Origin of the sequence: Thioalkalivibrio denitrificans (assembly GCF_002000365.1) — a bacterium.
Taxonomy (GTDB): domain Bacteria; phylum Pseudomonadota; class Gammaproteobacteria; order Ectothiorhodospirales; family Ectothiorhodospiraceae; genus Thioalkalivibrio_A; species Thioalkalivibrio_A denitrificans.
The window spans coordinates 79119-134291 of record NZ_MVBK01000001.1; the positions used below are offsets into that span (position 1 = coordinate 79119).

The 55173-nt window shown below is 64.7% G+C and carries 62 protein-coding genes, 2 pseudogenes and 1 riboswitch (1 of these 65 cut by a window edge); of the genes and pseudogenes, 7 read left to right on the plus strand and 57 right to left on the minus strand.

Annotated features, from left to right (window positions below; translation table 11 throughout):
* The 14 genes from B1C78_RS00330 to pilL2 form a co-directional block, all read right to left on the minus strand.
* Positions 1-94, minus strand: partial view of a TIGR03749 family integrating conjugative element protein gene (locus tag B1C78_RS00330; RefSeq protein WP_077277157.1) — the 5' end (the start) only. It extends 695 nt beyond the left edge of the window; only the first 94 of its 789 coding nucleotides appear in the window; the start codon lies at positions 92-94; the stop codon falls past the left edge of the window.
* Positions 91-723: a PFL_4703 family integrating conjugative element protein gene (locus B1C78_RS00335; protein WP_077277158.1), complete on the minus strand. Its 633-nt coding sequence runs from the start codon at positions 721-723 to the stop codon at positions 91-93. Before B1C78_RS00335 ends, B1C78_RS00330 begins: the two co-directional genes overlap by 4 nt.
* Complete coding sequence (locus tag B1C78_RS00340; protein ID WP_245795246.1) at positions 723-1073, minus strand: TIGR03750 family conjugal transfer protein; 351 nt, start codon at positions 1071-1073, stop codon at positions 723-725. Before B1C78_RS00340 ends, B1C78_RS00335 begins: the two co-directional genes overlap by 1 nt.
* A gap of 11 nt (positions 1074-1084) precedes the next feature.
* The gene (locus B1C78_RS00345) at positions 1085-1480 is read right to left on the minus strand and encodes a TIGR03745 family integrating conjugative element membrane protein (protein ID WP_245795247.1); all 396 of its coding nucleotides are present in this window, start codon (positions 1478-1480) and stop codon (positions 1085-1087) included.
* Positions 1481-1505: 25 nt separating this feature from the next.
* Positions 1506-1739 carry a TIGR03758 family integrating conjugative element protein gene (locus B1C78_RS00350; protein WP_175628178.1) on the minus strand — a complete coding sequence of 78 codons (234 nt, stop codon included), beginning with the start codon at positions 1737-1739 and terminating at the stop codon, positions 1506-1508.
* An 8-nt stretch (positions 1740-1747) separates the two neighbouring features.
* On the minus strand, positions 1748-2065 hold the full coding sequence (locus tag B1C78_RS00355; protein ID WP_077277218.1) for an integrative conjugative element protein, RAQPRD family: 318 nt from the start codon (positions 2063-2065) through the stop codon (positions 1748-1750).
* Between the two features lie 110 nt (positions 2066-2175).
* Positions 2176-2916 carry a TIGR03747 family integrating conjugative element membrane protein gene (locus tag B1C78_RS00360; protein WP_077277160.1) on the minus strand — a complete coding sequence of 247 codons (741 nt, stop codon included), beginning with the start codon at positions 2914-2916 and terminating at the stop codon, positions 2176-2178.
* The gene (gene traD, locus B1C78_RS00365) at positions 2916-5081 is read right to left on the minus strand and encodes a type IV conjugative transfer system coupling protein TraD (protein WP_077277161.1); all 2166 of its coding nucleotides are present in this window, start codon (positions 5079-5081) and stop codon (positions 2916-2918) included. Before traD ends, B1C78_RS00360 begins: the two co-directional genes overlap by 1 nt.
* Positions 5082-5090: 9 nt before the next feature.
* The gene (locus tag B1C78_RS00370; RefSeq protein WP_077277162.1) at positions 5091-5645 is read right to left on the minus strand and encodes a PFL_4695 family integrating conjugative element protein; all 555 of its coding nucleotides are present in this window, start codon (positions 5643-5645) and stop codon (positions 5091-5093) included.
* On the minus strand, positions 5642-6148 hold the full coding sequence (locus B1C78_RS00375) for a lytic transglycosylase domain-containing protein (RefSeq protein ID WP_245795248.1): 507 nt from the start codon (positions 6146-6148) through the stop codon (positions 5642-5644). Before B1C78_RS00375 ends, B1C78_RS00370 begins: the two co-directional genes overlap by 4 nt.
* 49 nt (positions 6149-6197) lie before the next feature.
* Positions 6198-6983, minus strand: coding sequence for a TIGR03759 family integrating conjugative element protein (locus B1C78_RS00380; protein WP_175628180.1), 786 nt, complete (start codon positions 6981-6983; stop codon positions 6198-6200).
* The gene (locus B1C78_RS17535) at positions 6980-7276 is read right to left on the minus strand and encodes a hypothetical protein (RefSeq protein ID WP_175628181.1); all 297 of its coding nucleotides are present in this window, start codon (positions 7274-7276) and stop codon (positions 6980-6982) included. The genes B1C78_RS00380 and B1C78_RS17535 overlap by 4 nt, the downstream gene beginning before the upstream one ends.
* Before the next feature lie 3 nt (positions 7277-7279).
* Positions 7280-7969, minus strand: a complete 690-nt coding sequence (locus B1C78_RS00385) for a hypothetical protein (protein ID WP_077277165.1) — start codon at positions 7967-7969, stop codon at positions 7280-7282.
* Between the two features lies 1 nt (position 7970).
* Positions 7971-8813, minus strand: coding sequence for a PFGI-1 class ICE element type IV pilus protein PilL2 (gene pilL2 / locus B1C78_RS00390; protein ID WP_245795249.1), 843 nt, complete (start codon positions 8811-8813; stop codon positions 7971-7973).
* A 919-nt stretch (positions 8814-9732) separates the two neighbouring features.
* Between pilL2 and B1C78_RS00395 the strand changes: the two genes are divergently transcribed.
* The 5 genes from B1C78_RS00395 to B1C78_RS00415 all read left to right on the plus strand — a co-directional run bounded on the left by B1C78_RS00395 (position 9733) and on the right by B1C78_RS00415 (position 13539).
* Positions 9733-9936, plus strand: a complete 204-nt coding sequence (locus tag B1C78_RS00395; protein WP_175628182.1) for a type IV toxin-antitoxin system AbiEi family antitoxin domain-containing protein — start codon at positions 9733-9735, stop codon at positions 9934-9936.
* 94 nt (positions 9937-10030) lie between these two features.
* Positions 10031-10573: a Chromate resistance protein ChrB gene (locus B1C78_RS00400; RefSeq protein WP_077277166.1), complete on the plus strand. Its 543-nt coding sequence runs from the start codon at positions 10031-10033 to the stop codon at positions 10571-10573.
* Positions 10560-11405 (plus strand): endonuclease/exonuclease/phosphatase family protein, encoded by an 846-nt coding sequence (locus tag B1C78_RS00405; protein WP_217697978.1) that lies wholly within the window; start codon positions 10560-10562, stop codon positions 11403-11405. The genes B1C78_RS00400 and B1C78_RS00405 overlap by 14 nt, the downstream gene beginning before the upstream one ends.
* A gap of 83 nt (positions 11406-11488) precedes the next feature.
* On the plus strand, positions 11489-12748 hold the full coding sequence (locus B1C78_RS00410) for an MFS transporter (RefSeq protein ID WP_077277168.1): 1260 nt from the start codon (positions 11489-11491) through the stop codon (positions 12746-12748).
* Between the two features lie 74 nt (positions 12749-12822).
* Positions 12823-13539, plus strand: coding sequence for an ATP-binding protein (locus B1C78_RS00415; protein WP_077277169.1), 717 nt, complete (start codon positions 12823-12825; stop codon positions 13537-13539).
* 178 nt (positions 13540-13717) lie between these two features.
* On the opposite strand, the gene mgtA is transcribed toward B1C78_RS00415, so the two are convergent.
* From mgtA to B1C78_RS00435, 4 genes are read right to left on the minus strand one after another with little or no spacing between them, the layout of a single operon-like run.
* Positions 13718-16486, minus strand: coding sequence for a magnesium-translocating P-type ATPase (mgtA, locus tag B1C78_RS00420; protein ID WP_077277170.1), 2769 nt, complete (start codon positions 16484-16486; stop codon positions 13718-13720).
* Between the two features lie 23 nt (positions 16487-16509).
* Positions 16510-17238 carry an MgtC/SapB family protein gene (locus B1C78_RS00425; protein ID WP_077277171.1) on the minus strand — a complete coding sequence of 243 codons (729 nt, stop codon included), beginning with the start codon at positions 17236-17238 and terminating at the stop codon, positions 16510-16512.
* 60 nt (positions 17239-17298) lie between these two features.
* Entirely contained in the window at positions 17299-18684 is a 1386-nt protein-coding gene (gene mgtE, locus B1C78_RS00430) for a magnesium transporter (protein WP_077277172.1), read from the minus strand.
* Between the two features lie 35 nt (positions 18685-18719).
* A complete protein-coding gene (locus tag B1C78_RS00435) occupies positions 18720-19496 on the minus strand; it encodes a hypothetical protein (protein ID WP_139349749.1) in 777 nt (258 codons plus the stop codon).
* 567 nt (positions 19497-20063) lie between these two features.
* Here B1C78_RS00435 and B1C78_RS17290 point away from each other — a divergent pair.
* On the plus strand, positions 20064-20246 hold the full coding sequence (locus B1C78_RS17290; protein ID WP_139349750.1) for a hypothetical protein: 183 nt from the start codon (positions 20064-20066) through the stop codon (positions 20244-20246).
* A 158-nt stretch (positions 20247-20404) separates the two neighbouring features.
* Here the strand turns inward: B1C78_RS17290 and B1C78_RS00445 are convergent, their stop codons facing one another.
* The 11 genes from B1C78_RS00445 to B1C78_RS00495 all read right to left on the minus strand — a co-directional run bounded on the left by B1C78_RS00445 (position 20405) and on the right by B1C78_RS00495 (position 31583).
* Positions 20405-22138 carry a dynamin family protein gene (locus tag B1C78_RS00445; protein WP_175628183.1) on the minus strand — a complete coding sequence of 578 codons (1734 nt, stop codon included), beginning with the start codon at positions 22136-22138 and terminating at the stop codon, positions 20405-20407.
* Positions 22135-24885 carry a cation-transporting P-type ATPase gene (locus tag B1C78_RS00450; protein WP_077277176.1) on the minus strand — a complete coding sequence of 917 codons (2751 nt, stop codon included), beginning with the start codon at positions 24883-24885 and terminating at the stop codon, positions 22135-22137. The genes B1C78_RS00445 and B1C78_RS00450 overlap by 4 nt, the downstream gene beginning before the upstream one ends.
* Entirely contained in the window at positions 24866-25744 is an 879-nt protein-coding gene (locus B1C78_RS00455; RefSeq protein WP_139349751.1) for a prenyltransferase/squalene oxidase repeat-containing protein, read from the minus strand. The genes B1C78_RS00450 and B1C78_RS00455 overlap by 20 nt, the downstream gene beginning before the upstream one ends.
* Before the next feature lie 10 nt (positions 25745-25754).
* Complete coding sequence (gene eno / locus B1C78_RS00460; RefSeq protein WP_077277178.1) at positions 25755-27023, minus strand: phosphopyruvate hydratase; 1269 nt, start codon at positions 27021-27023, stop codon at positions 25755-25757.
* 99 nt (positions 27024-27122) lie between these two features.
* Positions 27123-27593 carry an HAD family hydrolase gene (locus B1C78_RS00465; RefSeq protein ID WP_077277179.1) on the minus strand — a complete coding sequence of 157 codons (471 nt, stop codon included), beginning with the start codon at positions 27591-27593 and terminating at the stop codon, positions 27123-27125.
* A gap of 42 nt (positions 27594-27635) precedes the next feature.
* Positions 27636-28025, minus strand: coding sequence for a hypothetical protein (locus B1C78_RS00470; protein ID WP_077277180.1), 390 nt, complete (start codon positions 28023-28025; stop codon positions 27636-27638).
* A 121-nt stretch (positions 28026-28146) separates the two neighbouring features.
* Positions 28147-28563: a universal stress protein gene (locus B1C78_RS00475; RefSeq protein ID WP_077277181.1), complete on the minus strand. Its 417-nt coding sequence runs from the start codon at positions 28561-28563 to the stop codon at positions 28147-28149.
* A gap of 21 nt (positions 28564-28584) precedes the next feature.
* Positions 28585-29775, minus strand: coding sequence for a cation:proton antiporter (locus tag B1C78_RS00480; RefSeq protein WP_077277182.1), 1191 nt, complete (start codon positions 29773-29775; stop codon positions 28585-28587).
* 12 nt (positions 29776-29787) lie between these two features.
* Entirely contained in the window at positions 29788-30117 is a 330-nt protein-coding gene (locus tag B1C78_RS00485) for a DUF190 domain-containing protein (protein ID WP_077277183.1), read from the minus strand.
* 17 nt (positions 30118-30134) lie between these two features.
* Positions 30135-30518, minus strand: a complete 384-nt coding sequence (gene crcB / locus B1C78_RS00490) for a fluoride efflux transporter CrcB (protein WP_077277184.1) — start codon at positions 30516-30518, stop codon at positions 30135-30137.
* Between the two features lie 65 nt (positions 30519-30583).
* A riboswitch (Fluoride riboswitch) is annotated at positions 30584-30645 on the minus strand.
* A 311-nt stretch (positions 30646-30956) separates the two neighbouring features.
* Positions 30957-31583, minus strand: a complete 627-nt coding sequence (locus B1C78_RS00495; RefSeq protein WP_077277185.1) for a TMEM165/GDT1 family protein — start codon at positions 31581-31583, stop codon at positions 30957-30959.
* Positions 31584-32552: 969 nt separating this feature from the next.
* On the opposite strand from B1C78_RS00495, the pseudogene B1C78_RS18015 reads away from it, so the two are divergent.
* Positions 32553-33002, plus strand: a pseudogene (locus B1C78_RS18015) (CBS domain-containing protein); the annotation flags it as partial.
* Positions 33003-33321: 319 nt separating this feature from the next.
* Here B1C78_RS18015 and B1C78_RS00505 read toward each other — a convergent pair.
* The 28 genes and pseudogenes from B1C78_RS00505 to B1C78_RS00635 form a co-directional block, all read right to left on the minus strand.
* Positions 33322-35607: a DEAD/DEAH box helicase gene (locus tag B1C78_RS00505; RefSeq protein WP_077277186.1), complete on the minus strand. Its 2286-nt coding sequence runs from the start codon at positions 35605-35607 to the stop codon at positions 33322-33324.
* A 241-nt stretch (positions 35608-35848) separates the two neighbouring features.
* A complete protein-coding gene (locus B1C78_RS00510; RefSeq protein ID WP_077277187.1) occupies positions 35849-36472 on the minus strand; it encodes a hypothetical protein in 624 nt (207 codons plus the stop codon).
* A gap of 94 nt (positions 36473-36566) precedes the next feature.
* Positions 36567-37130: a hypothetical protein gene (locus tag B1C78_RS00515; protein ID WP_077277188.1), complete on the minus strand. Its 564-nt coding sequence runs from the start codon at positions 37128-37130 to the stop codon at positions 36567-36569.
* A 165-nt stretch (positions 37131-37295) separates the two neighbouring features.
* Positions 37296-37712 (minus strand): antirestriction protein, encoded by a 417-nt coding sequence (locus B1C78_RS00520; RefSeq protein WP_077277189.1) that lies wholly within the window; start codon positions 37710-37712, stop codon positions 37296-37298.
* A 240-nt stretch (positions 37713-37952) separates the two neighbouring features.
* Positions 37953-38351, minus strand: a complete 399-nt coding sequence (locus B1C78_RS00525; protein WP_139349753.1) for a hypothetical protein — start codon at positions 38349-38351, stop codon at positions 37953-37955.
* 12 nt (positions 38352-38363) lie between these two features.
* Entirely contained in the window at positions 38364-38546 is a 183-nt protein-coding gene (locus tag B1C78_RS18020; protein ID WP_425443944.1) for a hypothetical protein, read from the minus strand.
* Between the two features lie 7 nt (positions 38547-38553).
* Entirely contained in the window at positions 38554-39438 is an 885-nt protein-coding gene (locus B1C78_RS00530; RefSeq protein WP_425443945.1) for a DUF6094 domain-containing protein, read from the minus strand.
* 71 nt (positions 39439-39509) lie between these two features.
* Positions 39510-39869: pseudogene (gene radC, locus B1C78_RS00535) on the minus strand (RadC family protein); the annotation flags it as partial.
* A gap of 341 nt (positions 39870-40210) precedes the next feature.
* The gene (locus B1C78_RS00540) at positions 40211-40414 is read right to left on the minus strand and encodes a hypothetical protein (RefSeq protein ID WP_077277192.1); all 204 of its coding nucleotides are present in this window, start codon (positions 40412-40414) and stop codon (positions 40211-40213) included.
* 245 nt (positions 40415-40659) lie between these two features.
* Positions 40660-41043 (minus strand): hypothetical protein, encoded by a 384-nt coding sequence (locus tag B1C78_RS00545; RefSeq protein ID WP_077277193.1) that lies wholly within the window; start codon positions 41041-41043, stop codon positions 40660-40662.
* A gap of 136 nt (positions 41044-41179) precedes the next feature.
* On the minus strand, positions 41180-41389 hold the full coding sequence (locus tag B1C78_RS00550; protein WP_077277194.1) for a hypothetical protein: 210 nt from the start codon (positions 41387-41389) through the stop codon (positions 41180-41182).
* Positions 41386-41874: a DUF3275 family protein gene (locus B1C78_RS00555; protein ID WP_077277195.1), complete on the minus strand. Its 489-nt coding sequence runs from the start codon at positions 41872-41874 to the stop codon at positions 41386-41388. Before B1C78_RS00555 ends, B1C78_RS00550 begins: the two co-directional genes overlap by 4 nt.
* A 124-nt stretch (positions 41875-41998) precedes the next feature.
* Positions 41999-42229 carry a hypothetical protein gene (locus tag B1C78_RS00560; protein ID WP_077277196.1) on the minus strand — a complete coding sequence of 77 codons (231 nt, stop codon included), beginning with the start codon at positions 42227-42229 and terminating at the stop codon, positions 41999-42001.
* Between the two features lie 309 nt (positions 42230-42538).
* Positions 42539-43165, minus strand: coding sequence for a DUF3577 domain-containing protein (locus tag B1C78_RS00565; RefSeq protein WP_077277197.1), 627 nt, complete (start codon positions 43163-43165; stop codon positions 42539-42541).
* 344 nt (positions 43166-43509) lie between these two features.
* Entirely contained in the window at positions 43510-43737 is a 228-nt protein-coding gene (locus tag B1C78_RS00570; protein ID WP_077277198.1) for a hypothetical protein, read from the minus strand.
* A gap of 23 nt (positions 43738-43760) precedes the next feature.
* Positions 43761-44612, minus strand: coding sequence for a ParB/RepB/Spo0J family partition protein (locus B1C78_RS00575; RefSeq protein WP_175628184.1), 852 nt, complete (start codon positions 44610-44612; stop codon positions 43761-43763).
* On the minus strand, positions 44587-45045 hold the full coding sequence (locus tag B1C78_RS00580; protein WP_077277200.1) for a hypothetical protein: 459 nt from the start codon (positions 45043-45045) through the stop codon (positions 44587-44589). The genes B1C78_RS00575 and B1C78_RS00580 overlap by 26 nt, the downstream gene beginning before the upstream one ends.
* 135 nt (positions 45046-45180) lie before the next feature.
* Positions 45181-47355, minus strand: coding sequence for a DNA topoisomerase III (locus B1C78_RS00585; RefSeq protein ID WP_077277201.1), 2175 nt, complete (start codon positions 47353-47355; stop codon positions 45181-45183).
* Positions 47352-47714, minus strand: coding sequence for a single-stranded DNA-binding protein (locus tag B1C78_RS00590; protein WP_077277202.1), 363 nt, complete (start codon positions 47712-47714; stop codon positions 47352-47354). The genes B1C78_RS00585 and B1C78_RS00590 overlap by 4 nt, the downstream gene beginning before the upstream one ends.
* 70 nt (positions 47715-47784) lie before the next feature.
* Positions 47785-48228 carry a hypothetical protein gene (locus B1C78_RS00595; RefSeq protein ID WP_077277203.1) on the minus strand — a complete coding sequence of 148 codons (444 nt, stop codon included), beginning with the start codon at positions 48226-48228 and terminating at the stop codon, positions 47785-47787.
* A gap of 125 nt (positions 48229-48353) precedes the next feature.
* Positions 48354-49190, minus strand: a complete 837-nt coding sequence (locus tag B1C78_RS00600) for a PFL_4669 family integrating conjugative element protein (protein WP_175628185.1) — start codon at positions 49188-49190, stop codon at positions 48354-48356.
* A gap of 13 nt (positions 49191-49203) precedes the next feature.
* Positions 49204-49944 (minus strand): PH domain-containing protein, encoded by a 741-nt coding sequence (locus tag B1C78_RS00605; RefSeq protein WP_175628186.1) that lies wholly within the window; start codon positions 49942-49944, stop codon positions 49204-49206.
* A 526-nt stretch (positions 49945-50470) separates the two neighbouring features.
* Positions 50471-51763, minus strand: a complete 1293-nt coding sequence (locus tag B1C78_RS00610) for an STY4528 family pathogenicity island replication protein (protein ID WP_077277206.1) — start codon at positions 51761-51763, stop codon at positions 50471-50473.
* Positions 51764-51766: 3 nt separating this feature from the next.
* Positions 51767-52300: a DUF2857 domain-containing protein gene (locus tag B1C78_RS00615; protein ID WP_175628187.1), complete on the minus strand. Its 534-nt coding sequence runs from the start codon at positions 52298-52300 to the stop codon at positions 51767-51769.
* Complete coding sequence (locus tag B1C78_RS00620; protein WP_139349754.1) at positions 52287-52658, minus strand: hypothetical protein; 372 nt, start codon at positions 52656-52658, stop codon at positions 52287-52289. Before B1C78_RS00620 ends, B1C78_RS00615 begins: the two co-directional genes overlap by 14 nt.
* A gap of 199 nt (positions 52659-52857) precedes the next feature.
* Positions 52858-53925 (minus strand): ParB family protein, encoded by a 1068-nt coding sequence (locus tag B1C78_RS00625; protein ID WP_077277209.1) that lies wholly within the window; start codon positions 53923-53925, stop codon positions 52858-52860.
* Positions 53922-54278, minus strand: coding sequence for a hypothetical protein (locus B1C78_RS00630; protein ID WP_077277210.1), 357 nt, complete (start codon positions 54276-54278; stop codon positions 53922-53924). The genes B1C78_RS00625 and B1C78_RS00630 overlap by 4 nt, the downstream gene beginning before the upstream one ends.
* Positions 54275-55099, minus strand: coding sequence for a ParA family protein (locus B1C78_RS00635; protein WP_077277211.1), 825 nt, complete (start codon positions 55097-55099; stop codon positions 54275-54277). The genes B1C78_RS00630 and B1C78_RS00635 overlap by 4 nt, the downstream gene beginning before the upstream one ends.
* Positions 55100-55173: the final 74 nt, after the last annotated feature.

The following is a 55173-nucleotide window of genomic DNA, read 5'->3' on the forward strand; positions in this document are numbered from 1 at the left end:
GGACCCGGTCAGGAGAGGCGGGTTCACCCGCCTGAGCGACCCCGAGGGCCGCGAGCGCGAACAGCAACAGGGAAGTGAGAAAGCCGGGTCTCATTGGGTCTCCCCTCCAGAAGAAATACGGACGGGTCCGCCCGGCCCGAATCCGTCCAAGGCCAGGCCCCATGGGTTCAGCTCCGGGTCCACCGTGTAGCGCACGACCCGAAGGGGATAACGGACCCGGGTATCCTTGACCGGCATGCCGCGCATGGTCTCCGCGATCTCCAGGTCCAGCCACACGATCCATGAGTCCCGGCTCAGAACCTCGACCCGGCTCCATTCGTAGACGGCGCCATCGACCTCGCGTACGGCGCGAGTTCGCCGAGTCAATTCGCCGCGCCGCCCCCGCTGCTCCATATCCGCCTTGAGTTCCTCGATGAACCTCGGGGTCAGGAACGGATGCAACCGGAAGATCTGGTTGCCGTAGTCCTTGGTCCCGTCCTCAGGCCAGCGATGCAGCTGTTGGAACACATACAGGGCGAACGTGTAGACATTGGGTCGGGGGATCTCGCCGACCTTCTGGGCGCTGCCGGCACTGAGATCGGGAGGTACGTGCACGGTTATCCGGGAGGGGGCCGAGTGCCACCCGTACCCCATGAGCGCGGTGACGGCCGCCATCACAATCACCGCGAGACGCAGGGTCCAGATGTGGGCGCGCACGTTCTCGATTTCCTTGCGGTACGCCATCACAGGGATCTCCCCACGTCCCATGTGCCGCTGCGACGGATGAAGCCGGATTTCCGGACGCCGATGTTGTCCAGAACAATGGCAAGCCGGTGCTGGTAGTGGCCTTCGGGGCGTCCCCGCTTGAGACGCTGGAGCAGCGTGGCCGCGACGTAGACCGTTGCGAGCACGGCGATTGCGGCGGCTCCAACGCCCATGAGGGGAGCCCCGAGGGCGCTTGCGACAATGATCCCCAGGGGCAGCCAGGCCGTGGCGGAGACGCCGGCGATCGCCATCAGCTCGCTGGAAGAGCAGCCGCGGAAGATGACGGGCTCGCCGTTGAGCCGGTCAGTGCGCAACAACCTGGTCTGCAAGGGATCCATCGTCACGCGAAGATGGTGGCGGCCTGGTTGAGCAGGAACATGATGAACAGCAGGAGGACCGCGCCCACGACCACGGTCACGCCTACCTCCATCCACTCGGCCTTGCCGTTGCGGGCTTCGTTGAACTTGGACAGTCCCGTGTAGGCGACCCAGATCAGCGCTACCACGGACAGCGCCAGGCCAAGCACGATGGCGCCGTCACGGATGTAGCCCCGGATGAACGCGAGCCAGTTCCCGCTGTCGGCGGGTACGCCATCGGGCGCCACGGGTGTGGGGAGACCCTGTGCCAAGGCCGGACCCGCCATAAGCATCAGCCATCCAAGGACGGCGAACATGCACAGGTAACTGGCCCCCCACATGGGACGGTGGCGGAATGGCGACGAAAGGTGCTTCTTCATTTGCAGGCCCTCCATGGGCAGGTGGTCATGGACGAACGAAAAATCCGATCAAGAGGACGACGATCGCCGCGCGGATCACCACCCACATGAAATCGAGCAGGGTCGCCCGGTCGTCATGCCAGGATCGGAATTGCCCGTACGCCACCCATCCCAGCCAGGTGAGGTAGAGCGCCGAGGCGACGAGGGCGATCACCAGCAGCACATCGGCGTGGGAGACTCCGGAGGCGGAGCTGAACGCGTTGATCTGGTTGCCGTCCACGCCCTGTCCTAGCGTCGGTAGTCGCCCCGCAGGGGCGGCACGGGGCGGGGCTCGGAGCGAGGCGCCTCCAGGTGTTCCCGGATGCCGAACTTGATTCTCTCGATGTCCTGGCGCAGCCATCCGTACTGAAACCGGATACGCGCATCGGGATTGGCATGGTTCTCGGCGGCGTCGATGAGGGGGGCCAACGCATCCATCTCATGGATGAGGCGGGCGAGCGCTTCGCGCTCCGCGTCCACGTTGCCTTGAGCCAGGGCGGCGGAACCGATGCAAACCAGCGCCAGGGCCGCCGATACCGCGATACAGGATCTGGCACAAACACTCATGGTCATGGCTCCACAATTGCGGGTGCCGTGCATCGTCTCCATGCCTGAAGACTCCGGCAAGCGAAAACCGTTATTGAATTCGTGACAGTTTTTTCGACGTCCGGAGGGCGTTACAGGTACTTCTTGAATGTGCGCGCCGTCACCGCGATCGAGACAGCAGTGATCACCGCGAAGGGCAGGATCACGAAGTTCGGGTGAATGCTGACCGGCAACCCGAGATAGACCACCCAGGGAAGCACCATGCTTGGCAGCACTGTGCGCTTGGCGTGGTGGTAGAGAAACGAACTTTCGCGTGCTCCGCCCCAGCGCCGCAGATCCCGCTGGGCCAGCCCGTCCACGAGCGCCGCGAGGCCGAACAGGACGAACACGGGCAGGGCGAGCGTGAGTACAGCGAGACGCAGGAAGAACAGCTGGGTGATCGTCATGGCGGCGATGACGTGGTCGGAGATGACGGCAAAACCCGAACGGAGTCCCGCCTGCATGCGCCCCCCTTGGAGGTCAACGGGCTGATTCAGCCATATCACCAGGTCATGAATACGTGTCCATTCAAACAGCACCCTGTAGGATTGCTCCGCGAACCGGGCGGCGTAGAGGGCAGGCTCGGACACCAGGATCGAGCGGCTAAAGTCCTGATTGATGTACCCGATCTCGTTGTCCAGCATCCGCCGGCTGTGGTCGACGCCCTCGTCGGGCCACCACAGCCACATTCCCACCCATTCCGAGATGATCGAAAAGACGAGGGCGACGAACAACCAGGCCAGCACGTTGGCCGATGTTGAAAGGGCTCTGCTGACCGCACCCTGGTTCGCAGGGTGACTGGCCTGTGACTGGCGTTTGGCGGCGGACGCCATCAGGCGTCATCCTCCACCGACGCGCCTGCAGGGGCGCCCGGGATGACGTCTGCAGTTTGGATCGTGGTATCGCCTCCCGGTGCCGGACCGCTGGCCGGTCTGGGCACCGGCTCGGTCACCCACCAGCGGTCACCTGTCACGTAATCCCGGCGCATTTCCTCCGCGATCTGCTGCAGATTGTCCGGCATGGCGGCATCACGGCCCGGATCAGGCAGCGGCATGCGGATCTTGTAGAGCTGGCCGCCCTCTATGAGTGCGAACGCCTGTCCCTTGGGCAGCGTCACGATGTCTGCCGGGGAGAGCAGGGGGGTTTCGGTGACGCTGACACGGTCCTCGTTGCGCGAGGAGAAGTGCTCCGCGGAACCCGGGTCGGCCGAGTCATTGGTGCCCGATACCTGCATCAGCGAGAATATCTCCACCGTAGGGAGCTGATCGGTCATCATCTTGGCCGTCTCGAATTCCTTGACCCGCAGCATGACCAGGGTGTTGAAGTTGCCCGCCACCTGGCCTGCCTTGGCGCGGTTTCCGATCCTGGCCTCCACGTCGCTCCAGGTCTGGGTGTAGGCGCTGACCTGGAACCCCGCGCCGCCGGCTTTGTTCAGCATCGGCACGAACTCGTCACCGATCAGTTCGTTGAACTCATCGGCATGCAGGGAGATGACCGGCGTCTCCGGCGCCGATCCCGTATCCGGCAATCCGTCGGCCGTGCCCGACTTGTAGATGCGGCCCGCGACGGACACCAGGTCGGCGAACATGGAATTCCCCACGGCCGCGGCCACCGTCGTGTCTGACATGGCATCCAGACCGACATACACAACACACTTTCTGCGGATCACGGACATCCAGTCGAAGATCGGCCGGGGGTCGTCGGCGTCGAAGTAATCCGGAGAGATCAGTTCGGCGGTTTTTCCGGTGGTGAGTTTTTCCAGCAGCGGCAGCAACGACGCGACGATCTTGTCGAAGTACGACTTGTCGTACTCGAAGGCGGACCTCAATCCATCGGCTACCGGGTCATAGAGATTGTGCTCCTTGATGTACTGCACCAGGGCCACGGTCCTTCGGGACCGTCCGCGCAGCGCGAGGGGCAGTTTGTTCTCGTTGACGCTCTCCTCGCGACGCGCGATCTCCTCCCGCCATCCATCCGGCGCCACGGTGGGAAGCCAGTGGTTGAAGTAGTCCGACAGCAGAGGCTCGATGTTCGTGATATGCCGCACGATCTGGTGGTAGTCCGGGCGCCGGCCCAGGGCCACCAGGGCGCGCGCCACGATGTTGGTGAAACGCCAGGCAAACTCGCGGAAGGCGGCCGAGTTTCCCTGGCTGGGCAGTTGGTTGGAGATTCTCGTGGCGACCTCGGTGATGCGCGAGAAGGACCCCACCGCGTTGTAGCGTGCCGAGATGTCCGGGTGACCCAGGTGGAACATGTAGAAGTCCCTCTCCCGGCCTGCCCGCTTGCACTCGGCGTACATGCGCCGCAGCAGGTCGGCGTCACCCTTGGGATCGAAGACGATGACCACGTCCCCACGGTGAACGTCCTGGGTGATAAGCACCTCCGCGAGCCGCGTCTTGCCGACGCGGGTGGTCCCCAGCACCAAGGTATGGCCTACGCGCTCACCGAGATCCATCCAGACCTGGTGTTCCTCTGGCTCGACCCCATGCAGGGCGGGCCGGCCGCCCACGGGAGGCAGAGGGGCAAGCGGGTTCCACCTGGACCTTGTCGCCAGCAGACGGGCCAGATGCCGTAATCCCGGCTTGGCCTCCCAGCTGGTCTCCCTTTCGCGTGCCCACCGGTAGAGCACGCCCGGCTGGATGTACTTCTGCACTTCGGGGCGAATCGTGTCCCGCAGCCGCTGGGTATGCTTCTGGGTCCACTGAAAGCCCAGGCCGAGAAAGAGTTTGCGCCTGCTCACGGGGATGCGGTCGGCCGTCACGCTGTAGGTCGGCAGGCGTCTGAGGTTGCGCTGATAGCGCAGCACCCGCAGGCCCTGTCGTGCCCGATGCAACGCAAACAGCGCAAGAAGGGAGGCCGCGACCCACGCAACGGCCGGCGTCATCATCAGGGCCCAGGGAGCGAGGAGGGCGATGAGTGCCGCGATGGCCCCGACAGCGGCCGGATACAGCTCCACCGGAGGACGCAGCAGGGCCTCGATGGGATGATGCTTAGCCATGTGCGGGGACTATTGGCGAAACCCGTCCCGGGTGATCAGCACCGGGTACACGGAAAGGCTCAGGTGCTCGGCCAGGTCGGACGCGGAGGCGGGCGTCATCGGGATGCCGCGGGCATGCTGGAGCACCGTGCTCAGGTCGTTCACGGTCTCGGCCTCGACCAGCATGCAAATCGCACCCATCTCGAGCAGATCGGACCGGTTCCCGGCGAGCCATCGCAAGGAAAGTTCATCCGATCCGATGAGGCAGAATGGCCGGCTGAGCCCCCGCAACCGGGCGGCTACCTCCGCTGCCGGCTGCGACGCGCCGAGGTGGCCGGGCCGCATCTGGGGTGTGCGGATCGGAAAGATGTCCATGTCGCCGGCCGGGCCGCCAGGACGGCCTGCGGGGGCCTCGTCCTGCGGACGCCAGCCATCCCCAAGCAGCGGCGCCATGTAGGGTGCGATCGACTCCGTTCTCGTCCCCTCGTGGATCACGGTGGTCTGAGCCCAGGTGCCGGGTGACAGGGCGGAAGCGAAGGCCACGGCGGTCGCGGCCAGGGTCATGTGGATACGCGTCCGCGTCATTGCATCCTTCCCAGGTGTCTGTTGACGTCGGCCCTGTAGTTCTCTGCACGATGCTTCGCCGCCGGGGTGTTCGCGGAGGCGTGATAGAGGCCTATGGCCTTCTGCCAGTCGCCCGTGCTTCGGTAGTGCTCGGCCAGGATCGTCGCGCCCACGCGCAGGTTGAAGTAGGGATCCAAGGCGGTCCACGGATCCCGCAGACGGTCCCCGTGCCAGCGCCAATTGACCTGCATCAGACCGATGTCGATGGAGCGCACTCCGCTGCGCAGATACCAGGTCAGGGCCTGGTGGGCCTCCTCCCGACCGCGAAACCGCTCTGCGCGCCCCTCGACATTGAGGGTCCACGGCCAGGGCCGAACGATCCCGGACGGCAGGAGCAAGGCGGATTCCTGCATGGCGACCGCGTACAGGATCCGGGGAGGGATGCCGTGTTCGTTGGCCACATCCACATAGCCTTGGGGGACCACATAGCTCGCCGCGGCCGCTGTACCGGCGTCGAGCATCATCTCGACCGCGCTGCTCAGCGCCGCGATAACGATGCCGCGTTGCACGGCCCTAACGCAGATCCGCCAGTCCAATGAGTCGGTTCCCTTCCATACTCCGGTGCAGTAGCACGGGCATGGGCCGATCCTGGTAGCCCAGAGACGCCAGACTGCCGCCGTCATGATTGAGAGTGATCTGGCGGGACCGGACCTTCTCCGGCGGGATGGAGTGCCTGGCTGCCCAGCGGCGGATGGCGTCATCGTCGCCTGCGCTGCCCACCAGGAAGATGTCGAGACCGGCGCCGCGCACGGCGCCGACGTGTCGCAACACGCTCTCCAGTGCTCCGTCGCAGGCCGCGCAACCCTCCATCATCGTGTACATCACAACACGATCCCCAAGACCCAGAGTCAGTCCGCTTTGTCCCGTGCGTTCTTCCGGTGCGGGGATCCGGCTGGAGTCCAGAAACGGGGCGACGGGGTAGAGTGTGCGGAAGGCTTCGCTGTATGCCCTCTGGAAGGCCAGCTCTTCCTCCACCCGCGCATATTCCTGGCGGGCGTAAATCTCGGCGTAGCGTCGGCGCTCCTCCTCGGTTCTCGCGTGAATGCCGAGCACCATGACCGGATCCATCCCCGGGCTCCAGGTGCCGCGGGGGCCGGACATGATGGACTCATAGCGCTCCCACTCCTCGACGGACAGGCCCCACAGCGTCGCGCGATCGGAAGACTGGCTTTCGCGCATTTGCGCCGCGGTGTCCTGTACGTTCCTCTTTTCGGTGTCTCTGACCGGTTGCGCCGACAACGAAGGCGCGATCAGCGCCGTGGCGAGGATGGCGCAGATCATGAGTCTCCCCGGGCTCACGGTGACCTCCTCGCCGGCTCGCAGCGGCAGCTCTCTCCGGTCGGGAAGAGGTAGACGGCCGAGGCATCCGGCATGGCGAGGTTGCGGTAGGCGACCGGTGCGGATGCGCACAGATCCCGGCATCGCGCATCAGCGGTTGCCCGTGTTTCGACGGCGGTCCGAGCCTCATTCTGCTGCGTTTCAAGCACCGCGATCTCGGCGCGGCTTTGCTCGATCTCGCGTTCCAGATTGGCTCTGTCCGCCGACACCATCATCGTGATGAAGATGAAGACCAGAAACTCACCGATACCCACAGCTTATCCTCCAGAAACATCCAGGGTGGCCGTGCGGCCACCTTGCTCAAAGACGGCCCCGTCCTTGCCGGCGGATACCAGGCGCCAGCCGTCATACGCGTCACCGGGACGCAGCCAGATGGTCTGGCCACCGGTGGTTTCGATCAGCACATAGGGCTTACCGTCCCACGTGTCGACGGTCAGCAACCTGCCACTGGGGCGGGGAGGCGGGGCGACGGTCTGCGCCGCTCGGCGCTGATGGCGTTCCAGAGACCCGATGCGCCCGGCCGCCGCGCTGATCGCGTCCGAGGCCTCGGCACCCGATACGCGCAGCTCCTCGACGCTCTTGGAGATGCGTTCCATGTCCCGTTGCAGATCTGAAAGGAGATCCTTGTCCTGACCGCTGCGTTCTCTGATGTCCGCGACCTCGCGGCCCAGCTCGGATAGAGCCAGATCGGTGCGAAGCAGCTCACTGGCGAGTGTTTCGAGGCGCTCGTTGATTTCGCGAATTCGGTCTTCACCGAGGTCGATCACACTTGGCTGCGGCTCGCCGGCCGGTTCCGTGGCTGTCGCGGCGGCGTCACTGTCCTCTGTCTGGCCGCCCCCCGTGGACAGCATGGCCACGGCGAACAGGACGACGATGAAAAGGGCGGCACCGGCGCCCATCCACTTGAACGGGGGTTGCCGCCCGGAATCCTGCTGCTGCTCACTCATCTCAGTGCTCCGATGTGTGGGCGAGGCGGTCGCGCCAGTGCTGACCGACGATTTCCACGGCCTGCGCATGGCTGCGGGCGCCAGCATCCTCCGCGGTGGGTATGCGCAGCGTCACGCCGGATAGCAGGAGGTTCATGTTGGGCGACCCATTGATATGCCCGAATGCATGGGGATTCGCCTCGAGCAGCGCGACCAGGGCTTGGTCCGGAGTCACCCCGGGCAGGTGTATGGCAGAGGCGATTGCACTCAGTGTTTCACCCCGGAAGACGGGGCCGTAGCTTTCTCCCGGTATGGCTGTATGAGGCGGGCCGGCCCTATGGGCAGGGGTGGGCGCCCGCGCCGGAAGATCTTCAACCGATGTCCCGGGCGGTTTGGTGGACATGCTGACAGGTGAGGGGCTGGCAGGAGGGACGGGCAGTGTCACCCGATACTCATCGCGATAACGGCTGCGCAGTTCGTAGGACACCAGTCGATGCACGGGATCGACCACGAGGCGCCAGACCGGCCCGGCCAGCACGCCGAGGGCGCGTTCGAGTGTCACAGGTCCAAGCTCGCGGTGCACCTCAGGCAGAGGCCTGCTCAGCAGCACAAGGAGCGCGGGTTCGGCGTCATGGGTATCGGCGAGGCTGTAGCCACTGCGGGCCAGCAGGTGCGTGATGGCGCCCCCCACGGTGGTCACCCGTGCGGGGAAGTGCACGAGCACGATGACTTCCAGCGGGTTGATCTGCTCGGTCGTGGGCACGGGCTCCAAGGTTTGATACCGTCCAATCCGGACGTCTTCGGCCTGGGTGGTACCGGAGAGGACCATGATGGCCGCCAAGGCGGCACTTCTGATCTGCTTCATCGCGCGCTCCGTTCCTCCGTTGAGAAATGCCCACGCCCTTGTGGGCGTGGGCGTCCCTGTGAGGGGAGTGATGACTCCGGATTGGCGGTTCCGAGGTCAGGCGCATCCTTGCCGTGATCGTGCGCGACGGCAATCGAAAACCGTTACTGAAATCCAAACAGTTTTTTCAAAGAGGCGGGACAGAGGCATTTCCTCAGCCGCATCGGCTCAGGAGATGCCCCTGAACCGGGGCAGGGTGGAACAGGTGTTCATGCGCGAGCCGTCCCATGTTCTGTCAAATGGGACCGGCCCTGAGTTCTGGGCCGCCTGGCGGCCTCTGATTCCCTCGCCTGCACCGCCGGATTCGGCTCTCCCGTCAACCAGCCTTTCCGCGTATTCAGTCGATCCTGAAAATGAGGGAAGCAGGATCGCAAACAGATCGGGCGCGTCACTTCGCACAAAGGGGCCCGTTCCTTGCCGGCGACGGGCGGCCGGTAGCGTTGAGAAGGCCAGAGACCTTCCCCAGGAAATCGTCTGGACATGGGGATTGCCTGGGGAAGGTCTCTGGCCGCTACCTGCGGGTTGTGCGTCTGCGCCCGGAATTGGAAGTGCGGTGGCCTGACGCAAGGCGTGTTGCGCGGCCACCGAGGGTAGAAAGAGAGATTGCGCAGTATCGCCCTCTGCGCGAAGTGCCGTCCGACCCGCCAGGGACTAGGGTCGGACGAAGTATGGACCGAAGCATCCCTGCCTCCCCTCCTCCTCCCGGCCCGTAGAAGGGTTGCTCTGTGAGATGCCGGCTGGCGCCGGCGGGTGCCGCTTTGACCCAAGCGGCCAGGGGGAATGCATCAACTTGAAAAAATGATAGCAGGAATCCGCATGCGAAGTCGTCCACTGCAAGACTGTCTGGGTGTGAGTCATCCACGCCCGGACGCCGCATGCGATGCGGGACGAAGGACTGCTCCAACGTCTCGGACGCAGCCTGTACCGGCTTGCCGATCTGCCGCTCCTGGGCAATCCCGGCCTTGTGGTGGTCGCCCTGAAGGTGCCGAGCGGTGTCGTCTGCCTGATCTCGGCGCTGACCTACCACGATCTCACCACCCAGATCCTGCACGTGGTCTGTCCGGCCCTACCGCGCGGCGGATAACCTCCGCGCCTGGAGCTTCAGCCGCCTTGCGGCCAGACAGCCCGGGGATCAGTGGCTATTGAAATGTTACGACCGTTACATTATAGTTGCCACCATGAACACACTTAATTGGTTACTGCTGACCTACAAAGTGCCGCCCGAGCCGGCGAAGAAACGCATCGCGCTCTGGCGCAAGCTCAAGGGCATGGGCGCCATCTACCTGCAGAACGGTGTCTGCCTGCTGCCCAAGACCGACGATCACACCCGCCGCCTCAAGATCATCGAGAACGAAATCAACGGGATGGCGGGTGAATCCGTTCTGCTGGAAACGGTGGCCCTGGACCGGGCGCAGGAGGAGAAGGTGGTCGGGCGCTTCATGGCCGACCGTGATGAGGAATACCGCGAGTTCCTCGGCAAATGTGCCGACTTCGAGTCCGAGATCGCCAAGGAGACGGCGGCGAACCACTTCACCTATGCCGAGCTGGAAGAGAACGACCTCGATCTGAAGAAGCTCCAGTTGTGGCTGGAGAAGATCGCCAAGCTCGACTTCTATGGCGCCCCTCTGGCGGCCGAGGCGGCAGAACGCTTCAAAGGCTGCGAAACCGTGCTCGACGCCTACGCCCAGCGGGTGTTCGAGGCCCACGATGAAAACCGCTGACTTCACCCCCAATAACGAGAACCACGCCATGGAACTGACCATCCTCACCTGGAACACGCTGTTCGCCGGCCGCGACGACGCCGACGACTGCCGCGCCCGGGCGCAGGCGCAACTCATCAACGAACTCAAGCCCGACGTGTTTCTGATGCAAGAAGCCAAGGGCTTTGACGCCAACGGCGGTGCCTGGCTCTACGCACTGGAACAGCAAATCGGCATGCGCGGGTTTCTGGCCATTGCTCCGCGCACCGGGCAGAACATCGCCATCTTCATCCGCGCACCGCTTCAACCGCTGAGCTTCGAAGCTGACAGTGTGCACTTTCATCACACGCTGGCCACGCTGAAGGTTGCCTTGCCCGGCAGTGATCAGCCGATCACTTTCATCAGCGCCCACCTGTGCCCCAACGGGCCCGATGTGCGCCGCCGCGAAGCGGCCTATCTGGCGGTGCACGCCGCGCCGGAGAAACGGACGCTGATCACCGGCGACTTCAACTCGGCCTCTCCGCACGATCCTGAGCCCGAAGACTGGGCGATACTCGCGCCGCATCACCGCGCCCGCTACCTGGCCGATGACCTGAAGGGCATTGACCGCAGCGTGCTCGCCCATCTGGAGGCGGCCGGCTGGGTCGACCTGGGTCACCAACTGGATGCTGCGACAGTGCCCACCGTGCCCACGCCGGCCTATCGCGATGCCGAGTTTGCCACCATGCGCTGCGACTACCTGCTGGCGTCCAGGGCGTTGGCCGCCTCAGCACGCAGCTGCCAAGTCATCCGCAATGACATCACTGATGCGGCCTCCGACCATTACCCGGTGATTGCCACGTTCGAGGTGTAGTCATGCACGACGCCTGGGGACATGGACTTGTCGACGCTGTTCAAAGTCGCCTGACTCTATGCGTCGGCGAGAGGGGGCAGGAAATGACTGAACGCAAGGACGACGCCAAGGCTGAACCGGCCGCTGCCGCGCCGAAACGCTGGCTCAATCGCACCGTGGTCGGCGCCGGCATCACCAGCGCGCTGGGCGATTTCTGCTACGAGACGACGACGGTCATCCTGCCCGGCTTCCTGGCCGTCCTGGGTATCCCGGCCGCCGTGCTCGGCGTCATCGAGGGGATCGCCGATGCGGTGGCGTCGTTCACCAAGATGGTCTCTGGCTACATTGCCGACAAGCTGGGTCACCGCAAACTTCTGGTGCTGGTCGGCTACGGGCTCACGCCGCTGGGTCAGGCTCTGATCGCGCTCGCCCTGGCCTGGCCGCTGATTCTGCTCGGGCGGACGGTGTCCTGGTTTGGCAAGGGCCTGCGCGGCCCCCTGCGCGATGCCATTGTGATCCAGGCGGTATCGCCGCAAACGCGCGGGCGCGCGTTTGGCTTTCATCGCGCGGCGGACACGGTTGGTGCGGTGCTCGGGCCGCTGCTGGGAGTGGCCTTGCTCGGGCTCGCGCAGGGCTGGCACTGGAGCGACGATGCCGGGCCCTTCCGCTTCGTGCTGTGGTTATCGCTCATTCCCGGTGTGCTGGCGGTACTGGCTTTTCTCACGCTGGTGCGGGACCCGCAGCATTCGCCGAATCCGGCGCTGAAGTTCTTCGGTTCGCTGCGTGGGCTGCCGTTGCGGTTCAAGCGTTACCTTGGCGCCGTCGGCCTGTTCGGGGTCGGCGATTTCTCCCACGCCTTGTTGATCCTCGCCGCCACCACGCTGCTCACCCCATCGATGGGCGTGGTGCAGGCGGCGCAGGTGGCCGGCTTGCTCTATGTCTGGCGCAATGTGGTACAGGTCGCCGCGTCCTGGCCGGTGGGCTGGCTGGCCGATCGGATCGGGCATTTGCCGGTGCTGGTGGCGGGCTATGTGCTCGGCACACTCATGGCGCTGCTGACGGCACTGGCCTTCTGGCAGGATGTTGAGAGCGTGCCGCTGTTGGCCGGCATCTTCCTCATCGCCGGTCTGTACGTGGCGGTGCAGGAGGCGCTGGAAGCCACCGTCACCGCCGCCATGGTGCCGCGCGAGACGATGACCATGAGCATCGGCGCACTGGGCACGGTCAACGGCGCGGCCAAGTTCGTCTCCAGCGCCACCGTGGGCGTGGTATGGACCGCCGTCTCACCGGTGCTGGGTTTCGGTCTGGCAGCTTTGTTGATGGCGGCCGGGACACTGGCGCTGCTGCGCGTCAAGGGAAATTGACCGCTAATCCGACCATAGCGCGACGCGGGCAGAGCGCACCGGAGCCGCCGCCGACCGCGACTGCAGTGGCGCGCATGAGCCCCGCCCGGTTCGAGCAGGCGTTGCTGGCGCGGCTCGCGCGGGGTGAACACGTGGTGCTCTACGGCCCGCGCGGTGCCGGAAAATCGGCGCTGGCCCGACGCCTCCACGACCACTTCGCGCAGCAGGGCATTCCCTGCGGTCTTGCCACGGCCACGGCCTGCCTGAACGACATCACCCAGGCGTTCGCGCAGGCCTATCCGGGCGTCGACCAGCAGGCCCTGCCGCGACGGTGGGCGAGAACCCGTCTCACCGCGGCGGCGGATCGCCACGAGGGCGTGCTTCTGCTCGATCATGTGTCGGTGGTGGGGACAGCCGCGATAGGCTTTCTGCGCCGACTGCGCGGCGGCATCGCCGGCGTGCTGCTCATCGTCGACACCGAAAAGGAAAGTGAACAGCGCCGCCTGCGTGCCCGTCATCTGGGAACCTGCGCCATCCCCATGCGGCTCACTCCGCACGCCCAACTGCGGAGCCTGTGGCGTGAGGTGTGTGCGGGCCAGGGGCTCCCCACGCTGGAGCCGCATTACGAGCGCCAGCTGCTGCGTGCCGCGCGTGGCCGGCCCGGCTGGTTGCTCACCTGCGTGCAACTGCTCAAGGAGGGTGCTCATTGGCGCGACGGCCTGCTACATGCCTCGGTGCTTTGCCTCGATACGGAGGCATTGCTGCGGCACGGGAAACGCCTGCGCGGCGCGGGTGCTGCAGGCACCGAATAGCATTACTGCAAGGGAAAAGGTGACAGCAGCGAACGACGCAATGTCGTGCGGGATGCGACCGAATTACTGACGCTGGTGCACGTCAGAAACGGCAGAGAACAAAGGTGACGGCGATGCTGACCGGTGTAACGTGCAGAAAGGTCAGATTAACGAGTTATGGGTAAAGTCCATACTGGTGTCACTGCCAGGCGTAGCGACGCAAGTAGACACCTTTCATGGCTTGGGTCAGCCCCATGTAGCCCAGCAGAATCAGCGGCAGAAACACAAAGTACAGCGGTGGCAGTGCTTGTAGCTTGAAGTGTTCTGCCAGCGGCCCCGTCGGCAGGAAGATGCCAACGACCATGATCATCGCTGTCATTACCAGCAGCGGCATCGCAGCCCGGCTCTGGATGAAAGGGATCTTCGGTGTGCGGATCATGTGCACAATTAGGGTCTGCGTCAGCAGGCCGACGATGAACCATCCTGACTGGAACAGAGTTTGCACTTCCGGCGCGTTGGCACTGAATACGAACCACATGATGGCGAAGGTGGTAAGGTCGAACACCGAGCTGATCGGACCGAAGAACACCATGAAGCGGCCTATGCTGCCTGGCAGCCAGCGCAGCGGCTTCTTCAGCAGATCTTCGTCCACGTTGTCGAACGGGATGGCAATCTGCGAAATGTCGTACAATAGGTTCTGCACCAGTAGGTGGATCGGCAGCATGGGCAGAAAGGGGAGGAACGCCGAGGCGACCAGTACCGAGAACACGTTTCCGAAGTTGGAACTCGCTGTCATTTTGATGTATTTGAGCATATTGGCGAAGGTGCGGCGACCTTCCAGAACGCCTTCCTTAAGCACCATCAGACTCTTTTCCAGCAGGATGATGTCGGCCGCCTCCTTGGCGATATCCACCGCCGTGTCGACCGAGATGCCGATGTCGGCGGCACGCAGCGCCGGGGCATCGTTGATGCCGTCACCCACGAAGCCGACCACATGGCCGTTGGCTTTCAGGAGACGCACGATGCGCTCCTTGTGCGCGGGCGTGAGCCTGGCGAAGATGTTATGGCTCTCTGCGGCTACCGCCAGCTCTCTATCGCTCATGCGCTCGATATCGCCGCCCAGCAGCACACCATCTTTCCCGAGGCCGACCTCGTGGCAAATTTTGGCCGCCACCAGTTCGTTGTCACCGGTCAGCACCTTGACCGCAACTCCATGTTCGGACAGCGCGCGCAGCGCGGGTTCGGTCGACTCCTTTGGCGGATCGAGGAAGGCGACATACCCGATCAGGGTGAGTTCGTGCTCGTCGGCGACGCCGTAGGTTTCCTTGCGCGGCGGTAACTCCCTGGCTGCCACCGCGACCACGCGCAGGCCATCTTCGTTGAGGTCGGCCGTCACCCTGCGGATGCGGGCAAGCAATTCCGGGGTCAAAGGCTCGATCACCTCACCATGCCGCACCTGGGTGCAGACAGCGAGAATCTCCTCCACCGCACCCTTGCTGATCAATTCATGATGGTCCTCCCGTTCACTGACCACCACCGACATGCGGCGACGGGTAAAGTCGAAGGGAATCTCATCGACCTTACGATAATTGCGCGCCGGATTGAGTTCCTGGTGCACCTCGATATGCTCCAGTACCGCCACATCGAGCAGATTCTTGAGGCCAGTCTGGTAGTAACTGTTGAGATAGGCCATCTCCAGCACATCGTCGGACTCCTCACCCCAGACATCGACATGGCGTGCAAGAAAGATCTTATCTTGAGTGAGCGTGCCGGTCTTGTCGGTGCACAGCACGTCCATGGCACCAAAATTCTGGATCGCATCCAGCCGTTTGACGATGACCTTGCGCCGGGACATCATCACCGCGCCCTTGGCGAGCGTAGACGTGACGATCATCGGCAGCATCTCGGGCGTGAGGCCCACAGCGATGGACAAGGCGAACAGCAACGCCGCTATCCAGTCGCCCTTGGTGAAGCCGTTGATGAAGAGAACCAGGGGCGCCATTACGAGCATGAAACGGATCAGAAGCCAACTCACTTGGTTCACACCCGTCTGAAATGCGGTCGGGGCACGGTCGACAACCGTGACGCGTCGGGCAAGAGAACCGAAGTAGGTATGGTTGCCGATTGCGACGACCACTGCCGTGGCCGAGCCGGACACGACATTGGTGCCCATGAACAGTATGTTGTCCAGTTCCAGCGGATTGACAGCCTTGGCATTGCGCTGGATGGAAAACTTCTCCACCGGCATCGACTCGCCGGTCATGGCGGCCTGGGCCACGAAGAGGTCTTTGGCGCTGAGTACGCGGCAATCGGCAGGGATCATGTCGCCCGCCGACAGGACTATCACGTCGCCGGGCACCAGCAGCCTGATCGGCACCTCCTCGCGGTGGGCCGATTTACCCTGCGGGCGGGTAGTGTAATGCGGATATGCTGGTGGTGCCGTATCTTCTTCGGAGCCATCGCGCCGGATGACGGTCGCTGTGGTACTCACCATGGCCTTGAGTGCCTCCGCGGCCTTGTTGGCCTTGGTCTCCTGCCAGAAGCGCAGCAAGGTGGAGAGCGCCACCATGGCGCCGATCACGACTGTGGCCTCAATGTCCTCGGTGAGGTAGGAAATGACCGCAAGCAGGGTCAGCAGCAGGTTGAACGGGTTACGATAGGCCAGCCAGAGATGCTGTCGCCAGGTCAGAGGTTTTTCGTGTTCGACTTCGTTGGGGCCGACGCGCTTGCGAACGTCTGCGGCCTGCGCTTCGGACAACCCATCGACCTGGCCGTCGAGTTGTTTGAGCAACGCCTCTGTGTCGGTGGTCGCTGCCGCGACCAGGGTCTTGGTCAACGCTTCGGGAACCACCCGGCTCACGCCGGTCTGCGTCAGAGTGTCGAGCAGCGCCAGGCGCTGGAAGTGGCGGGCGATGCGGCGAGTACGCAGGAAGCCCGCGAACAAGTGTTTCAGCAGTCTGGCGTTCATGCTTGGCTCCTATGCCCATCGGGCTACTCCGTCGTACTCGCACTCCAGAATGCCTGCCGCACACCGGGCAATGCCGCTATTCTGCGCACCAGCGAGTCCAACTCGTCGCCATCGACCGATGTCACGGTGAGGGTAGCCTCGATCTCCACGTCATCATCACCGAAGGCGTGGACCTCCAGATCGCGCACCGGGTAACGGCCACTCTCCAGATTGCTTTCCAACACCTTCATGACCTCCTTCTGGCGCTCCTTGTCAGCGATCACGTAAACCGTGTTGGTGACCTCCACCGACTCAACATCGAGCGGCTGCCGGTTAATGGCGTTGACGATGGGGCGCAGCAAAGTGTTGGCCGATAGGACGAACAGGGTTCCCAGCACGGCTTCAACAAGCATTCCTAGTCCCGCCGACACACCGACGGCGGCCGACCCCCACAAGGTCGCGGCGGTATTGATGCCGCGAACATTGCCCTCCTCGCGCATGATGACGCCAGCCCCCAGAAAGCCCACACCAGAGACCACATAGGCCACCACGTGGAGTGGGCTGGGCGTTCCACCATATATAGAGTGAAAACGCATAGCGATATCGACAAAAAGCGCCGCACCGACAGCAACCAATACGTTGGTGCGTAGCCCCGCCGTGCGCTGGCGATACTGGCGTTCCAGGCCGATGACGGTGCCGAGTACGAAGGCGGTCACCAGGCTCGCCAGGGTATTGAGCGATGCCAGAAAATCGAGATGTTGGATAACGTACATGATACACCCGCAAAATTGAGGCCCAGCCTAGCTGGGCCTCATGAACGGATTGTTACATCCTCAAACCGCGTTCCCGATCAGCAGTTCGCCCAGAAACGCATAGGCGATACCGAAGTAGATGAACACGCCCAAGAGGTCCATGACCGATGTGATCAGCGGTGAGGACAGCGTCGCAGGATCGGTGCCGATACGACGCGCAAGGAAAGGCAGCAGCGCGCCGATGACGCCGCCGAGCACCGTACATACCAACATGCTCAGGCCGACCACTATCAGCACGTCGAAGCCGACGCCCTTGGCGAAGTACGCGAGGATCACCTCGAGCACCGCAATTGCCGCACCTAGCGCCGCCGCTATCGGCAGTTCCCGCTTGATAATGAACCACACGTCCTGCCACTTGAGCTTGAGTTCGCCCAGCGCCATGGCCCGAATGACCAGGGTGGCCGACTGGCTGCCGGTATTACCGCCCATATCCACGATCGGCGCGATGAACGCGGCCAGCACGATCATCTGCGTCAGTATTTCCTCCTGCGCGGCCACGAAGGTGCTGGTCAGGATGCCGAAGAAGGTCAGGATCACCAGCCAGAACACGCGCACCTTGAACATCTGCGAGAACGGCGAGGCGAGCACGTCCAGGTCGGGACCGCCCAGGGTGGCCGTGCCTCCGAAGCGGGCGAGCTGGGTCGCATCCTGCTCCTTCTCGATGTCCATCGCATCATCGACGGTAACGATGCCGATCATCCGCTCGCCACCATTGATCACCGGCAGTGCCAGCAGGTCATAGCGCCGAATCAACTCTACAGCCTCGGCACGCGGCCACTGGGCACGGGCGAATATCGGATCGCGACGCATGATCTCTCCGATGCGCGCCTTGCCGTCGGCAAGCACCAGCTCGCGCAAGGAAACCGTTCCGAGCAGCTTGTGGCCGTCTTCGAGCACGTAAATGACGTAGATCGTCTCCTTGTCCGGCGCGGTGGCGCGGATGTGGACCAAGGCCTCCGTCACCGTCATCCGCGGCGAGACCTGCACGTAGTCCGAGGTACTCACCGAGCCGACCGTGCCTTCCGGGTATGAGGCCAGCCTCAGGATGTCGTCTCGCTCGACCTTCGCCAACGCCGGGAGCAGCTTTTCCTTGGCCTCGTCGCTCAGACGGTTATACAGGTCGGCCCGGTCGTCGGACGGCATATGCTCGAACAGCTGCACCACCGCCTCGCGCGGCATGGAACGCAGCAAGGCGTCCTGGCGAGCTTCCGAGAAGTGGGCAAACAGCTCGGCACGCGCCTGGGGCTTCAGCGTCATCAGCAGCGACAGCGTTTCTTCCGTGTTCAGAATGTCGAGCGCCTCGACCAGATCGGACGGTGGCGTGTGCTTGACGATGTGGGCGATGGCCACGGCATCGAGTGATCGGGCAAGGCTGCGAACGGAAAACAGCAGTTCTTCGCGGTTCATGTTCTTTCTCCTTCTACGAAATTCCGGATACGTCTTCAGTGCAGGAAGGCCGAGCTGACGAACACCAGGCCGACGGTGAATAGGCACGTGTCCGCCCAGCGCTCGATGGCACTGCCGACGCTAGCGTCGATCTGAACGCGACCAGGCACGAGCTCGTGACGCAGGCCGAACTGCCAGTTCGCCCGCTCGCCCGACGTGCCATAGGTTTCCAGAGACGCACGCGTGGCGCCTGCAATCTCAGCGTCGTAGGCCAGTCCCCAGGTGAGACGGGTACGGTGAGGCTGCCCGTCCCGGTCGTGCAGGGCGCCCAGGTTGAGGTGCAGTAGCTGCGCTTCGCCGGCCAGCGGAATCGTCGCAATACCGTTGAGGAAGGTTTCGCGCGCCTCGCCTTGATGCACCTGCTGGCCACCGAGAGCGACGGCAAGGCCCGTTTGCGTAACGTCGTGGGCGCGCAGCATTTGCTTGATCTGCCACTGGTGAACCGTGAAGGCAGAGGCGCTGTCCTCGTGGACGCGCGAGCCGCCGAGCGAGAACTCCGTGCTGCCAAACGGGTTGCAACCCGGATTCAGCCAGGTGCCACGGCTGTCGCGCGTGCGCTCGATCCAGACTTCGAGCTGGCATGCGCCCGCCTCGATGATGTCTACATCGTCGGTCGCCATAGGCCGGCCGGCGTGCGCGGGAAGGACCATGGATGCCCAGATCCCAACGAGGAGAGCGCGAAGAGCGGTGGTTTGGGGCGACACGCCGAAAACGCGTGCGCTGAACAAGGAACGGGCGTAATGGCTCGTGAAGAAGGAAATGATGTGCAACATGGGCATGCTCCTTTCCGGCCTTCACAGGGCCGCGGGCATGCCCGATCGGTCAGACCATGGGCAAGCCCCGACGCCCACAAGCCGGTAATGGGGTTACGGGACACAATGTGTTCAAGCGACAAGATCGACTAGGGTCTGGGTTCATGGTGGTTTCCGGTTGGTTGATGAAATGCGTTCGGACTCAAACGGTTGGTGCGTTTGCAATGCCGATGCGCCGAATTCGCGTCAGTGCCGTCCTCGCGTGCAAGGACGGCACTGACACCGTGTCACATAGCGAAAAACAGTGCATACGAAGGGCATGCACGCCTCCCGGACAGCGCGCGAAGGCAATGACCACACCCGCGCAGCCTGGATTGAGGCTGCAAAGCGCGATCACATGGGAAGCGGCGGAAAGGGGCCGAAGACCGGCCGAATGACACCACTACCCGCCAATTAGGCAAGGTAGTGGCGAAGTGAGGAACTCGCGATTACCTTGCCTGTGGTTCGCCGATACTAGGTCGACTACTGGAACTATCCACAGGAAAAACTCCGCAATTGAGACGGCCGGGATTCTAATCCATCACAGAGTTGACAACAACTCATTTTATCCAGGACCGGCCCGGCTGGCTGCTCACTTGCGCGCAACTGCTCAAGGAGGGTGCCTATTGGCACGACGGACTGCTGCATGCCTCGGTGCTTTGCCTCGATACGGAGGCATTGCTGCGGCATGGGAAACGCCTGCGCGGCGCAGACGCCCCCGACGCCGAATAGCATAGCTGCAAGGGAAAAGGTGACAGAACCTGGCAGTGTATTGTCGTGCAGGTCGGCGCGATGGTGGATCGTGTCGTTCACCTGCCAATGCTGATCGCCGGCGCGGACAGCAAGCGTCCGGTGTTCGTTCATGCGGGTTCCAGGCCGTGGTTCACGTTTCACTCGCCGCGTATGGCCGATTCCAGGCGTTCGATATCCGCCAAGGTTTCCTGGAGGAGTACGAGCCGGTGCGCCGCGACCTCCGCACCGCTGTTGCGCACCGCGACGCCCTTGGCAACCGCCGCCTCGATGCCGGCGATGGTGGCGTCGAGCCGTTCCAGCATGTCACGACGAAACTCGGCAGCACTCGCCTTGATGCGCTCTTCAAAATCATGGCGCAGCCGTCCCGATTGCATCTCCACCAGTTCCGACGCGCGTTGACGCGCCTTGCGCAGGATCAACGGATGGCCGATGACGCGCGGCAACCAGCGGGCGATGGCAGCGCCGATCAGCACCAAGGAGGGCGGCTCCTGCCAGAACTTGTATTGAAAGCCCGAGCGGGTTTGCCAGAGGGATTCGGTGTGCGTGGCCTGGAACGGGAGAGAAAAGAGATCGGCGGAGTAGCGCACCAATTCGTCGGCGAGGGCCTGGGCTTCGTTCCAGAAGCGCCGGCACAGGGCGGCGAACACCTCGCTCACCTCCTTGTCCTCGTCGCGCCGCCAGGCGTCGAATTCGCGCTGCACGGCCTCCAGCAGATGCCGCTCCAACCCCTGCTGCAATGCCGCCGAACCTTGCGGACGCAAATCCTCGTACCAGGCGGTGAGCGCACTTTGCAGGCGCGGCTCCAGCACCTGTTTCAAGGCTTCGAGATCGGGCTCCACCTTCTCCTTCACCAACCGTTTCGCCTCGGCGGCGAGCAGGGTTGCGAAGTCGGTGCGCGCCTGCGCGGCCTCGCGCTTTTTCGTGGCGAAGGCGGCGAGATTGGCCTCGATGCGCTCCAGCGGTTCGGTAAGGGCGCGGCTCTCCAGCCCCGCCGCCAGACGGGCCTGCTCCAGCAGGCGCAGCAGATGGTGGCGCATGGAGCGCTCCCACACCGCGCCCTTCTCCTCGCGCAGGAAACGCCCCAGGGCCTCGGCAAAAAGAGAGAGACCACTCTCGGCCAGCACCTCCGGCGCGGCATTCAGCTTGCCCCGGAGCGCCAGGCGCGCGGAGATCGGAAACACCTCCACCGGCTCGCCGGCAGCCTGGGCGAGGGCATGGGCAGTAAAGGCGACCGACTCTTCCAGTTCGGAAGGACTCAGATAGTCTGCCTTGTTCAACAGGCAGAACACCTTGCTGGAGTGGCGGCGGATGTCGGCGAGGAAATCCAGCTCCGCCCGCCCGGCGGGCTGATCCACCGAGATCACCAGCAACACGGCGTCGGCCTGGGGCAGGTAGCGGTAGGTCACCTCGGTGTTGTGGTCGTGCACCGAACCGATCCCCGGCGTGTCCACCAGACGGATCCCCTCCTTCAGCCACGGGGAGGGATACTGTACGACCACCTCCCGTACGCCTTTGACGTTGCGCGGATTGGCCGCTTCGGTCACGTAGTCGGCAAGGGTGTCGCCGGCGATGGTGCGCTCCGCGCCGTTCTCGAAGCGGACCCGCGCGGACGGCGTCTCGCCGTAGTGCAGCACCGTCACCACCGCCGTCACCGGCACCACCGCCACCGGCAGCAGTTCGGCGCCGAGCAGGGCGTTGATGAGGGTGCTCTTGCCGCGCTTGAACTGCCCCACCACCACCAGGTTGAACGACTGTGCCGCCAGCTTGGCACGCAGCGTGGCGCAGGCCTCGCGGTCCGTGCCCTCCAGCGCACACGCCTGGTCAAGCCAGTGGCTGAGTTGAGAGCACAGTTCGCTGCCGCAATTCGTCACGACGGTTGCTCCTGCCCGTGCCTCGGCGTTTGCCGATGGTTCAGCAGCCACTTTTCCACCTCCACGATCAGCAGCAGCGCGAATCCCACCAGCGCGCACAGTCCCCATCCCGCGAGGGTGATCGGCGCGGTGGAGAACAGCGCCTGAAACGGTGCGGCGTAGGTGAAGGCCAGTTGCGCGGTTAGCAGCAGCGCGATGCTGATCCAGATGGCGCGGTTGCCGCGCAGTCCACCGCGTAGCACCGAGCGATGCAGGAAGCGGGTGTTGAACAGGTAGAAGATTTCGCCCATCACCAGGGCGTTGACCGCCACGGTGCGGGCCGAATCCAGCGAGTCGCCCTCCGTCAGCTCCCACAGGAACAGCCACAGGATACCCGCGGTCAGCAGCGTGCTGACCAGTACCACGCGCCAGACCAGATAGCCCGAGAGCAGCGGTTCGTCGGCACGGCGCGGCGGGCGCGCCATCAGATCGCCCTCGGGCGGCTCGAAGGTGAGGGCCAGCGCCAGGGTCACTGCGGTGATCATGTTGACCCACAGGATCTGGGCCGGGGTGATGGGCAGGGTGACGCCAAGCAGGATGGCGGCGGCAATCACGCTCGCCTCGGCGCCGTTGGTGGGCAGGATGAAGAGGATCGATTTCTTCAGGTTGTCGTAGATGGTGCGTCCCTCCTCCACGGCATGGGCGATGGTGGCGAAGTTGTCGTCCGCCAGCACCATCTCGGCGGCCTCGCGCGCCGCCTCCGTCCCCTTGCGCCCCATGGCGACGCCCACCTCGGCGCGCTTGAGGGCGGGGGCGTCGTTGACGCCGTCGCCGGTCATCACCACCACCTCGCCGTTCGCCTGCAGGGCCTCCACCAGGCGCAGCTTGTGTTCGGGGGCGGCGCGGGCGAACACCGAGGCGGCGGCGGCCGCGCGGCGCAATGCCACGCCGTCCATCGTGTCCAACTCGGCGCCATTTACCACGCGGCCCTTGGCGATCCCCAACTGGCCGGCGATGGCGGCGGCGGTCATCGCATGGTCGCCGGTGATCATCTTCACGCGGATGCCGGCGGCCTGGCAGCGGCCCACCGCCTCCCGGGCCTCGTCACGGGGCGGATCGGCGATGCCCACCAGGCCGAGCAGGGTGAGCCCCTGATCGAGGTCCGCCAGGGTCAGCTCGGTCCGGTCCGCCGGCAGGATCGCGTAGGCCAGCGCGAGCAGGCGGTCTCCCGCGGCAGCGATGTCCTCCACCTGCGCATGCCAGAACGCCGGATCCAGCGGCCGGTCTTCCCCGCCACTACGCTGGCGCGCGCAGCGCGGCAGAACCGCCTCCAGTGCCCCCTTGACCACCACGAAGTGATGGCCGGTCAGATCGTGATGCAGCGTGGCCATGAAGCGGTGGGCCGATTCGAAGGGGATGGCGTCCAGGCGCGGGCGCCGCTCCCGGTCCAGTTTCAGATCCAGCCCCGCCTTGCCGGCCAGCACGAGCAGCGCCCCCTCGGTGGGGTCGCCCTGCACCCGCCACTCGCCGTCGTGTTCCAGCAGGCGGGCGTCGTTGCACAGCAGGCCCGCCAGGATCAGCTCCTGGGCGTCGGCCCATTCATCCAGCACCACCTCGCGCCCATCGTCCTGGAAGCCGCCCGCCAGGGCGTAGCCCGCGCCGCTCACCTGCAACCGCCCGCCGGCGGTCACCAGGTGGCGGACGGTCATCTCGTTGCGGGTGAGGGTCCCGGTCTTGTCCGAGCAGATCACGGTGACCGCCCCCAGGGTCTCCACCGCCGGCAGCCGGCGCACGATGGCGTTGCGCCGCGCCATGCGCTGCACGCCGATGGCGAGCACGATAGTCAATATCGCCGGCAGCCCTTCGGGAATGGCCGCCACCGCCAGGCCGACTGCTGCCAGGAACATCTCCTCGGCACTGAAGCCGCGCCAGAGCGTGCCGACGGCGAACAACAGCGCGGCGCCGCCGACAATGGCCAGGGAGAGCACGCGGGCGAAGCGATCCATCTGCCGCAGCAAAGGCGTGGTCAACGGCTCGATACCACAGAGCAGGGCACTGATGCGGCTCAGTTCGGTGCCAGAGCCGGTGCCGACGGCCACGCCGATGCCGCGGCCCTGTCGCACCAAGGTACCGGCGTAGGCCATGCCGAAGCGCTCGGCCAGATGGGTAGCCGGCGCCACCGCCTCGCTCCCCTTGTCCACCGGCACCGATTCGCCGGTGAGGCTGGCCTCGTCGACGCGTAGCCCCCGCGCCTCGATGAGGCGCAGATCGGCGGCGATCCTGTCCCCGGGTTCGAGCACCACCAACTCGCCGGGCGCCACCGTCTCGGCCGGCACCTCGTGCCGCTCGCCCGCCCGCAGCACGGTCGCGCGGCGCGCCAGCCCCTCGCGGATGGCCACCAGCGCCGACTCCGCCTTGCCCTCCTGGAGAAAACCGACGATGGCGTTGATCACCACGACGGCGAGGATGACGGCCGTATCCACCCACTCGGCCAGCAGCGCGGTGATGAAGGCCGAGGCGAGCAGCACATAGATCAGCACGTTCTGAAACTGCGCCAGGAAGCGCCGCCAGGGGCTGCGCTGCGGAGGCGGCGGCAGGGCATTGGGACCGTGCAGCGCGAGGCGGCGCGCGCTCTCCTGCGGGGTCAACCCGGCACTATCCACAACGAAGGCCGCCAATACCTCGTTGGCCTCCAAGGCGTGCCACGGCCGCTCGCCGGCCGCAGGAATCGGCTCGTTCGGCCCTCGATCACCCGCGGCCGTCGTCATTGGTTCTCTTCTGCAGGACGGAGCCAAGCGCCGCGAGCACCGCCAGCCCCTGGTAGGTCAGCTCAATGTTGGGCAGTGCCATCGGGGCCCGCGCGAAGCCCCCTCCACCGCTCTGGCAGGCGAGTGCAAAGCCGGCGGCGGCGTGCGGGTGGGCGACCTGCAAGTCCAGCATCCGGCACGCATGAATACCGGCAAAGAGCGTTTCGAGGGTCGGCGCCACAGAATCCACCGTGAGCACGAAGCCAAAGTTGCGGTTCTGCACGCGCACAAGAAAATCCCGGGTGCGGGACGCGGCGGCGGTGGCCGCGCAGGCGTCCAGAGCGGTGAGCGCCCAATGGGTGTCGATCACGTTCGCCTTGGCGCCAAACCCGCCGCCTGGATGCTCCAGCGTGCCCAGGTGCGCGATGATCGCCGCTTCATCCACCGGCGTTCCCACCTTCCGCTTGAGCTGAAGGGTGAAGGCCAGGGCCTGGAAGGCCGACGAGTTCACCGGCGGCGCGGGCAGGTGGATGGGCAGCGCCGCGATTTTCCGGCGGATCGCGGCCGGCGGACTTCCCTCGCCCAGCAGTGTCAGGGCGAGCGTGTGGTAATACAGCCCGTGCACTTGCGCAGAGACGGGAAAACCGTGGAGAAAGACGCGGGTCGCCTCGTCTCGCGGCGGCGCCTCGCCGGCAAGGTGCAGCCCGGCGAGCGCGTAGTAGGTGTCGTGCAGGTTGGGCTCCTCGACGCCCATCGCCCGATAGAAACAGTATCCTCCGGATGGACTCTGCCGGCTGCGCAGGTAGGCGGCCGCTCGCGCCATGGCGGGCGGGATCGCGGCGGCGAGCCCCGCACCGGTTCGCTTCGGCGTGACGCTCATTAATCTTTGTTCACCGGCGACCGAAGCGAGCGGCACCGCCGAGGGCCGCCTCGATCTCCAGCAGGCGGTTGTACTTGGCGATGCGCTCGCTGCGGCACAGCGAACCGGTCTTGATCTGGCCGCCGCCCATGGCGACGGCGAAGTCGGCCATGAAGGGATCCTCGGTCTCGCCGGAGCGGTGGGAGATGACGAAACCCCAGCCGGCGTCGCGGCAGAGCTGGATCGCCTCGATGGTCTCGGTCACGGTGCCGATCTGGTTGAGCTTGATGAGGGCGGCATTACAGGTTTTCTCCCTGATGCCGCGGCGGATGTATTGCGGATTGGTCACCAGGATGTCGTCGCCGACGATCTGGATGCGCCCGCCGAGGGCCGCCGTCTGTGCGCGAAAGCCGTCCCAGTCGTTCTCATCGAGGCCGTCCTCGATGGAGATGATCGGGTACTTGTCGAGCCAGGCGGCATAGAAGGCGGTCATCTCGGCGCTGCTCTTCACCTCCTGGCCGCTGCGCTCGAGATGGTAGGCGCCGTCGCGGTAGAAGGAGCTGGCCGCCGGGTCGAGGGCGATGGCCACGTCCGTACCGGGGCGGTAACCGGCCGTCTCGATGGCGGCCACGATCAGCTCGCAGGCCTCGTCGTTGCTCTTCACCTGCGGCGCGAAACCGCCCTCGTCGCCGACGCTGGTGGCGTAACCCTTTTTCCGTAGGATCCCGCGCAGGGCGGCGAAGGTCTCGGCGCCGTAGCGCAGCGCCTCGACGAAGTTGGGCGCGCCGTGCGGGACGATCATGAACTCCTGGAAATCGAGGTTGGAGTCGGCGTGCTTGCCGCCGTTGAGCACGTTCATCATCGGCACCGGCAGGCGCACCGCGCCGGCTCCGCCCAGGTAGGCATACAGAGGAAGATGGCTCGCCTTGGCCGCGGCGCGTGCCACTGCCTGAGAGACGCCGAGGATGGCGTTGGCGCCGAGACGGCCCTTGTTGGGGGTACCGTCCAACTCGATCATTTGCGCGTCGATGCGCGCCTGGTCGCGCGGGTCGGCGCCGAGCAGGGCCGGGGCGATCTCGGTGTTGACATTGGCCACGGCGCGCAGCACGCCCTTGCCGCGGTAGCGTTTGGCATCGCCGTCGCGCAGCTCCACCGCCTCGTTCTCGCCGGTGGAGGCGCCCGAGGGGACCGAGGCGTCGGCGACGGTGCCATCGGAGAGCGCGACCGTCACGCGCACGGTGGGGTTGCCGCGTGAGTCGAGGATCTCCAGGGCGTCGATGGATTGGATTCGTGGGCTCATGACGGTTCCTTTCGTGAGTGAGAGGGGTTGTTCATTCTGGGTGGGCGATGTGACGGAGCGTTTGGCCCGCCTTCGCCCCGGAAGACGGTTTCGGCAGGTTCAAGTCCTCAGGGTCGCCACCAGACGCTGGGGCCGGCGCAACAGACCCAGGGCCGAGTGGATGTCCGGGACGGCCACATCCGCCGCCAGCAGGGTCGCCATCGCCGCGCCCTCTGCCTGCACCACACAGATGCCCAGGGCGGCGGCCTTGAGCATAAGGCAATCGTTGCGGCCATTTCCCACGGCGACGCAGCGCCCCGCCCCCAGGCTTTGCACGTGGCGCAGCTTGGCTTGGTCCTGAGCGTCCGGGTCTAGCACTATGAGCTCGCAGGGCAGGCCGGCCAGGTTGTCCCGCGCCCGGCCGAAGGTGTCGGCGGTGAGGACGCGCAGCCTGAGGTGTCGGCTCAGCGCCTCCAGGGCCTCGGCCACGCCGGGCAGCAGCGCGCCGTCCACGGCCAGGGTGCCGTTGTAGTCCAGCACCAGGTGTTCCAGGGCCAGGGCGGGACCGCCGGGTATCGTGATCTCCAGCATGGGGGCTCCTTGGGTAGTGAGGGGTCAAGGGGAGAAGGGGCTTCATGGGGCCTCGGCCGCGCGCCTCGCCGCCTCGCGCACCGCATGGGCCGGGTGTTCCCGGACCAGCCGCGCCAGGGCGCGCCGGCGCGCTCCGTCCGGGCCCGGACCGCGGAGGCTGCGCACCACTTCCAGCCCCTCCACCACATCGACGGGATGGCACAGGGCGCAGGCCACGAGGGCATCGGCGGCGCCGGCCACGGAGCACCGGCCCAGGGCGAGGATGGCCCGCAGGCGCACATCCGCCAGCGGGTGTTCCAGTGCGTGCAGCAGCTTCTCGCCGTAGTCGCGGGCACTCAGGTCCGCCATGCGCGCACCGCATACGGGGCAACGCTCCGCCGATTGATCCAGCGGCGCGAAACAGGCCGGGCAGAAGCCGGGGCGGGTACTCATGCGGTGACTCCCCGCTCAGTCGGATGGCGTGTCGAGGGTTTCAAGGGCGCTGTTCTGTTCGATGCGAGGGCACACGGTGGACTCCTTGTTGGTGGGTGACGATGTCCGAGCGGGTGGGGGCCTATTTCGTGATCAGCACCGCGCACGGCGCATGGCTCACGACCTGCTTCGAGATCGAGCCCATGAGGAAGCGCTGTATCAGGCCGCGGCCGCGGTGACCGATGACGATGAGGTCGGCGCCGCCCGCCTCTGCGTGGGCGATAATCTGCTCCGCCGGGTGGCCAACGGCCACCCGGTATTCGGCCTGCACCCCCTGCGCCTCGGGACGCGCGGCGAGTTCTTGTAGCAGCTTCTCATGGTACTGCCGTGACGATTCGATGACCGCCTCGGTTTCCACGTCCGCGCCCCCCTCCGGGGGGCGCGCGATGGCCAGCACCGTCAAGGCGGCACCGTAGGTGCAGGCCAGCCCCGCAGCCAGGGCAAAGGCACGCAGGGCCGGCTCGGATCCGTCATAACCAGTCAGTATCTGCTTGAACATCGGGGGGTCTCCTTAATTCCATCACGATGACTTGTCGTTGCCGCGCTGCACCGGGGTCGACGCCCCCGGCAACAGGTGACGCGGCAGGAAAAAGGCGTTGGCGATCAGGGTCGGCACCACGGCGCTGGCGATCACCGCCGCCACCAGGTAGGAGTATTGCGCCTGGTCGATGATGTCGTGGGAGAGGCCGAACAGGGACGAGATGGTGCCGAAAGTGAGGCCGGTGGACATCAACAGGGTGGTGTACATCGCCTCGCGCTTGGGCGACTTGTGCAGCTGCGTGATCGGGTAGACACCGACGAACTTGGTCACCATCTTGGCCGCCAGTAGGATCAGGAAGGCCGGCGGCGCCGCCGCCAGCGCCGGCAGCGATACCAGACTGCCGGCGCGGATGAAATAGAACGGGGTCAGCAGGCCGAAGGTGAGCGTGCGCAGGCGACGGATGAGCTGGTGATCGCGCCCCACCGTGCCGGCCAGCACCATGCCCACCACGTAGGCGGGCAGCACCGGCTCGCTGTCGGCCCAGGAGGCGAGCGCCCCCAGGCCGAACAGCACCGCCAGCAGGAACTTCGTCTCCAGCTCCGAGGGGCGGCCGCCGTAGCGGTGGAACAGCCGTCGTGTCGCCCAAGGAAGGAGCACGAAGGCGAGCAGCGCGCCGGCAAAGAAGATCAGCGTCTTAAACGTGAATGGCGAGAACATCAGGCCCAGGGCGAGCACCGTGAGCAGGTCGGTGATGAAGCAGGCGGCGAGCACAGTCTTGCCGTAGTCGGTGGCATTGAGGCCGAACTCCAGCATCACCGCGTAGACCACCGCCACCGAGGTGGTCGATAGGGCAATGCCGGCCAGCCAGCTCGCCTCCACGCTCCAGTCGAGCAGGTAGTAGGCCGCCGCCGCGCAGCCGATGAAGGGGGAGAGAAAACCGGCCACCCCCACCGCACTCGCCTCCTTCCAGTTGCGCCGGAAGGCATCGGGGTCCAGTTCCGCGCCCGCCAGGAAGGTGAGCACGATGGCACCGGCGCCAGCGAGAAACTTGATCCACGACGCGTCGCCCTGCAGCAGCTGCATGCCGAGGGCGGCGCCGATGAGCAACTGCGCCACGGTGCCCACCACGATCTCGGACAGCGCCGTGGCGATGCGCAGCTGGATGGAAATGAGCGTCGCCACCAGGGCGAGTCCCACCCACAGCGCGGCCAGTGCCCAGAGTTCGGTCATTGCGCGTTCCCCTTAAGCGGACGGCGCGCCGTCCAGGGTGCCGTATTCCACCGGCATCATGGCGTAGAACAGGGCGACCTGCTCCGCCCGCAGCACATCGAGGAAGCGGGCCGCCTCCTCCTCGCTCACCACGAACACCACCTCCACCGGAAAGTCCGCCGCCAGCTCGAAGAAGTGCTCCTCGTGCAGCACGCCGTGGCGGCCGAAGCCGGCGATGGCGCGAAAGGCCGAACCGCCGTGGATGCCGAGGGCCTTCGCCTTCTCCAGCAGCCATTCATAAAGAAGATGGCCATGGTGGCGGCGGGTCTCATGCACATATATCTTGAGATAGGTGCCTTTCACTCATTCGCTCCTTGGGTTTAGGACTTCAACAGGCCCACGCTGGCGATCCCCAGCAGGGTCATGAGCAGCGAGCCGGCCAGGTGCGCCGCGGCGGCACCTGCCGCCCAGCCGTACTGGCCGCGCGTCGCCAGGCTCACCACCTCCGCCGAAAAGGTGGAGAAGGTGGTGAAGGCCCCGAGGAAGCCGGTGATGGCGAACAGCCGTGCCTCGGGCGGCAGCCCCGGGTGCTGCGCGAACAGGGTGATCGCCACTCCAATGAGATAGCCGCCAGCGAGATTGGCCGCCAGGGTGCCGAACGGCAGCGTGGGAAAGATCGGGTTGAGGACGGTGCCGAACCACCAGCGCAGCCACGCCCCGAGGGTGGCGCCGATGCCGACAAGAAGAAATCCGATGGGATTCAATCATTCGCTCCGTTGCGGTTTTTGGTACCGGAGCGAAGGGGCGTGCCTACACCTCCGAACTCCGGAGCAGTGTAGGCATCATCAGCCGCGAGGGCGGTTTGGGAGGGATGCCATCTCCCGGCTCTGTGCCTGTTGTACGATGAATAATAGAATGGGATGAAAGATGGGCGCAAGCGCATGACACTGATAGGCCGCAACACGGTGCCATGGATATCAACGGGTTACGCGCGAACGAGTTACGTGTTGGTTTGCGGCATTGATAGGCGACGTAAACAGCCCCCGATCGGATCGCACCGTGTACGTTTGATCACCGGGTGCGACCATAAAATCCTTCGCCGCACTTGACTTCGACATCCTCCGACTGGAGGGTGCAGCAACGCTTCGTTCAGCGGACGGCGGGCCTTTCCTTTGGTGATGATGAACGCGTCGTCCGCAGGTCTACTGGTAGTTTTCCGCCGCCCGCAACAGCGCCCCGGAGAGATCCGGCAGACCGAGATCGGGCATCCAGCCGCCGGCCTCGGCCCAGGTCCACAGGCCGATCAGCAGGAACAGTCCGGAGGCCACGTAGCGCATGGGTGCGGCCGGGATGCTGGCCGCGAAGCGCTTGCCTAGGATCAGGGCCGGGGTCGTGATCAGAAGAATGCCCACTGTGGCCCCCAACACGACCGGCAGCAGGGCACCGGAGGCCCCAGCCAGGGTGATGACCGCCAATTGGGTCTTGTCAAACATCTCGAACACGAAAAAGGCGATCGCGGCCGCGAGGAAGGCGCTGCGGGCGTAGGTGTCTTTCTCCAGTTCCTCGTCTTCGGGGATCAGGACCCAGACGGCCATGACCAGGAAAGCGGTCCCGACTACCCACAAATGCCAGTCGGTGGCGATCACCGCAAACAGCCAGATACCGGCGACCGCAGACACCAGCTGGTTCAGGAACAGCCCGGTGGCCATGCCCCAGAAAACGACCCAGGCGCTGCGGCAGCGCATCCCGAACAAGGCGGCCAGAAACATCGAGCGATCGCCGATCTCGGCGACGGCAACAGCAAGTATCGAGAGCAGGAAGAGTTCCATGGGGGCAATCCGGGGCGAGCGGCACGACGCAACCGGTGACACCGTCATCGCCGCCCGCCCATGGGCCGGGCTCGCATGAACGCGAGCCGGATGTCGGTGCCACAGGTCTCGTCAGGCCGTTCGACGAAGACGCGCCGGGGCGCCTTCGAGCGGCTGCACACGCCACGGCCAAGCGGCCAAGTCTGTTGACGCGTGCCTCCGGCCCGGGTGGCCGGAGCGACTACTCCCCTGAGGGTGCGCGGACTATAGCCAAGTCCTGACCTGTCTGTCCAGTGGTCAGGTTACGGGGCGCCAGGCCTCGTGGCCGCGGTTCATGCACTGATAGCACCCCTCGCGTGCCCCGGATGTCCGGGCTGTTCGAGCAGGTTGTCGGGCTGATAGGCGAAGGCACTCATAGGCTTCAGGCAGGTTCCATCCGTAAGACCTTTTCGATGGACAGTGACAGTAGTCGATCTACACATAATGAAGGCCGGTAGCGGCCCGAAACGGGTGTGTCGCCTGTCGCGTTGGGAAGCACCGGGGATCCGGGTCATCTAGCCCTCCCTTAACTCCCCCCGGCGCGCCGCGACAGCACCGACGGCACGCAGGGGGATCCGCAATCCTGCCATCGTCCGATCCCGGATTCTGGCCGGGTAGCGGAGGATGGTCTCTCTTGCACCACGGCAGTGCCCGGCCTCGGGCGCTGCCCGGGCCACTGCCCGTTTCATATCCGCCACCCCTCTTCGCATCCCGTTCCGCATCCCCGATGCGGTCACGACGCTGCGTGCCGTTTCCGGCGACAGTTCGTTGGCGAGGAGAAACGAGATGAACCAGCGCTACGCAGGGATCGGGCACCCGACCCACTCTTTCGCAAGAGAAGCCGTTTCGGCGGTCCCGATCCTTTGGCGAGACGAGCGCCCGGACGTGGAGCGGGAGTCCATGCACCGGGTACTGTGTGGCAGAGAGCCCGGGACCGCCCGGCTGCCTCTCATGCAACTCACCGAGAATGCCCAGGTCGACGCGATCCTGGACAGCCTGCGGCATGTCCGCCGCGACAGCGTGCTGGCGATCCTGCGCCACCCCGTCGACAGCGTGGCGCGAGTGATGCGAACCGATTTCGAAGTGGTCGACGGCGGCACGTCAGTCGCAGACGCATTGCAGCGGCTGCGCGCGAGCACCGCGCTCAGCAACGACGTGGTGTCGCTGCTGTTCGTCACCGATGCCGAGGGGCACTACCTCGGCCACGTGCGCCTGTCCTCACTGATGCGCGCGGAACCCGGCACAGTCGTGGGTAGCATTGTCGAATCCCGCAACAACCGGATCGCACCGACCGACAACAAGGTGGATGCAGCCCGCCTGCAACGCACGAACCTGCCGGTGCTACCGGTGGTGGATACGGCCAACCGCCTGGTCGGGGTGATCCGTTTCGACGATGCGATGGACGTGCTGGAGGAGGATACCTCCGAGGACGTGTACAAGAAGGCGGGGATCGGCGACCTGATCCACAACAAAGACGTTGTGCGTTCCGAAAAACTCACCTCCGGTGGCATTGGTTATCCGGTCAAGGTACGCCTGGCGTTTCTGATGGTGACCCTCGCGGGTGGCCTGATGGTGGGCGGCGTAATCGATTTCTTTGAGGACACCCTCGCTGCGATCGTGGCGTTGGCGATCTTCATTCCTCTGGTGATGGACATTAGCGCCACGTTGCCGTCGGTCGGTACCCGAAAAGGAACGGGCCGCCATCCGGCGGCCCGCAAGCTCATGCAACCAACCTTCTCGCCAGCTCGACCTCGATGCTATCACCGTCCTGGTTCAGCGCATCGAGACCTGTCTCCGGCATGTCGCCGGAGGTGGACTGGGCGACCGCAATCTTCTGTGCCATGAGGCTCAGGCACGTGGTCTGTGCCGTCCCCGCATAGCCGAAGAAGTGCACCTCCACCGCTTCCTTTTGGCCGATCCGCCAGGAACGGCGGGCGGCCTGCAGGAGGGTGTAGACGTTGTACCCGGTCTGCATGAAGGCGATGGTGGGGAACTCCAGCAGATCCAGCCCCGTCTTGACCAGTTCCGGGTTGGTCAGCAGCACGTCGATCCCCCGGTCCACCTGTTCCAGGATCCAGTCCTCCCTGCGGGAGGTGTCCACGGATGCCTTGAGCACCGCCACCTTCAGACCCGAACCCTCCAGCAGGAGCCTAAACCGGGAGGTGGTGTCGCGGGTCCCGGTGTAGGTGGTGTAGATCAGCGTACGGCGGCCGCGCGCCTTCTCCTTCCGGCACAGGTCGATGACGGCCTGTTCCTTGGGAGTCGGTTGATCCGCCCCGTAGAGACTGTCCACGGTTGCCAGGGTGTCCCTCGTGTGAGGGTGCCGGACGACCTCGGGACGGAAGCAGGTCTCCGGCCAGGCCAGTAGGGCGTTGAGCACCACCCCAAGCAGAGTGTTGTCACCCGTGCGCAAGGCCTCCCTGAGCCGTTCCGTCAGAACCGAGGAGAGGGCCGCGTAACGCTCGGCCTGCTCCAGATCCATGTCCACCTCGACATAATGCTCGCCGTAGGCCGGCAGAACGTCTCCGCCGATGTCCCTCAGTTTCAGGAACACGGTGAAGGGGAGCACATACCGGGCGATCCCCTTCGGGCCGAAACCGGGGGCCTTGGAGGTGCGTACCGTCATGCGCTTGCCCCGCGCCGTGCGGTGCGAGTCCGTTTCAGACTCCTTGTAGACGTCCTTCAGGATGCCGTGCCGGCGCATGAAGTCCATCGCGGCGGTGCCAAGGGTCCCCCGCCCATTGGGACGGAAACCGTCCTCGACCATGCGTGCGGGCATGATCCGCCACAGGAGGTAGAACAGGTCGTCCGCATAACCACCCATGAGCGTGCCGGTCAACAACAGCACCTTGCGCACATGGTTGGCGAGCACGCCCATGGCCTGGCCTTGCGCCGAGCCTTCGTTCTTGTACTCATGACCCTCATCCACGATGAGCAGGTCGAAGAACCCACGGGGCAGATACCGCTTGATGAACTCCGTGGGCTGGTACCCGCCCTGGCCAAAGTGGAATTCCAGGGACCCGAGCCTGCGCTCGATCCTGGCTGCCTGGCGATCGGTGAAGTAAAGCTCGCCGTCCTGGTCCATCAGGTTGACGAACTCGTAGACGTTGTCGGACAACATCTCCTCCAGCGCCTGTTCGCCGAATACCCTCAACAACCTCTCAGCGGCCTTGGGGCCGATCGTTGGGATCTGCACTAGGGCCTTGGTGACCAGCTCCCGCTTGCTCAGCGGGGTCTTGGGCCTCATGAGGGTCCACAACGGTGCCCGGCATTCGGGACACACGCGGCGCCGGTCATCCGGGAACGATGAGACGGAAATGTCCTGCCCGTCGTCGTCCGACAGGACATGCCCGCAGTCGGCGCAGGAGGCAGCCGCGATCGCCCGCATCGGCCGGTCCCCGGTCGCGTCATCTCCGGAGCGGAGATAACGCTTCCTCGTGGCCACCGCCGGTCTCCAGTGGAAGCCCATGCGCATGCGGACACGTCCCAGGATGAAGAACTCGGGTTCCTCGGATCTGGGCATGCCAGCCATTTCACGAAGGGCGATCAGCTTGGAGAGAGTGTCGGGGCCATTGAGGATCCACACTCGGACTCCAGGGACGGTCTCCTGGATCTCCCTACGCCACTTGTAGACCAGGTGGGGCGGGGACAACACCAGGAAGCGGCGCGCCCCCTCGGCATGCATGACCGCCGCCGTGGTGATGGCCATCATGGTCTTGCCGGTGCCCATCTCGGCGTTGAGAATGGCCGCCGGTTCGTTGGCGTCCGCCAGGAGCTTCACGATCGCCTGGACCGCATCCCGCTGGGACGGGAACGGGTCCCGGGCCAGCCCTGCCATGATCAGGTCCCGGAAAGGGTCCGGATTGCCGTCATAGACAGGCGGGTTCTGGCGTGCGACGGCCTCGAGGAGGCCTTCCCCGAACTCCTCCACGAACGAGGCGAGGGGGATCACGTTGGAGGCAACCGGATCCGCGTCGGTTGCCAGGGCTTGCTGCTCATGCGTCATGGTGCATCTCCTGTGAAAAGCGCCGGATGCACCAACCCCCTGACGGGGAAGGCGCTCCCCGGCAGGGTTGAAGTGAAACTGCAGGATCGAGCCCGAAGGCCGCGCCTCTTCCCGGTCCAAAGGCGCTTTGTGGGCGTCACTGAATCCGCAGTGACTACGGTTGAACGCGGGTCTTTTCAAAGCACCCCCATCGGAGATGCTTTGAAAAGACCCACCCCCGAAGGGGTGGGTGGCATGAGGGTCAATCTGTGCCGCGAACGGGCCGCAGATCGGTCTTTGTCTTCCTGGAATGCTCCAGCGGGAGATGGCCATCCCGCACCAGGGAAGAGAGGCAGCTCTCGATCTCCTCACGGCGTGCCAGATCGAGCAGCGTACCGTGGACCCGATAGCCGGAAATCCCCTTGATGCAACCGATGGCGGCAAGGCGGTCCAGCACTGTGTCCCGCCAATGGTCGAGCACCGGAACCCAGAGTGTTTCCCTGAGAAGGTCCCAGACAGCGTCCCGGTCATCCGCCAAGGCGTCCCGGCGAAGTAGCAGGGCGCGCCCGTTGGCGTGGTCCGGTTCCCTGAGGATGCGGTCCATGAGCCAGACATGGATCATCTCGCCGAAGACGGTGTCCGATCTCCTGGCGCTCTCCCGCAACAGGCGGTCGGGATCCAGGAATGGCACGTGCTTCGCGCCCTCTTCGTGACCGTCCCCAATCCGGAAGGCACGAAGGCCGCCATCGCGCTCCGGCAACGATAGGCGTGCCAGGAATTCCTGCATGGCGGTATCCCGTCCCCACAGAGAGAGGAACCGGGGACCGGCTTCGTCGACGAGATGGGCGTCACAAAAGACGCCCGGAATTTCAGGAAGGTCGAGCATGATTACTCTCCGCAGTTGAACAGGCCAGCCCCGGCCGGCAAAGCGGCAGGGGCTGGCTGAGTGGAAGTATTGAGCCGGCGGATGCCGGCCATCATCAATGCGACCGGCAAAGCCTACCGATGGCCTCGCAGGCCTCCTCGATTGCCCGGTCGGCCAGCTCGAACGCGGTCTCCGTGAAGTAATCTTCTCCGGAGTCCGACTCCAGGCCATGCAGGGCCGATCTCGAGAGCTCGATATCGGTCCTTATGGCCACAACCTCCAGCCGGACATAGGTCCAACCTCGGCCGTAGTCACAGGCGCGCTCGTACTCCTGGTGCGCGTAGTCGGCATTCAGCGGGATGAACCACCGGCAGTCCCGTGAACCGCCGCGGTGATGGCGAACGGCGCCGGACTCCCAGGTGTCGGAGAAGCGGCCGTTGCCACAACCGATCTCTTCCCACCAACCGTGCTCGTCCGCCGTCACCTTGGCTACCAGGTCGAAACCGGCCTCGGACCACGTGGCCGTCGGGTTGTAATGGCGGTCGTCCTCCCACTCGAAGCCGGTCCTGGCGATCCGCTCCTGCAGCCGCAGGTGATTTCGAGCCGAGCGAAGAGCCGCGCTGGCGTTCGCATGTGGATGTTTCCGGCGCAGCCGGAGATAGGTGTCGCGTAGATCCATGGTGCATCTCCCATGAAAGCGCCGGATGCACCGACCCCCTGACGGGGGTCGGTGCTCCCCGGCAGGGTTGAAGTGAAATTGCAGGACCGGGCCCGAAGGCCGCGCCTCTTCCCGGTCCGAGGGCATTTTGAAATGACGCACCCCCCGGGGGATGGGTCCCCCTTGCTAGTCGATCGCAGCGAGAATCTTCCGGCACTCCGGGTGTCCTGCGGCGAACTCCCGGAGGGCGTGGAAGAGATCGATGAAGCGCTCGTCCGTCGTGCGCTCAGCCATCAAGCTGAACGCAAAGAGACACGCGACGATGCCCGCGGCATCCGGAGACATTTCCCCTTCGTAGCCGTTCATCGGCCACGAGATTTTCATGTTCCCGTCATGCTCCGGAGCCATGTAGAAGCCGCCGTTCGACAAGCGAAAAAACTGCCAGTAGGCGCCATGATAGGTATCGCAAAGCCGCCCCATCATGTCGTAGACCATGGCTTCGGCCACGATCATGTGCTTTCCAAAGACAGAGGGCATCGTGCCGATGCGCTCGTCACCAGGAACCTGGACGGCGGTGACTGCAGCTGCGTTGTGTGCGTACATAGGTGCATCTCCCATGAAAAGCGCCGGATGCACCAACCCCCTGACGGGGAAGGCGCTCCCCGGCAGGGTTGAAGTGAAACTGCAGGACCGAGCCCGAAGGCCGCGCCTCTTCCCGGTCCGAAGGCGCTTTGTGGGCGTCACTGAATCCGCAGTGACTACGGTTGAACCCAGGTCTTTTCAAAGCGCCCCCATCGGAGATGCTTTGAAAAGACCCACCCCCGAAGGGGTGGGGTGGTTGCGTCAAATGGTCTTCAAGGCCTCACTGTAGGCTGCGTCGATATCCGCCCAGTCGATGCTTCCGCCCTCGGCTTCGCCTCGCCGGTAGGCCTCGACCAGCATGCGTGCCGATTTCATGGCCGCCCGTTGCCTGCGCAGGACGCACACGCTGGCATCGGCGTCAGGCCAGTCCTCTTCGTCATGGAGCGCGGCCACCACCTTGAACTCCAGAGGCACCCCGGCATCGCCATCCTCCTCGTAGTCGTCGAAGAGGAGCGGAACGTCGTCCGAGTCGTCCCAGATCCTGCCCGCATCGAAAAGCGCCATGGCCTTGTCGATGCCTGCTTGATCCGTCCCGGCGCGCACGCCGACCTGGACGCGGTGGATATAGGGCAACTGGTACTCCAAGACATATCGCCTCATCGTCCCGCCCTCCTATCGGATGACCAGCACATCGCCAAAAGTGTCACTGCCAGGCGTGAAGTCGATGGCCCGGATGACCGGCACGAAGCGGTCGAGGTGGATCCGCGTTTCACGAACATCTCCCGAACGCTCATCGACTTCGTTCTCCACCTTGACGACCTTCTCCTTGTGGGTGTCGCCTTTCACCACGTACACCCGGCCGTCATTCGACCGAACCGCTCCGGACACCTGACCGGCGGCCAGCNNGCTGGCCGCGCGCCGCCCGGAAGGTGACCTCGAAGCGGTTCCATAAGGACTGACCGGACTTCACCTCGTCCGCCAGCTGAAAAGGATCGATCTTCACCGTGATGAATCTCGGCGGTTGACGATCCCCCTTGGGGACGGTGGGTAGAGTCTGATAGACCGGTTCATCCCACATCGGAAGGTCCTGGACCTCGGCTTCCGCGCTCACCGCGGCAAGGATTTGCTTATCCCTCGGATCGACACCCTCCGACACCGGTTTGCGGATCCCGAACACGACCACCTGGCGGAACTGGTCGGTGGCCGCGCGGTAGACGCGGACCTCCCGAAAGTGCCTGGCGATCCATGAGCGGAACTCCGCATCCAGAGAGTAGTCCGGGACGATCAACACCATGATGCCGCCAAACTGCAGCGTCCCCACGGTGCGGTCGTAGAAGAGCTTCTCCAACCGCTTGCGGCCTTTCCATCGGGCCGCGGAGGCGCCTACCTGGTCGGACACAAGATCCCCGTAGGGCGGGTTGAGCCAGAGCATCCCGAAACTGCGGGGCTGAATCATCGTATCCATGAGATCGCCATGGATCACACGATCGAGAACGGTCTTGGCATGCCACGCCCGTTCACGGTGATACTCCACGCCGTAGGCGGACACTTCCGCCCCGGCGGTGCGAAGGTGGTTGGCCACCTCCAACAGAGCCGCTCCTTCCCCGCAGCACGGATCGAGGACGCGAATGACCCCGTCCTGGGGTGCCTTGATGGCAGACAGGACGCGCTTGATGGTGTCGTCGTCGGTCGGAAAGTACCCGTTCTTGATGAAGTTGCGCGCAAGGCGCGGAAACATGAGAGCCATAACATCCTCCTTGTCATTGATGAACACAGCCCCCTGGCGAATACCAGGGGCGGCGTTGGGTTGAAATGGATTCAGAGAAGCCCGCGCTCCGCGAAACTGACGGTCTCCGAGCCGATGACGAGATGATCCAGCACACGGATCTCCACCAGGGCCAGGGCCTCGCGCAGCCGACGGGTGATCGCCTCGTCGGAGCGCGAGGGTTCCGCGATCCCGGAGGGATGGTTATGTGCGAATATCACCGCGGCGGCGTTGTACCTGAGCGCGGCCTTGACGACCTCACGGGGGTACACGGCGGCGCCGTCGATCGTGCCGAAGAACATCTCTTCGTAGCGCAACAGATTGTGCCGGTTGTCCAGGAAGAGGACGGCGAAGACTTCCGCCTCCCGCTCGCCGAGCTTGAGCGCGAGAAAGCTCCGCGCATCCTCCGGAGAGCCGAAGTTGCGGTCCGCGGCGCGGTACCGCATGCGCTCCTCCAGAACCTGGCACGCGTACTGAATGACCTCGTCATCGGTGAGTTCGATGATGGAGACCTGTTTCGTCATGGACCACCTCCAGGTGAAGACGCCGGAGGCATCCCCTGCCGGGGATGGGATCCCCGGCAGGGTTGAAGAAACACCGGCCGCGTAATACGCTGCCGGCATGGATAAGTTGAATGTCATTCAGGGCTCCCGAGACGAGATCGAGAAGGCGTTCGTGGAATCCATATTCCGTGGTGAACGCAACCTCGAACTGGCGCGCAAGCTCAAGTCCAGACCCCCTTCCTTGGTAGTCCTCAGCCCCGGCGGCTCCGGTTCAGAGCCATCCGGGCGAGGATCTCCTCGTCGATAAGGCGAAGCGCAAGCTTCGCGTCCGCACGCCCCTCGGGGGTACGCACGTCTTTCAGGTTTTCGACGACGAAGGCCTGGTGAGTGCGAATCTCTTCGAGAGAGGCCTCTTCAAGCCAAGCAATAAAGGCCTTGATGGTCTCTTTGTTCATGGCGTGTCTCCTTGATGGGCTCCGGAGACACGTCGTCTCCCCTGCGGGGAGGCGCTCCCCGGCAGGGTTGAAGTGCAATTGCAGGACCGAGCCCGAAGGCCGCGCCTCTTCCCGGTCCGAAGGCGCTTAGAGGGCGTCACTGAATCCGCAGTGACCACGGTTGAACCCTGGTCTTTCCGAAGCACACCTGGCGGGTATGCTTGGGAAAGACCCACCCCCGAGGGAGTGGGAAAGGGGAGGGTCGGTCACCAACCTGGATAGGTCATCAGCAGTTCCGCGATCACCTCTGCGCGATCAGGGTCCAGTTTGGACGCGAGGTCACAGATGTTCGGAAAATCCACGCCCTCCAGAAGTCTTTGGCCGTCGACAGAGTTGAAGAATGAATACAGGGCCGCAAGGAAGGCCGCCTCGCCGCGGCTCAGGTAGCCGATGTGGGCATCGATATGATTCCAGTCCGGGCGGAGCTGGTTCTTGTCGGTCGCCTCGGCAACGCTCGGGGCGGTGATGTTGAAGTAAGACTCTCCCGCGATCAGGACACCCTGCTTCCAGGCCTCCAGAAACCGGCGTTCACGAATCCTGTAGTCGTTCAGCGGATGTGCGTGCCGTTCGATATGTACGATGTCGGACATGACTGCCTCCTTGATGAATGATCGTGACCGACACCAACGTGATCGTGGCATCGACGCTGATTGCAATTTGGTCGTTCCGAAACCCGCTCCGCGGGTATGCTTGGGAAAGACCCACCCCCGAGGGGGTGGGTGGGGTTTACGGATTCCGTCGCTGTGTCCAGGCGCCGGAATCCAGTGCGCTCCGAGCCTCCTGCTCAGTGTCGAAGTACTCCATCGACTCCCGGGTCACAGGCAGTCCCGAAGCGCGGGTGCCGATGTACCAGCCGGCGGCAGACTTCAGCGCCTCGAGCGGCAGGTCCGCGAAGCCGCCTTCAGCGGCCAGGATTCCGTATCGATCTTTCTTCATGAGGTCTCCTTGTCTACGACGAAGAATCGACCCACCGGCTGAAAGCGGTATCCAAGCTCGCGCAGACGCGAGGCCTGGCGCCTCAGGATGGCCCGCTCGACCGTCGGATCGAGCTTGACCTTCTCTCCCAGCGGCCAGAGCGGGCCGAAGAGTTCGGCGTCCTCATTCGGGAGAACCGGGGTATCGTTCTCCTCGGTATCCACCAAGGTGGGCGCTTCCTCCGGCTCTGACTCGGTATCGATGTCGCGTAGCGCGATGCCCTCCACGTCTGCGCGAAGCTCGACGATGGAGCGGCCGCCGATGACGTAGCTGGCCGGGTAGATGCGAGAGATAGTGAATTCCCCGGCGTAGACACCGGCGTCGAAGTCCTCGATGCCGCGCTTGACGGTGAACTCCCCGATCTCGGCGTTGAGGCGTCCCACCACGAAGGGGCCGTGGCGACCCTCGATGGTGCGGATCTGAATCGAACCAGGAATGGTGATCATGGCGTTTCTCCTGTGAATGACCGGGGAAACGCCCCCAGACGGGGATCGTTCCCCGGATGGGATGAAGGGACTGCAGGGAAACAAGGTCGTCCCCTGTAGGGTGTTACAAGGTCGGCGGATCGAGTCAGGCCGCCACCAGTTCAAGCTCTTTCTCGGTCTCAGGGATCCGGCGCACAATGCGCAGCTCCCTGGCAACGAGATCGAGGTACGCACGCTGCAGCCGACGGTCGGGTTTCCCGAAATCGGGAAAGACCGTGCGAACCGCCTGCTCCAGGGAGCGGATGCCGTTGAAGTAATGCCCACCATTGGGGGCCGGGCGAACAAGAATCTGCTTTGCCACTTGTTTCGGGGTCATGATGGTGTCTCCTCTCGGTTGGCGGCCTCCGCTGGAGGTCCACCAAAGCCCCCTGTGGTAGAGGCTTTGGTGGACCTCCAGGGAGACCTTGCCGGGGAGACATCACCCCCGACCGGGGATGGTGTTCCCCGGATGGGTTGAAGTGGAATTGCAGGACCGAGCCCGAAGGCCGCGCCTCTTCCCGGTCCGGAGGCGCTTCGAGGGTGTCACTGAATCCGCAGTGACCACGGTACAACGCGTCTTCTCAAAACATCCGCTGATGCCGATGCTTTGAGAAGACGCCGGGAGGAAATCCTCCCGGCGTACCGGTCAGGCGACCTGATGCAGGCGCCACACCTTGGTGATGCTGTCGAAACGGTATCCCTGCTGCTTGAGCGCAGTCTTCTTGGCTTCAAACTCGGGATCATCCTTCGACAAGGCCACTTCGGTCGGCAGCATGCCGATCAGCTCCTCCTCGGAGTGCTCGCCGCGCTGAGTGGTGTGCTCCGTCTTGGGTGCATCGCCCGGTTGGTCCTCGGGCTCATCCCTCTGGGCCTTGTAGACCATCTCCCCGTCGATCTTCACCCATTCAAGACGAAGGAGGCGCGCCTTCAGGGAAACCCCTGCCTGTCCGGCTCTATCGCCCTTCTCATAGGTGAAGGTCTCGGGGTAGAGATCACCGAGACGGAACCCGGCGAGAACCTTGTGGCGTATCGTCGTACCGTCGCCGGCCAGATGGCCCCGATCGTTGATCGGGTCCATAAACCGGCGGATCAGTCCCTGCGCCTCGCTGCCGCTCACGCGGCAATCGAAACGGGTCTTCTCCGGATTGGAGGCCTCGCCATGGAGGGCGGTGATGTCCACGGCCAGGAACGATCCGCCGCGAACGCTTACCTCGCGGGCACGGTTGAGATAACCGATGCCGTCGATGTGAAGGTCGAAGTATTTCTCGGTCATGGTGTTTCTCCTTTCGCTTGGGAAAAGGGGAAACACCACGCTTTGTCGAAGCGCCCCGTCGGGGAAGGTGTTTCCCCGTGGGGTGGTGATGAGGGCGAGCTAACCGAATAACCGCGTGGCGGCCGACAAGCCGCCTCGGTGTGAGCAAAAACTGGAAAGCAGCAACGGAGGAGACGACTCCCACCTTGGGGAGATGTTCCCCGGATGGGATGGTTCAACGACAAGGACCGAGACCCGAAGGTCCGCACCTCTACCCGGTCCGGGAGGTGCTTCAGGGTGCCACTGAACCGCAGCGGCGACGGCATTCAGTGAAGATTAAAGCCGCTTTTTTGCAACGGGTCAACTCAACGGTCCGCACATTTTTCCAGAAGCATCTTGTGATTCCTCGCTTGATCCGAATGCAGGAATCTCTCCACCCCCTCGACGATCTCTCGGATGCGGGGTTCTTGGTCTGGGTTGCCGGCGATCTGGGTCCGCGACCAGTCGGCCAGCGCCTGGGCCAACGTGGCCCCCTGGAACACCCAGACCGCATCGGATCGGATTTCGATAGCGGGGACGGTGCTGGTTTTCACGGCGGGGATCTCTCCATGAGGGATTATCGGGAAGAAGGATCGATTCCCAGGCGGTTCAGGATTCCTTCGAGTTCATCCAGGCTGTGAAACGAAAAGCGCAACTGGCCGGTGCCGTCGGTCGTGTAGTCAATGCGCGTGGCGGCACAGACGGTCTCGCCGACTTGCTGCTCCAACCGAACGATGTTCGGGTCCCGGCGCCGGGGATGTTCCGGGGACGGTTGTCTGGCCCGTGAGGCCTCGCGTTCCAGGCGTCTCACCGTCCAGCGTCCGTCGGCGGCCGCGCGGGCCAGCGGGTCCTGGACCTCGGGCGGCAATCCCGCAAGCACCTTTGCATGACCCATATCGAGTAACCCCTCGCTCACAAGCCTGCGGGCGACGGCGCCGAGTTTGAGCAGTCGCACCAGGTGGGCCACCTGGTCCCTGCTCAGGCCGAGCATCTGTGCCACGGCGCGTTGGGTCATGCCGGTCCGATCAAGGATTCGCGCAACCGCCTCGGCGGTTTCGAGCGGGTTGAGATCTTCGCGCTGGATGTTCTCGACCAGGGCGATGATGCCGGCCTGCTCGTCGCCTGCCTCGATCAGCTGTACAGGCACCTCGTGCAGACCGGCCAGTTGCGCTGCCCGCCAGCGCCGCTCGCCTGCGATGATCTCGTACAGGGCCGTGGCGTGAGGCGGGCTCAGACGGCGGGCCACGATGGGCTGTATCATGCCCTGTGCGCGTATGCTCTCCGCAAGCTCCTCCAAAGGCGCGCGCTCGATGTGTCGGCGCGGCTGATGGCCCATACCCGGCGCCAGCGTCTCGACCGGGACCGTCAACAGACGCCCCTGGTCATGGATCGGGTGCCGTGGATCAGGACGTTTCGTGGTGGCGGGCATAGGACCGCTCCAGCCAGCGCTCATAGTCCGGGTTCTCGTAGTGGGCGCCGGTCTCGTGATATGTGGCCCACAGGTCGTCGGCATAGGCGTCGCACCAGACGTCGAAGTCCAGCCCGAGCCGTGCGGCGTCCCGATGAGTGCACGAGCGGACACGAAACCTGCTGTCGGACATCAGGTGCGCGAGCGATACAGTGTCGCCCGCGCCCAGGCGTCCTTGCGCCTCGTCATCCAGCTGGCGCAGCGGAAGGACGGCGAGCCCCCGAAAGTGGTCGCGCCAGAGTTGCTCCGCGACGGCGAGCGCGGCGCACAGCGTATAGACGCCCGGATGCAGTACGTGATCGGTGGCCACCACGAAACGTCCATCATCGGACGGCAGGCCGTACATCCGACATATGGAATGCGCCAGGGGCTTGAGGTCCACGTCAAGCGTCATCTCGGGCACTCACAGGGAACGTGGATTTCCGTGGTCCGGTAGGGGTCCGCCCCGTAGTTCATGCACACGATCTGTCCTGGTCGCAGCTTCACGTCGCAGCCTCCGATCAGGATGGATGTGCCACGTGGCACACGTTCAACCTTCTCGAGCCCACTGAAAGTGTTTGCACTCGGGAAACCGGGAACAGCCGATGAAGGCACGCCCCTGATTTTTCCCCTTGTTCATGCTCCGCTGGACCTGGACACCCTTGCCGCAGCCGGGACACGCCTGGCCGGCACCGGTCGGGGACCCTGCCGGAACGCGGGCCTTTCCGGGGGATGTCCTGGGCTTCCCCGGTTTGCCGCGCGCGTCGGGTAGCGTCCCGCGGCACCCGGGATAACCGGTACAGCCCCAGAAATACCCTGAGGAACCTCTCCGGCGCCGCATGGGTCTGTTGCAGTCGGGGCACGGATGCGTCTCGGCGGCCGGAAGGCCTGCGCCAGCCTGTCCGACTTCCGCCCGGGCCTGTTCGACCATGGCGTGCAGCCACTGGATCTGCCTCTCCAGGAAAGGCGCGAGCTGCATGCGACCCTGGGCGATGTCGTCCAGGGCCTGTTCCCACAGCGCGGTCGTGGCCGGATCCTTGACCGGTTCCGGAACGATGGCGATGAGCGCGCGGCCCCGCTCGGTGGAGGTGAGTTGCTTCTTTCTCTTCTCCAGGAATCCGCGCTCGAGCAGAGTCTTGATGATCCCCGCCCGCGTGGCTTCCGTACCGAGTCCGGCGCTGTCCCGGAGCACCTTGCGCAACTCCGGGTCTCGCACATGCTTCGCGGCATGTTTCATCGCCGCGATCAGCGTGCCCTCGGTAAACCCCGGGGGCGGCTTGGTGTGTTTCGTTTGCACCTCCACCTGCTCAAGCGCTACGTCTTCGCCCCGTGACATTGCGGGCAGGGCCTGATCCTGCGGCTCATCGTCACCCGGTTCGCCTCCGGGGTTGTGAAACAGCGCCTTCCATCCCGGCTCAATCACCCGGCGCCCTGTGGCACGGAAGGCCTCACCGTCGACCGTCGCCACGACGATCGTCTTGTCGTACTCATGCTGAGGGTAGAACTGAGCGACGTACCGCCGGCGCACCAGGTCATAGATCCTGGCCTCGTCCTGGTTCATGGACGATACATTGCACGGCTCGGCTGTGGGGATGATGGCGTGATGGGCGGTGATACGGGCATCGTCCCAGACCCTTGATCCTTGTGCGGCGTCCGTCCGTGCCACAAGGCCCTGGAACGCACTGTCGGAGCGGACCAGTGCGTCCAGCACCGCGGAGGCCTCGCCGTGCATGCTCAGTGGCAGGTAGGGGCAGTCAGTCCGTGGATAGGTGATCGCCTTGTGAGTTTCGTACAGGCTCTGGGCCGTATCCAGGACCTTCTGCGCGCCCATCCCGAACAGGCGGTCTGCCTCCTGCTGCAGGGTTCCCAGATCGTACGGCAATGGGGCCGCCTCCCGGAGCCGCTGGGTGTCCACCGAGCGGATGGTTCCCGTCAGACCGGCAAGACGCTGCGCCAGCCTGCGGGCCGCCTGCTCGTTGATGCATCGGCCCTCGGCGTCGGCCACATCCTCCGGCGGCACCCACAAGGCCTGGAACCGCCCGTTGCGGACACCCAGTGTGGCGACCAGGCGCCAGTAGGGCTGTGGCCGGAAGGTCTCGATCTCCTGGTCGCGATCCACCACCAGTCGCAGCGTGGGCGTCTGCACCCGGCCCACGGACAGTACGCCGTCGTGACCGGAGTGACGCCCGATCACCGTGTAGAGTCGGGTCAGGTTCATGCCCACCAGCCAATCCGCCCGAGAGCGCCCGAGCCCGGCTCGATACAGCGCCTCGGTTGATTCGCCTGGGCGCATGGATCCAAGCGCCTTGCGGATGCTTGCCTCATTGAGCGCGGACAGCCACAAGCGCCTTGTCCGCCCGCGCCATCCGCACAGGTCGAGGATCTCCCGAGCGATGGTCTCACCCTCCCGGTCGGCATCGGTGGCAATGACCACCTCTGCGCATTCCTTGCCGAGCAACGCACTGATGACCTTGAATTGCTTGCGGGCCTCCTTTTTGACCGTCATGTGCCATTGCCCGGGGACGACCGGAAGCGCCTCGGCCGTCCAGCGTTTGAACTGCTCGCCGTAGTGCTCAGGTGGCGCCATCTCGAGCAGGTGGCCGAAACACCAGGTCACCACCACGCCGTCACCACGGAGACAGCCGTCAGCTTGACGGGTCGCGCCCAGCACCCGGGCGATGTCACGGGCCTGGGACGGCTTCTCGCAGAGGAACAGGGAGGTCATGGCGCCTTGAAGGTAACGGTATCCACCCGTCCCAGCTCGAGGGTCACGTGGTCGGCGGTCAACCGCATCTCGGTGCGCTCGCCCTCATCGCCTTCCCAACTGTGCTCGCGCAGACGCCCCTCGACGCGAACGCGTGTGCCCTTGGCAAGCACGCGCACGGCGTCCTCGGCCTTTCGTCCCCACACGGAGACATTCATCCAGAATCCCCCGTCGTCGCTGTACGAACCATCGGGTTGTTGCTTGGGGCGATCGAAAAAGATGCGCAGATCCGCGACGGCGCGGGTCTCACCGTCCACCTCGACCTTGCGCAAGACGGGGGCCGCCCCCAGGTTGCCGCTGCCAATGAACTCCGCACTCATGAAAACACCTCCATGGCTGAACGTGGGAACGATCTGAGCACCAGGCAGGTTGGGTCGCCATAGAAAACGGTTAACCGCGCGAGTGCGTCTTATCCCCGAACTGCTGCGCCAGCGCTTCGGTGCGTTCGACGTAGGTGTCGATCCTCTGCTGTTCGAGGGATCGGATGGTATAGGCCAGGTTCAGAAGTCCGGCGTGCTGGTTGTAGTCGAGGAACGCGGCACGCAATGCCGGCGGCAGGGTTGCCAACAGCTTCCGGCCGCGTTCACCTGACAACTCGAAGATCGACTGAGCCTGAGGGCTCTTGGCCCGCATGCGCCACCAGAGTCCGCGGCCGCTGCGGGCGCGATGACTCACGGTGAGCCAGGCCGGCGCGTTCGGATACCGTGAACGAAAGGTTTCCTGGAGCTGGCGCATTTCCAGGAGAGCGGCCTCACATTCGGTTTGCAGTTCCCGTCGTCTGCGTTTGGCCCCCGCATGCGAACCGAAGCTGAGCCAGGCATACGGAGACTTCATCGGCACACACTCCGCGTGACATGTCTGAGAATCGAATCCACGATCGCTCCCTTACCCTTAAAGGGTTAAAAAGCCCTTTAAGGGATGATGTTGGCGCACATCTAGAAAATGACGCGCGATGACATCTAGTCTTCGTCCCGGACGTCGGTTGGCGCAGCTTGTGCGCCCGCGGTTCCCATAAGGCCGAAGATGTCATCGCTGTCGTCGGCGTTTTGTGTCCCGGGCTTGCGGATGTCGGGCGCGATCCGAGGACGAAGTGTGCCTTCCAGCACGGACTTGTCCGGGATCTCCCCCATCGTCTCGATCGCCTTGCGCGCCCGGGCGTTGTTGGCCGCCATGTCGTCCCTGGTGACGGACAGGTACCTCCATCCCTGGGTGGCGGAGAAGGCCCGGCGCACCAGCCGCCCGCCTTGCGCCAGCATTCGTTCCGCGTCATCGCGCACCATGAGACCGACGTGTTTCGCGGTGAGGATCGTGCGCGCGAGTTCATCGTAGTCGGCGACCAGGTAGGCCCCCATGTATCCATAGGGGTTGGCGAAGCGCAGCGGCACGTGGATGGGGCTGTCCGATTCCCCGATGGTGAGTTCCACGCCGCGCACGCCACCGAGCAACCCCGCCACCTTTTCCTGCATGGCCTTCAGTTCCTCCCGTCCCTCGTTCAGGGCCTCCAGGACCTTGATGAGGTACCAGTCGGCATAGGGGTCATCGAGGGCCGATGCGATCCAAAGGCGACGAGCGATCAGGCCGAACCGCACAAGACCGGGAATGCCCGGCCGGTCCTTTGTCGGGGCTCTGCCCCGCACCAGGATCTGGGCCTTGCGGGTCTGAATCAGAAGTTGGGCCTCGCCGCGCAGGCCTCCGGGAGAGGACGTGGAGGTCCTGTAATCGGTTGCGGTGTCCGCGGTGAGTTCGGGCTGCTGCCGAGCCCGAGTCGCCATGGCATGGGCTTGGTTGGTGCTCATGTCGTCCTCCTTTCTAAGCGCCGTGGTCATGCATGAGGGAGTTGATGTGTTCACGCACCCGGGCCGGCCGGACGATCCGGCGAAAGGCCACGTCGTCCGCGTCACCCGACCCGGAGGATGCGATCTCGAGATCCCCGACCTTGAGAACCAGCCGGTCCCAGAATCCCTGGCGCAGTCCCACGGACCGGATGTGCTTCATGCGCACGGTCCGGGTCTCGCGCCGGATGATGCCGACGCGCATCTCGACATCCATAGGGGTGATGGTGTAGCGGTGGCCATAGCGCCACACGAGGAGGCTTCCCAACGCGAAGATCATCGCGGCCGCGCTGAGCAAGGCGACAGTCTCGCCAGGAGAGATGGGTGACCACCTGTTCCAGAACGTCACCAGGTCCGCGCCCATGAAAAGCAGCGCCAGCCGGTCTGCGTTGAACACGCCGGCGGCTGCCGCGAGGGCCACGATCATCAGCGGCCACCCGCATCGCCAGGCCGGTCGGAGGATCAGGGTTTCGGCGTCCACAGGTGTGCCACGTGTCACACCTGGTGTCAGGCTGGTCTGTCCGCTGAGCGCCGCGCCGGGGGAGGCGGAGTCCTGGGGACTCCCCCGCCCGGGCCGAATGGTAAAGCCGATGCCTTCGCGCGCGACCACCCAGGGCGAGCCGGTCTCACGGGAGACCAGGTCTCGCATGGCGGCCGCTTCATCGAAGGTCGCAAACGGGCTGCCGTCGGCGCGGGTATCGATGTCGTTCCTGGTCATGGTGATGCATCCGATGTGGTCGGTACGCGAAGTGTCAGCGAGCCCAGGGCCCGCGGCAGCCGAAAACGGTTTTTCGGTCGCGTGCGGATTCCGAAGGCCTCTCGCGTTTCGTTGCGGTCTGGTTATCGCCCGCAGTTCGCCGATCTTGCGCATCAGCAAGTCGATCCGCCGGCGGTGGAGATGGATCATGCATGGTGTGTGGCCCGCACACCCTGACTCTTGTGCCATGCCTCCATCCCGAGGCCTTGCGCACAGGCCTCCCGTACACTGCCCCACCGTTGATTTTGTGCCTGTGCCACGGCACACCCTTGACACAGGGGGGGTGCCACTGGCACCCCCCCCCCGACGTCTGGGCCACGCCTCCATCCCGAGGCCTTGCGCACAGGCCTCCCGACCGTTGGCCTACCGGTAAGTGTTTGATTTTGGGTGGGTGCCACTGGCACCCCCTTGACAGATGGGGGGTGCGGCCCGCACCCCCTGACTTCTGGGCCGGGGGTGCATAACCTTGCGTGCCGACTCACGGGCCTCATGGCATGACCTCGGATCGCTTGCGGCGCATGGCCTCGACACGCTGCACCAGGGTATTTTCCCGGTGTGCTGGAGGGGGCATCGGGGCTGTTTCGTACTGGCGGACCCGTGCCTCGGCGGCCAGGCGTGCCTCGCGGGCCTTGCGTACCCGCAGGCCATGGCTCGTGAACTGGAATCCGCCGTCTCGGGCCAATACCACGAGCCGGTTGATGAACGACGTGGGATTGCGCACGGAGCCTTCCGCCATGCGGCCCTGGGCCTCGTCGAGGATGTCCTGGGCCAGGCCCGGATCCACTGAATCCAGGTGCATCGAGACCAGCAGTCGTTCATCCGGGGTGAGCATCGAGGGCCAATGCAGCCCGGGGATGGGCTTGGGCCTCGCGCGCGTGCGCGCTGGGTGGTTTTTCTGATCTTGGTCGGTAGTAGTAGTGGTTTTACTACGACTACTACTACTTAAGGCCGAGTTCATTTTTTGAACTCGGTTGCCAACTGATTGATTTTTCGTGAAATTAGAGCCGAGTTCATTTTTTGAAACCGGTGAACCATCCGAGTTCAAATTTTGAACCCGGTGGTCGGGGTTCATTTTTTGAACCTGGTCGCCCGAGTTCAATTTTTGGACCTGGACCTCGGAGACCGCGAAGAGACTGTCTGTATCGGCCTCGGCTGCCTCCGGCGCAGCGCCGGCGAAGAACCCCATGGCCTGAACCGCCCGCTGGTGCAGCCCCGGTGCCTGGGTGACATCCTCGCCGGCCTGAATGCTGTCCCGGATCGTATCGAGGACCGCCTGGGCTACGGTTCTCACGCGGGGGCTGGCGTGACCGGTCATCTCGAACAGGAACCCCAAGTAACCCGGATCCAGGTGCATCGCGTCCGCGAGCGTGACGGGCTCGTCGTGCATCGCGTACACATTGCCCGCGAAGCGCCCGGACGGATCCCGGACACGGGCGCACAGTGAAATCCACCGGGTCATGCGCAGGACCAGGAGCCCGGCCGCCACCGTGGCCCTGGAAGCCACGTTGACCCGTTTTGCCAGGGTCTCGTAATCGGGCATGCTTGCGGGCCCGCCGGGGTCGGCCAGTGTCTTCATGACCGACCAGATGCGGACTTCGGTGGGTTTGAGGATCGGATCCAGGATCAGCAACCGCGGAATCGCGTCGTTCCACGACCCCACGAAGATCAGACCCTCGCTCCCGGGGTCCTCCCGCCGTTCCCGCAGTCTGGCGACTGCCCTCTCTATATATAGGGCGAGGCCCTGAGTGCGGGGGGAGGCTTCGCGTTCCGGCTCGTCCATGGACTATCCCTCCACGCTGTCCGGTTTGACGATCTGCCAGACGTTTGCCACCGAGGTCTGGGATCGCTGAGCGGTCTCCAGGTATCGCCGGGCCGGCTCGGCGTCCTGCAACGCCGACCAGTGCCGCCAGATGGTGTGCTCCAACTCTTCCGGGATGCGTGGCGGCCGACCCGTGTTCTGTCCGGTCAGCCTGAGCAGGCGACGCCGGTTGCTGTATTGCTGAGGCGTCATTCCGTACAACGTCTGCATGAGTTGCCGGGGGGCGCCTTGCAGGATCAGCGTGTCCTGCATGGCCTCGGTCTGCGCCTCATCCCTGACACGGGTCAGCATGGCCCGATATACATCGTGGTCAACCTGTACCCGGAGGAACGGCACCGTGACCCGGCTGAGGTACTGGAGGTCTCGGAGCGTGAGCCCCTCCATGGCGCGCAGCTCATCGACCTCGAAACCCAGGTCCAGGACCGCGTTCATGTCGCCGTCGTGCAGCTTCTGGACGGCATATCTCAGGATTGAAAACGACACCTCAGATGCGCTCATCGCTCGGTAACTCCCATAGGTCATTCCCGGCCGGGTCCTCGGCCAGGCGCCGGATCATCCGGCCGGTGCTCCATAACTGGACAAGCAACTCGAAATCCCTGTCGTCGACCTCCGGAGAATGCAGGTAGTGGCCCGCGACGCGATCCCAGTCGGGGCGCTGGACGATCTGTCCGGCCTGCGGTCCGCGCGTCATGTAGCCGGGCGGAATCTCCGCCATGCGGATGGTCTCGGCGTTGATCTCGGATGTGCTGAACAGGCTCCACCACGTCCAGCGTTTGAGGGCGTCCACGCGGGTGTCGTCGAAGGGCTGGCTGGGTAGGTCCACCAGGTAGCCCATGCCGTTGGCGGGGGTCGGCATGATGCACTCATCCAGCCCGTAGCGTTTGGCCAACTGAAGCGCCAGCACAGCGGCCCGGGAGCGCAACGACTTAAGATCGGAGGGACCTTGGTATTCCGGTTGGGGCGGCAGGTCGTGGGCCTGTTCAGCGGGGTCTTGCCCCGGAGTTTGGGCGGTGGGCGCCTGTTGCCGTTCCCCAGGTGCCGGAGGCGGCATCCGCCTAGGACGTTCCTGGCCAGGCGAGGGTGAAGCATCGTCCTCGTCCAGGGCGTTCGGGGCAGGCTCCACCTGGGTCTCGCGGAGTTCCGTCTCTTCGCCTTCGGGCGGATCGGAGAGGCATGCTCCGGACGAAGGCGAAGAGACGGAACNNGCATGCTCCGGACGAAGGCGGGGGCGGGGTGCCGGCGGTCGCGTTCGGCCGGCGGGCCAACAGGGCGTCTACCTCCATGCGTACGCGCCGGATGGGGTGATCCAGCAGTTCCGCCGTCAGCGCCTCCATGCCATGGACCACGGCCGTCATGTCCAGATCAGGCTCGTCCAGCCCGGCCAGGACATCCAGGAACGTGCTGGTTGCGCGATCGGGATTGTCGCCTGCGTTCTCCCAGTAGTTGCAGAAGGCTTGCTGGAAGGCCTTCAACTGATCAACCTGTGATCTTCCAAGCCCCGCCCTCAGGGCGGTCGGGATGACGGGGTGGAGCATTTCGGCGGCATACTCGAGTCGAATGATCTGCCGCTTTGAGATGCTGTAACCCATCTCCCCCAAGCGACGTATGAACTCATTTCTGGACATCGGGTTCTGGTCTTCCTCTTCGAGCGCCCGCTTGAGGTCGACCAGGCCCAGCGCCTTGTCGATCAAGGTCATGTCGCCGCGCAGCTCGTTCTCCACCAGGTGGGCGGTGAGCACGTCCGCCTCCGATGTCCACGGATGGAACAGACAATGCACCTGCTCGAAGGCGGTATCCCCGGTTTCCTCCAGGAGTTCGTGGAGAATCTGCAGGCGCGTATTGCCGCCGGCGCGGATCATGTAGTGTTCGTCTCCCGGGCGGCGGGTGACCTCAAGGGCGTTGTTCAGGCGCCGTTGCGCCCGGATCGAGGCCTTGATCTCGTCGTAACGGGGGTTGCGTTCGTGGCGGGGGTTGCGGTCGTAGGGTTTGATCTGCCGGATGCTCAGGGTCATCTGGACCGTCGTCACCGGATCAGCCGCGGGTAACTCGGCCGAGGGGCCGCCGAAGTGTCCCTCGTTGAGCATGCTTGCGATATCCGGGGCGTTCTGTCTGCGGCGGCTCATTGGTCACCTCCCCGGCGCGAGGGTGGGTTCGACCGCCGCATGCGACGTTTCAGGGCCTGGCGTTGGGTGCGGCTTCGTTGCACATCCACGGCCTCGAAGCCGGCGCCATGGTATTCGGCGCGGACCTGGCGGACGCCTGTGGTCGCGGCGGCCGCTTCATGCGCGGCCGGGACGCGAACCTTGACGCAATGGACGGTCTGGTCGATCTCCCAGCAGACTTCCACCTCGTAGAGCGAATCACCAGATGAATGGGCGGCGGCGGGTTCGTCCAGGGGCACCATGATCGGTGTGTCGCCGCCAAACAGATCCGGGTGCAGTGGGCCGGGAGTCAGGAATTCGGTTTGGCGGGTCATAGCTGGTCCTCCGCCAATGTCTGCTCGGCCAGATGAGGGAACACCTCATGCACCAGGTCCGTCATCGTTTCCCGGGCGCTCGGCGCGGGACCCGATCGGCGCGTCTCCCACCTGTGTACGGGGGTGCGGTGGGTCGCGGCCTCGCGGTATGCGACCGTGTTGGGAATGACGGTGTCGAGGATAGAGATGGCGCCCCGTGAGGGCGCGTACGATTCGCGGCGAAGCTCCGTGGCGATCATGCGGGCATCCCGGGTGCGGTCCATCCGGTAGACGAGCCCCTTGAGCGGCGCCGGGGGCGCGCCCAGAAAGGCCATGGGCTTGAGGCGTTCCAGCATCTGGATGGTCCCCCGGGCGAATTCCCGCGCGGAGAGGATCTCGGGGGGGATGGGGGAGAGCAGCAGGTCGGCCGCCAGCACCGCGGCATCCTGGAGGGGACCTACGGCCCCTTGAGTGTCGACCAGGATGATGTCGTAGTCGTCGTCCAGTCTGGCGAGCAGATGCCGGAGCCGAACCCGTCCATCCGGCTGGTGAAGGATCCAGTTCTGGAGCTTGCCGGCGGGGTCATCGGAAAGGACGACGTCGAGACGCGTGATCTCGGTGCGGCTGATGACACCGTCCGAGGACGCCTCGGTGATGAGGTTGGTCAGTCCCCGGTCTGCCCGGCGGGTCAGGCCGAAGTAACTGGATAAGGTGGGCTGGACGTCGGCGTCCACCATCAGGACGCGTTGCCCAAGGTCCGCCAGGATCCCGGCGAGGTTTGCGCACAGGGTGGTCTTGCCGACTCCGCCCTTGGTGCTGGTGATCGTGATTTTGAGTGCCATACTACCCTCACAGAGCCATGAATTAATCGGCTCTCCGAGGGTGCGTAACTGTCAGACGAGTCCTAGTATTCTCT

Excerpts from the sequence above, each read along its gene's own strand:
- B1C78_RS00335 (WP_077277158.1), bottom strand. The coding sequence starts at position 723 with ATGGCGTACCGCAAGGAAATCGAGAACGTGCGCGCCCACATCTGGACC.
- B1C78_RS00345 (WP_245795247.1), bottom strand. The coding sequence starts at position 1,480 with ATGAAGAAGCACCTTTCGTCGCCATTCCGCCACCGTCCCATGTGGGGG.
- B1C78_RS00355 (WP_077277218.1), bottom strand. The coding sequence starts at position 2,065 with ATGAGTGTTTGTGCCAGATCCTGTATCGCGGTATCGGCGGCCCTGGCG.
- B1C78_RS00360 (WP_077277160.1), bottom strand. The coding sequence starts at position 2,916 with ATGGCGTCCGCCGCCAAACGCCAGTCACAGGCCAGTCACCCTGCGAAC.
- traD (WP_077277161.1), bottom strand. The coding sequence starts at position 5,081 with ATGGCTAAGCATCATCCCATCGAGGCCCTGCTGCGTCCTCCGGTGGAG.
- B1C78_RS00370 (WP_077277162.1), bottom strand. The coding sequence starts at position 5,645 with ATGACGCGGACGCGTATCCACATGACCCTGGCCGCGACCGCCGTGGCC.
- B1C78_RS00375 (WP_245795248.1), bottom strand. The coding sequence starts at position 6,148 with ATGATGCTCGACGCCGGTACAGCGGCCGCGGCGAGCTATGTGGTCCCC.
- B1C78_RS00385 (WP_077277165.1), bottom strand. The coding sequence starts at position 7,969 with ATGAGTGAGCAGCAGCAGGATTCCGGGCGGCAACCCCCGTTCAAGTGG.
- pilL2 (WP_245795249.1), bottom strand. The coding sequence starts at position 8,813 with ATGAAGCAGATCAGAAGTGCCGCCTTGGCGGCCATCATGGTCCTCTCC.
- B1C78_RS00395 (WP_175628182.1), top strand. The coding sequence starts at position 9,733 with ATGCGGGACGAAGGACTGCTCCAACGTCTCGGACGCAGCCTGTACCGG.
- B1C78_RS00400 (WP_077277166.1), top strand. The coding sequence starts at position 10,031 with ATGAACACACTTAATTGGTTACTGCTGACCTACAAAGTGCCGCCCGAG.
- B1C78_RS00405 (WP_217697978.1), top strand. The coding sequence starts at position 10,560 with ATGAAAACCGCTGACTTCACCCCCAATAACGAGAACCACGCCATGGAA.
- B1C78_RS00410 (WP_077277168.1), top strand. The coding sequence starts at position 11,489 with ATGACTGAACGCAAGGACGACGCCAAGGCTGAACCGGCCGCTGCCGCG.
- B1C78_RS00415 (WP_077277169.1), top strand. The coding sequence starts at position 12,823 with ATGAGCCCCGCCCGGTTCGAGCAGGCGTTGCTGGCGCGGCTCGCGCGG.
- mgtA (WP_077277170.1), bottom strand. The coding sequence starts at position 16,486 with ATGAACGCCAGACTGCTGAAACACTTGTTCGCGGGCTTCCTGCGTACT.
- B1C78_RS00425 (WP_077277171.1), bottom strand. The coding sequence starts at position 17,238 with ATGTACGTTATCCAACATCTCGATTTTCTGGCATCGCTCAATACCCTG.
- mgtE (WP_077277172.1), bottom strand. The coding sequence starts at position 18,684 with ATGAACCGCGAAGAACTGCTGTTTTCCGTTCGCAGCCTTGCCCGATCA.
- B1C78_RS00435 (WP_139349749.1), bottom strand. The coding sequence starts at position 19,496 with ATGTTGCACATCATTTCCTTCTTCACGAGCCATTACGCCCGTTCCTTG.
- B1C78_RS00450 (WP_077277176.1), bottom strand. The coding sequence starts at position 24,885 with ATGACGACGGCCGCGGGTGATCGAGGGCCGAACGAGCCGATTCCTGCG.
- B1C78_RS00455 (WP_139349751.1), bottom strand. The coding sequence starts at position 25,744 with ATGAGCGTCACGCCGAAGCGAACCGGTGCGGGGCTCGCCGCCGCGATC.
- eno (WP_077277178.1), bottom strand. The coding sequence starts at position 27,023 with ATGAGCCCACGAATCCAATCCATCGACGCCCTGGAGATCCTCGACTCA.
- B1C78_RS00465 (WP_077277179.1), bottom strand. The coding sequence starts at position 27,593 with ATGCTGGAGATCACGATACCCGGCGGTCCCGCCCTGGCCCTGGAACAC.
- B1C78_RS00470 (WP_077277180.1), bottom strand. The coding sequence starts at position 28,025 with ATGAGTACCCGCCCCGGCTTCTGCCCGGCCTGTTTCGCGCCGCTGGAT.
- B1C78_RS00475 (WP_077277181.1), bottom strand. The coding sequence starts at position 28,563 with ATGTTCAAGCAGATACTGACTGGTTATGACGGATCCGAGCCGGCCCTG.
- B1C78_RS00480 (WP_077277182.1), bottom strand. The coding sequence starts at position 29,775 with ATGACCGAACTCTGGGCACTGGCCGCGCTGTGGGTGGGACTCGCCCTG.
- B1C78_RS00495 (WP_077277185.1), bottom strand. The coding sequence starts at position 31,583 with ATGGAACTCTTCCTGCTCTCGATACTTGCTGTTGCCGTCGCCGAGATC.
- B1C78_RS00505 (WP_077277186.1), bottom strand. The coding sequence starts at position 35,607 with ATGACGCATGAGCAGCAAGCCCTGGCAACCGACGCGGATCCGGTTGCC.
- B1C78_RS00510 (WP_077277187.1), bottom strand. The coding sequence starts at position 36,472 with ATGCTCGACCTTCCTGAAATTCCGGGCGTCTTTTGTGACGCCCATCTC.
- B1C78_RS00515 (WP_077277188.1), bottom strand. The coding sequence starts at position 37,130 with ATGGATCTACGCGACACCTATCTCCGGCTGCGCCGGAAACATCCACAT.
- B1C78_RS00520 (WP_077277189.1), bottom strand. The coding sequence starts at position 37,712 with ATGTACGCACACAACGCAGCTGCAGTCACCGCCGTCCAGGTTCCTGGT.
- B1C78_RS00525 (WP_139349753.1), bottom strand. The coding sequence starts at position 38,351 with ATGAGGCGATATGTCTTGGAGTACCAGTTGCCCTATATCCACCGCGTC.
- B1C78_RS00540 (WP_077277192.1), bottom strand. The coding sequence starts at position 40,414 with ATGAACAAAGAGACCATCAAGGCCTTTATTGCTTGGCTTGAAGAGGCC.
- B1C78_RS00545 (WP_077277193.1), bottom strand. The coding sequence starts at position 41,043 with ATGTCCGACATCGTACATATCGAACGGCACGCACATCCGCTGAACGAC.
- B1C78_RS00550 (WP_077277194.1), bottom strand. The coding sequence starts at position 41,389 with ATGAAGAAAGATCGATACGGAATCCTGGCCGCTGAAGGCGGCTTCGCG.
- B1C78_RS00555 (WP_077277195.1), bottom strand. The coding sequence starts at position 41,874 with ATGATCACCATTCCTGGTTCGATTCAGATCCGCACCATCGAGGGTCGC.
- B1C78_RS00560 (WP_077277196.1), bottom strand. The coding sequence starts at position 42,229 with ATGACCCCGAAACAAGTGGCAAAGCAGATTCTTGTTCGCCCGGCCCCC.
- B1C78_RS00565 (WP_077277197.1), bottom strand. The coding sequence starts at position 43,165 with ATGACCGAGAAATACTTCGACCTTCACATCGACGGCATCGGTTATCTC.
- B1C78_RS00575 (WP_175628184.1), bottom strand. The coding sequence starts at position 44,612 with ATGCCCGCCACCACGAAACGTCCTGATCCACGGCACCCGATCCATGAC.
- B1C78_RS00580 (WP_077277200.1), bottom strand. The coding sequence starts at position 45,045 with ATGACGCTTGACGTGGACCTCAAGCCCCTGGCGCATTCCATATGTCGG.
- B1C78_RS00585 (WP_077277201.1), bottom strand. The coding sequence starts at position 47,355 with ATGACCTCCCTGTTCCTCTGCGAGAAGCCGTCCCAGGCCCGTGACATC.
- B1C78_RS00590 (WP_077277202.1), bottom strand. The coding sequence starts at position 47,714 with ATGAGTGCGGAGTTCATTGGCAGCGGCAACCTGGGGGCGGCCCCCGTC.
- B1C78_RS00595 (WP_077277203.1), bottom strand. The coding sequence starts at position 48,228 with ATGAAGTCTCCGTATGCCTGGCTCAGCTTCGGTTCGCATGCGGGGGCC.
- B1C78_RS00600 (WP_175628185.1), bottom strand. The coding sequence starts at position 49,190 with ATGAGCACCAACCAAGCCCATGCCATGGCGACTCGGGCTCGGCAGCAG.
- B1C78_RS00605 (WP_175628186.1), bottom strand. The coding sequence starts at position 49,944 with ATGACCAGGAACGACATCGATACCCGCGCCGACGGCAGCCCGTTTGCG.
- B1C78_RS00610 (WP_077277206.1), bottom strand. The coding sequence starts at position 51,763 with ATGGACGAGCCGGAACGCGAAGCCTCCCCCCGCACTCAGGGCCTCGCC.
- B1C78_RS00615 (WP_175628187.1), bottom strand. The coding sequence starts at position 52,300 with ATGAGCGCATCTGAGGTGTCGTTTTCAATCCTGAGATATGCCGTCCAG.
- B1C78_RS00620 (WP_139349754.1), bottom strand. The coding sequence starts at position 52,658 with ATGCCGACCCCCGCCAACGGCATGGGCTACCTGGTGGACCTACCCAGC.
- B1C78_RS00630 (WP_077277210.1), bottom strand. The coding sequence starts at position 54,278 with ATGACCCGCCAAACCGAATTCCTGACTCCCGGCCCACTGCACCCGGAT.
- B1C78_RS00635 (WP_077277211.1), bottom strand. The coding sequence starts at position 55,099 with ATGGCACTCAAAATCACGATCACCAGCACCAAGGGCGGAGTCGGCAAG.